Source organism: Pseudomonas sp. H2_A10 (assembly GCF_054680085.1).
Window position 1 is genome coordinate 2,981,130 of record NZ_CP162821.1, and the last position, 56,321, is coordinate 3,037,450.

The window sequence follows — 56,321 nt, forward strand, 5'->3', positions numbered from 1 at the left end:
CTGGGAAACCGACTACCGCACCTACGGCGGCCTGTCGTGGATCGATCACCCGGCGCGCCTGCTGTGGTACCCCAGCAACGACCTCAACACCCGCGACGGCGTGCTGGTGGCGGGCTATGTGACCGGCGAGGGCGCCGATGCGTTTGGCGCAACGCCTTTTGCCGAGCAATACGCCGCCTCCAAGGAGGCCGTGGAGCTGCTGCACCCCGGCAATTCAAAACACCTGCGCAACCCCTTGGCCGTGTCCTGGGAGCAGATCCCCTACAGCGAAGGCCCATGGCTGCAACGCGAACACTTTGCGGCCGATGCCAGCGCCTTGCTCGAAGCCGGCCACGGTCGCGTGTATTTCGCCGGTGACGGCCTGGTGCAAAGCGGCGTGGGCATCTGGCAGGAGTCGGCGGCCAACTCGGCGCGGCACGTGATTGCGCAACTGGCTGAACGGGTTACCCAACAACGACAGGTCGCGGCACTGGCCGCTTCTTAAGGAGACTCATCATGAGCGACAGCATCCAACGCACCAGCGTCGGTGATTTCCCGATCTCGCAGACCGTTACCGTACCGGCCTGCGCCAGCCTGGTTTTCGTCAGCGGCACCTTGCCCGACCTGGCCGACCCGAACGTGCCAGGGGTGTTTGGCGATACCGAGGTTCAGACGGTGTCGGTGTTCAACAAGCTGCGCCAGATCTTGCGCCAACAAGGCCTCGACCTGGGCGACATCGTGCAACTGCGGGTGTTTCTGGTGGGCGCCGAGCAGACCCAGGGCAAGCTCGACTTTGCCGGGTTGCAGCGCGGCTACACGCAATTTTTCGGCACGCCCGAACAGCCGAACAAACCGGCGCGCACGGCGCTGCAAGTGGTGGCTTTGCCGTTGCCGGGGGCGTTGGTGGAGGTTGAAGCGGTCGCTGCCAGGCCGGCCTGACAGCAACGGTGCAGGGCCTGCGCCGGGGCGCTGGTTATTGGGAGATTTCCTACACATAAGCAGGAAATCTCACCATTCTGATTAATGTTTTTCCTCCTAGCATGGCCCCCGCTTGAACTCAGGCGGGCCCTTAAGGGCCACTCGAACCCAATGCTTAGGAGCCGAACCGTGAAAATGACGAGTGTCAGTAACTACCTGCGCCGCTCGGCTTTCGCCGTCATCGTCGTGAGTGCATTGGCGGGCTGCGCCGCAACGCCTCTGCCCGCAGAAAAAATCTCCCTGGCCCGTGACTCGGTAGAGCGCGCGCTGTCGGCGCAAGCCACTCAATTCGCCCCGCTGGAACTGAGGACAGCCCAGGACAAATTGGCGCGCATGGAGCAAGCCATCGGGGAAAAGAACTCGGTCCAGGTCCACACGTTGGCCGAGCAGATCGAAGCCGACGCCAACCTGGCCGAAGTCAAGGCCAATGCCGCGCGTAAACAACAGGTCTTGAAGCAGGCGCGGGAGGGCATCCAGGTGCTCAAGCAAGAAATGCTCAACGCCCCCGCGACCACCCACTGAGGACTTTGCCATGCGTGCCATTTTTTTCATTCCTGCCCTGTCGGTCCTGAGCCTGGCGTTGGCCGGTTGTGCGACTGCGCCGGAAAACCCGCAATTGCTGCAAGCCCGCAGCCAGTTCTCCGACCTGCAACAAAAGCCCGAGTCCAATACCCTGGCGGCGGTTGAAACCCGTATTGCCGCCAACGCGCTGGACCGCGCCAATCAACTCTCCCTGCACAGTCGCACCGACCCGCAGGTCAACCAGTTGGCCTACCTCGCCACGCAGAAAATCGCCCTGGCGGAACAGACCATCATTGGTCGCACAACCGATGCCCAGCTCGACAACATCGCGGCCGACCGCACCCAGGTACAGCTTGATGTGCGCACCGCGCAGCTCAAGGCTTTACAGGCGATGAAGGCCAAGCCGTCCGAGCGTGGCCAGGTCATCACCTTTGGGGATGTGCTGTTCGATACCGCCAAGGCCGACCTCAAGCCCGCCAGCGCGCGTGATCTTCAGGGGCTGGCGGATTTCCTGTTACAGAACCCGGAGCGCCAGGTGCGCGTGGAAGGTTTCACCGACAGCACGGGGGCTGATGCTTTCAACCAGAGCTTGTCCGAGCGACGTGCCCAGGCGGTCGCCCGTGGCCTGCAACGGCTCGGCGTCGCGGCCGAGCGCGTGACGGTAACCGGTTACGGCAAGCAGTTCCCGGTCGCTGACAACCTGAGCGCACACTCGCGCCAGCTGAACCGCCGCGTGGAAGTGATCGTGTCCAACGGTGCCTCGGCGGTCAGTGCTCGCCGCTGAGTCTCGACGCTCATGGACGAGCCCTTTGCGTAGCCGCTGCGGGGTCTTGGCGCGGCTGCGTGTGCGGTGTGTCACCCACGCTGCAGACGCAGCCACGTCAGGGCGCGTTGCTAGCGCTCGCGCCACACCGGCTTGAGGTGGCGGTCCAACGCCCAATGCGCCTCACCCGGCCGCGTGCAAACACCGCCTACCCACCGCTCGGATTGGGTGTGGGCTATCCAGTTGGCGTTGCCACTCAATACCTCGCTTCCCAACGGCGTCAACGCCAGCCTGCGCTGAGGCCATGGCAGGTGGGCCTCGGTTTCGAGCAGTAACGGCTGTGCCCCATCGATCAACGGCCGCAGCAGCGCATGAAACATCATGTCCCCCAGGAACGGCAGCGGCTCGCGCTTGGCCATCAACTCGGCGAACACCCGGCCGAACGCTACCGGCCCGGCTTCGGCGATGTAAGTGAGGGCAAGACGTTCGGTCAGCGACAGGCCGTCCTCAAGCCCCGGCAATTCCTGCAACTGGCGCAACAGGGCGGGTGCCATAAGCGGCAGGGCGGTGTGCTCGGCATGGGCCAACTGCGCCAGTGCGATGGGTGAGCTGTCGCAGTACGCCGCCCAGGCCTGTTTGGCCAGGTGAACCGCGTCGTCATCGATCACGCGCCGTTGCGGCCATAACCAGGCCAATACATCCGGTGCCAGTTGGCCAATGCCGATAAAACGCTCGACGCCGGGAATGCGGTCCACCTCGATCAGTTCCAGCCTGGGCGGAGCCTGCTCGAGACCGGCCAGGGCGCGGATCAGGAACAGCTGGTCATAGGCATCCGCCTCGCACCACAGCACGCTGTGTTCGGCGCTGGCCAGGGTTTGCAGTTGGGTGTATTCGTCGACCACGCGGCGTGCGGTGTCTGTTTCGTCCATGGCGAAGGCCCGGCTGATGAACGCGCCGCGCATGTCGTGGAATGCCTGGCGGGGCAGGTCGCGCACCGGGCCCATGCACAGCGGGTCGGTCAGCATCCGGAAGCGGCCCTTGAAGCCTGCCACCTTCAGTGTGTGGGCAATGTCGCTGCCGCAACGCCAGTGGGTGGTGCGCGCTTCATCGCTGGCATCGAAGCCCGGGTGGCGAGCCGCGAAGTCGAGGGCGTCGACATGCGCCTTGAGCTTGGGCCAACTGCTGAAACCGAGCTGTCTGGCGACTTGCCATTGGGCCTGGGATAGCGTGGCTGCCGGGTCTTGGGTCTTGAGCTGGGATAACAGTTCCTTGGCGCGCTTGCGCTGCTGCTCAAGGTTCAGACGGCCATCGGTGTTGGAGGTGACGGGACGTTGCGACATACGAGCTCCTTGCACAAACCTTTTCCGCTTTAAGGTGTGGAGTCGTAGAAATAAGAGGGTGCTTCACTGTCTTGGGCGCAGCCCTTTCCGCGGAAGGTGGCGTAGAGAGCGCCAGGCGGCAAATATAGGCAGTGCGGTGCGCGATTGCAAATCAGGCGCGCGCATCGGGCTTGCGGTCGATCCAGTGCGTCTTGATGCCCTTGGCCCACGCCACCGTGTAGAAACAGCTGAGCAATACGATGCCCCATTGCTCGGCATTGATCGAAGACCAGAACCAGAACGGCTGGCCCGCCATGCCGAACAGGCAGGCGTAGCGGCGCACCTTCAGGCGTTTGCTCTGGCTGAACCAGATGGCGACGACGCCGAGGGCGGCGATCATGATTTGTGCGATCAAGGGGCGTGCTCCATGTTCTGAAGTTTCATAGGAGGCGCTGGCTCGCGTGTGGCAGCGCGGTGCCGGAACCTGAAGTTCTGAACCGCGCAGGTGGCGATAGTTTGATTTTTTCAGGCAAAAGTCGCACTGCCTGGCAACCACCGCGCCCACAGCAAAGTCACAAACGGGCGTTAATCCAGATCGCTCACGCCAAAATCCAACACCACCTTCATCGCCTGGGTCTTGTCCGCCGCCAGCTCAAATGCCCGCACCGCCTGTTCGAATGGCACGGTGTGCGAGATCACCGGCCGTACATCAATGATCTGGCGGTTGAGCAAATCCACTGCCTGGGCAAATTCCGGATGAAAGCGGAAGGTGCCGCGCAGGTCGATCTCGCGGCTGACCAGCAGGTTGAGCGGCAGCGTCACGTCACCGCCCAACCCGACCGTCACCAACACGCCGCGCGGGGCGATGCATTCCAGGCCGTTGCGCAGGGCCTGGGCGCTGCCGGACACTTCGAACATCACATCGAAGTAGCCTTTTTCGCTGGTGTAGCGCTTGAGTGCATCGTTGCCGTCGGCAAGGTTGTGGGTGCGGCTGGCGCCCATTTTTTCGGCGCAGGCGAGGGCGCTGGCCGACAAGTCCACGGCGACGATTTCAGCCGCGCCCGCTGCGCGCAAACCGCCGATCAGCAGGTTGCCGATGGGGCCGCAACCGGTCACCAGCACACGCTTGCCGAACACCGCGCCGGCGCGTTGGATGGCGTGCAAACCCACCGACAACGGCTCGGCCAGCGCACCTTCGGCGAGGGTCACGTGGTCGGCCAGGCGATGGGCCTGGTGCGTTTCGATCACCAGGCTTTGGCGAAACGCGCCTTGGACATGCGGGAAGGGCATGGCGCTGCCGTAGAAGCGCATATTCAGGCAATGATTGGGCAAGCCCTGCTGGCAATAACGGCAACCGCCGCAGGGGCGCGACGGCGAGACCGCGATGCGCTGGCCGACCTTGAACGGCCCGGCGTCCACGCCCACGGCATCGATCACCGCCGACACTTCATGGCCGAGCACCATCGGTTCACGCAGGCGCACAGTGCCGAAACCGCCGTGTTGGTAGTAATGCAAATCCGACCCGCAGATACCGCCGCGGGCGATGCGTACGCGCAGTTGGCCGGGGGCGAGGGTTTGCGGTTCATCCTGAGGGCTGACCCGCAGGTCTTTTGAGGCATGGCAGACGATAGCGTGCATGAGTTTCTCCGGGTTACAGCGATGCGGTGATGCCGCCGTCGACATACAGGATATGGCCGTTGACGAAACTGGCCGCGTCACTGGCCAGAAACACCGCCGCGCCGGCCAGTTCGGCCACGTCGCCCCAGCGTCGGCTCGGCGTGCGTTGCACCAGCCAGTCGCTGAATTCGGGGTTGGCCACCAGGTTGGCGTTCAGTTCGGTCTTGAAATAGCCGGGGCCGATGCCGTTGACCGTCAGCCCGTGCGGGCCCCAATCAATCGCCATGCCTTTGGTCAGCATCTTCAGCGCGCCCTTGCTTGCCGCATACGGCGCAATGCCTGGGCGGCCCAGCTCACTTTGCACCGAGCAGATGTTAATAATGCGCCCACGCTTGCGCGGGATCATCGCCCGCGCCACGGCCTGGCCCACCAGGAACGCACTGTCGAGGTTGGTGCTGATCAGCTCGCGCCAGTGGTGCTCGCTGTAGTCTTCCAGCGGCCCACGGCGTTGCATGCCGGCGTTGTTCACCAGAATCTCCAGCGGGCCGAGGCGCTCCTCGATGCTCGCAACGGCGGCCTGGATCGCCGCGCTGTCGGTCACATCGAACGGCTGGGTGTGCACCTCCAGGCCCTCCAAAGTGAGCAAGGCGGCCGCGTCACGCAAGGTGCTGCGGTTGCGCCCGTTGAGTACCACCCGCGCGCCGGCCTGGGCCAGACCGCGCGCGATGGCCAGGCCGATACCGGCACTGGAACCGGTGACCAGCGCGAGCCGGCCGTCGAGGCGGAAGTTATCTAAAACGCTGTGCATGGAGCCTGTCTCCTGACGTGCTTATTGTTATAAGCAAACCCATCTTCAATCATCGCGAGTGACCTTAGTTCACCCCAAGGCGCGGTGGGGGGCCAATATTCATTTATGATCGGCTGATCAATTTTTGTGATAACCGAGGAGGCGGGATGGAACTCAAGCACTTGCGGGCGTTTGTGGTGCTGGCCCAGGAGCTGCATTTCGGCCGGGCCGCCGCGCAATTGTCGATTGTGCAGCCGGCGCTGAGCATGCAGATCAAATTGCTCGAAAGTGGCTTGGGTGTGCGCCTGCTCGACCGCAATCGCCATTCGGTGACGCTGACCGAAGCCGGCCGTGTGTTCTTGCCCGAAGCCCAGGCCACCTTGCATCAGGCCGCACGGGCGGCCGATGCGGCGCGGGCGTCCAACCGTGGTGAAATCGGCCGTGTGCGCCTGGGTTTTGTCTCGTCGGTGTTGCCGCAATGGCTGCCCGAGTTGATCCGCGCGGTGCACCAGCGCTACCCGCGCATCGAGCTGGAACTCAAGGACATGCCCGGCCCCGATCAAGCCGCCGCGTTGAAAAACGGCCTGCTGGATTTCGGCCTGATGCGCCTGCCCGCCACACATCCCGGCGTGCAGACGCGCGCGGTGCTACAGGAAAGTTTTTGTGTGGCGTTGCCGGCGGACCATCCGCTGGCGGCGCAGCCCTGCGTGCTGCCCAGCGATTTGCTCGACCTGCCCGTGTATATCCTCGCGCGTCGCTATGCGCCGGGTTTTTACGATGAATTTATCCAGGCACTGGGCATGCCCTTGCAGATCGCTGCCGAACTGGGCGAGTTCACCACCATGCTTGCACTGGTCTCTGCCGGGTTGGGCATTGGCGTATTGCCAGAGCAGGCGGCGCGGGCGCTGCCGACCAACTGCGTGTCGCGGCCTCTGCAACTGGGCGCGTTCAAGGCCAGCACCGGGTTGGCCTGGACCGAACTGGACAGTGCGGTGAAGAGCACCGTGTTCAACCTGATTGGGGAGTTGTTTGGGGAGTGATTGTGAGTGGAGGGGCGGTAGGGGCAGTGAATGCATTTATAGCTGACCCACTGCCATCGGGAGCAAGCCCCCACATTTGGATCACGGGGCCTCAGTTAGAGAGTTGTTCGAACCGTCACACGTCGATGAGATCGTCACGCACTGCGATGATTTCTACATGCTCAGCCAGCGGCGCTTCAATCGTTTCAATGATGCGCAAGGCTTTATGAGTGCGTACAAGAGTCAAGAGCCTGGATGAGGCGTTTATTCATGCGGCGAGCCTGCGTTCGTGAGGGGGAGTTGTGGATACACGATCAATTCCAGTGCCCCTTTGTAATAGCGCTTGCCCCCCGGTGGCAGTTGCCCGGCCTCGCGCATTTCGCTGGTGCTGTCGACGCGTATCAGCACGCCACTTTCTAATCCTCAGTGAGGGCTCTGGCTCCCTTAACGGTCTGACAGCAAGCAGACATCTACCGCATGCCCTGCGGCCTAGATGTAGGCGGGACAAAGCCTAGCCAGTAACGTTTTTGAAACGCTTTACACGCATGGTTTTTTATACAGGTGAGGGTCAATACCGTTCGTAAAAGCGGAGTGGATTTTGCCATTTGTCGGATTGTCTGCTGCATTTTTGAAGAATGCCCAGTTTGCTAAAAGAAAATGCCTTCGAGAGCGGTCATTTCTTCTTTTAGTCTGATTACGTCTAACTTATTAATTTAATAAAGAAACAGATTTTTGATGTATGGCAAGAAGTTCTTTTTAGTGTTTTGCGCAACTATTCTTCGTCCGAAATTGTTGAGTGAAATTTCCTAATGCTTTGGGTTAAATTTCGTACGTGAGTTTTTTATTAATATTGCAGTTTTTTTTGAAGCGGCTAGATTTGGTTTTGTCGCTTGTTGATAAGCGATTGGAGGTCAGAGTTGTAAATAAAAAAGTGGAGAGTTGAAATGAACATTGAAGAGTTTGGAGAGTTTGTTTTTAGTTTCGAAAGTGAGTATGGGTTCAACCCTTATGTAGATAACGCCGGAGGGTCTGGGAGCCAAGGCGGGTGCGGGGGGAGCGGAGGATGTGGTGGTGGCGGAGGATGTAATGGAGGAAGTGGTGGCTGCCATAATTCGATAGCGGAGCATCCAGCTGCGGATGAATAGATTCAGTCTCCACTCACCTAATGAGGTTTTCTGGTTTGCCAGAAAACCTCTACAGGAGATCGTTCGATGAATATAATCATACCCAGCTATGAAATTTTAAACTTTGAAACGGAAAGTCTTGTAGTGTCTGATGTCGGGATTTCAAAAATCCATTCTCAGCCTCTGCTAAATGTGCTTCGAAAGTTAAAATTGTCGAACGTAATGACGAAAATTGAGTTAGATGAATTGCTCGCGGAAAATGGGTTGATTCAAAGTGATGCGTTTGATTTTTTAGAAAGAATTATTCCGTTCAAATGTATTGATGAGATATATTTTGAAAAGACGATAGTGGTTCATGAGTGGAAAGGCCAGGTTGATATTGAGGCCCTATTTGGTGAGGAGTTATCTGGTTGCTTGGAATTTAAGTCATTCTCAAGTGAACTGGTTGAAGCGGTACGGCCGTTCAAGTGCTTTATTGTCTTGTTGTGCCATTCATATAATTATGAAAGTATCCGAAGCTTATATTTTAAACTTGCGCATGCATCGCCAAAGAGCGCTATAAGCGTCTGTTGGCAGATGGGCAGTGTTTTTTGTATTGGTCAGCCTTACATTCAGGAAATAGGAAATCCTTGTCATTTCTGTGCTGTGGATAGATTAATTAATAATGAGTCGATAGCCCCGGCAAAGAACAGTTGGTCAAGTGCCCTAGCTTTTTGCAAAAGTCGACGTGTAGGGATTCCTGCTAAAGCGCTGAGTCTTTATCAGGAAATGATCGTTATCGGTGCAGTTATCAGAAAGATAAAATTCTTCACTGAGCATAACGACGGATGTAAGTATCAAGATGACGTTCTGTATAGCTCATATCTTCAATTGAAAGACGGTCAGCTTTTCGAAGAATCTAATTCTCACTGGTATATGTGTGATTGCTTGAGGGTGGAGGGATGAAAAATATTCCACATGATTACTATCTCAGATTTATAAATTCTTCAGTGTATGATGATGTGCTAGAGTTTCATTATAAAGGGAATTTTATTTTTCATAAGGCGTTCAAAGATCGTACCATTCTTCATCGTTTGGATGAAAAGCATTTGGCCCAATTGACTGGGAATGAGCTGGCTTTTTATCCGGATCTGGATTTAACAATAAAATTGCCCCAAGATAACAGAGAAGAATCGTTGTGTAGAAATGAGTCGTGTGAGCATTTTTTACCGTTGCCTTTAGAATTTTCTGACGTTGAAAAACTAATGTGTCCTTTACTTTCAAAGAGCCAGGACTCATACAAGCGAGGATATCCAAGCGCGGGAGCGCTTTACCCTGCGGAAATTTTCCTCTGTTCGCTTACTGAGGAAAACTCTAATTGGCCCAGTGCCGGAAAAATCCTTCACTTACTCCCCCGGTCACGTAAATTTGAAGTGATGCAAATTGAAACTGATATTGAAGAACTAAAAGCGGCGCTGTTGTCCTCGTTTAATAATATTGGAACGCCAAGCTTGGCGCTCATTTACGCAATCTATATGCCTAAAAATTTATTCAAGTATCGGTATCGCGGGTACCGGATGGCACTGATGGAGATTGGTTCAATTTACATGCTCGTCGAACTGCAAGCTAAATCTTTGGGGCTGGCGTGTAGACTATGGTCTGCATATACCGATACGATGCTTTGTAGGGCTCTAGGAATAAATCCAGCTTTGTTCTTCCCAGTATGCGTTCATTTTATAGGTAGGCAAAATGAAACTTATTAATCTAATGCATAAGCCTGATTTGCCCGGCACCCTCCTTTTTCAACCTGCATGTATTCTCACTTTACCTCACTCTGCCGAGGTTTCAGATTTCCTCTCGGTGAATGGGAACGGTGTTGGAGGAGGCTCAAATTCGGTTAAAACTGCTTTGGGAGAATATTTTGAGCGCCGTCATTTTTATAGAGAAGTTACTTCAAGAAGGAGTGGTCGTCTGAGTGAGTTTTTATCGGGGCGTGAGGTTCTTGGCTTTGCAAGAGCATTCGTTCAGACGGCATCTAAAAAAATGTCCATTTCTGATATTGAGAAGCATGAGTTCGCTTTAAGTGAAGTGATCAGGTCTTCAGACTTTTCCAAGTGTTTTATCCCTACTGCCTGTATTTCACTGTCATCGCATAGTCTAGGTGAGGATAGCTTGCTTTATCCTCTTCGGGATACATGTGGATGCAGCTTTCACTGGAATCCCAATATTGCCTTCTTAGGAGCAATAAAGGAATATCTGGAGCGTCAATTTCTTGTTAGGTTCTGGCTCACGAAGAAATGCTGCTCTCGAATCTCTACTGTTGAGACGGGCGAGTTATTGAAGGGGCAATCCGTTCGGCAACTCTATAAAGCTCTGGCGGCTTCAGGAGAAATTACATTTTTAGATATATCTGATACTAGATTTCCAGGGTTTTGCGTACTGGTTGTATATGGGCAAAAGAACATTAATCATTACGTAAAATATTGCGCAGGAATGGCTTATGCGTCGGAATTGGCGGTGGCTATGCAGAAGTCTTTGCTGGAGTTATGGCAGACTTTTCGTTTTATGAATTTATTCAAAGCAACTGATTCTGAAGAAAAAATGCTTGAAGATTCATATATACGTTACTTTCTAGGTTGCAATGTTTACGAGACCTACCAAGAGATTACCGATGTTGTAGAGTGCGGAGGTTGTAGGTCTTTGCAGGATTTCACCGTTTCTGAGTTCTTGTTTGTATTGAGGCGAATGGATGTTGCTGGATATTTTTATTCAAAAATTGGAGGGGTTGATGGAGGAGGAGGCGTTTTTGTTAAATTCATTTCTCCTGATTTATTTCTTCATATGAATAATTCAAGAAACTTTAATTCGATCAATAAGTACTCTAAAGGGTTTAAATCTTCAATACTCCAGTCTCGGTTAGAAAAAATGGTTCCGTTTCCATGAGGTGAATCATGACCCCGTACGCCCTGTCGAAGCCTGTTTTGTTAGCGCTGTTATTTATCAAAGAACAGTTAAAAGAACCTGTTGCATTGTTTTGGACAGTGATTTCTCCGGTCGTTACCTATTACCTGATTGCCTACACAAGGGCGCCAGTGATGGGGGGGCTGGCGATTATTTGTCGAACACTTCATGGTTCTACGCTTTTGTCGCATCAAGTGTTGCGTTGTTCGGGCTGGCGTTTTACATCGTGGGTCGCAGAGAGAGCGGTTTTCTGCGGTCTTTTGTCTATACAGGTCGCACGAAGGTTATTTTCCTTGCCGGGCAGTTTCTCGCGTATTCGATTGTTTCAATCCTGTATTGCTCTGTGTTCTACCTGCTGACACGTTATTCGTTTGGCGCGGTAGATATAGCCGAGTATCTCGTTGTCGTCGGGCGGTTTTATGTGTGTTTTCTGCTGTTTTCCATACCTTCGCTTTTGTTAACCCTGGTCCCAGTGGGCTTTCAGAATGCGAGTACGGTTTTCTCCATGTTGTCCCTTGGGATGTTGGCGCTTGGAATCGTAAGTATCGGCTCCTTAAACTCAACGCTTGCCTTGGTCCGGTTTTTTAATCCGATGTGGTGGGCAAATAGAGTTATGTTGGTTGGCGTGACGGAGTGCGGGTGGGTTGTTGTGGTGGTGGTGGTTTGTCTCGTACTTTCATGGGTGCTGATGTTTCGCTTTTTATTGATTAATCCCGTTTGGAGTCGTTACTAATGGCGCGGCTCATTGTGGACTCGCTTGATGTTCGATATGCATCGCATACCGTGCTTCATAACGCCTCGCTGGAGGTTGAGGCAGGTTCGATCTCTGGTCTGCTGGGTCCTAACGGTTCCGGTAAAACCACGTTTTTTGACGTGATGTGTGGCCTGAAAAAAAGGCATGGCGGCGAGATAAACAACTCTTTTTCGAAGCTGCTTTACCTCTCGCAAGTCATCAGCACGCCCGCTGTGTTGCGCATGTTCGACATTTTCAAGATGGTCATGCTTTTTTGCTCAGAAACGAAGGTCACGCAAGAGCACGCGCTCAATCAAATCGAAAAATGGAGCCCAGGCATTGCGCAGCGGTATTGCGAACTCTGGAACAAAAAGTCCTCCCTCTGCAGCTACGGAGAAAAGCGCTGGTTTTTCACCTTGTCGCTGCTCTGCGCCAATGCTGACATTGTGATACTGGATGAGCCCACCGCAGGTGTAGATCCCGAGTTTCGCTACCACATATGGCGATGCCTGGAGGGGGCGGCGGCAGACGGTGTCGCGGTGCTGGTTTCATCGCATAACGTCGATGAGATCGTCACGCACTGCGATGATTTCTACATGCTCAGCCAGCGGCGCTTCAATCGTTTCAATGATGCGCAAGGCTTTATGAGTGCGTATAAGGCCAAGAGCCTGGATGAGGCGTTTATTCATGCGGCGAGCCTGCGTTCGTGAGGGGGAGTTGTGGATACACGATCAATTCCAGTGCCCCTTTGTAATAGCGCTTGCCCCCCGGTGGCAGTTGCCCGACCTCGCGCATTTCGCTGGTGCTGCCGACGCGTATCAGCACGCCGACCGACCCCTGTTGGCGGGCGTCCTTGAGCCAGGCTTGCACCTGGTCCAGGTCGACCTTGCGGTGGACCGAATCGGCATATTGTAGGCCGTAGCGCAGCTCGCCTTCGGTGTCATACAACGCCACTTGCGGGCGTTGCAGGCGCCAGGCGAGGGCGGCGGCGAGGCTCAGGTCGTTGCTGAGCAGGGCGTGGGTCTGTTGCAGGACTTGCTGATGCTCCGAGACGAACGTGTCGGGCATTTCGTTATCGGCGATCACTTGCGGCATGCTCGCCGGCAACAGAATCACCAACAGGCCGATACCCAGCACCGGCATGGCCCACAGCGTCAACGGGCGAAAGGCTTGCAGCAGGTTGGTGAGTATCCACCCCAGCAACACGATAAACGCCAGGGACAGGCTGAACATCTCGGCGTGGCTGTTGCTGTACACGGGCCTGGCGATTTGCAGATAGATCAGGCCGACCATGGCCGCCATGCCGATCACGAAGTTGAGCAGGCCATTGAGGCAGATCGTGCGGGCCTGGCGTAGGCGCAGCAGGTCGCTCAAGGTATGCCCCATCAGCAACGCCAGCGGCAGCAGGCACGGCATGATGTAGGTTGGCAGCTTGCCGTTGCTCAGGCTGAAGAACACCAGCGGCAGCAACAGCCACAGCGCCAGGAAAGCGATGGCCGGCTGGCGTTTCTGCTGCCAGGTGGCGCGCAGGGTGCTGGGCAGCAACCCGGCCCACGGCAGGCAGGACACGGCGATGATCGGCAGGAAGAACCACCACGGTCGCACGTGTTGCGCGTTGTCGGCGCTGAAGCGGCGGATGTGTTCATTCCAGAAAAAGAAGCGCCAGAAGTCCGGCTCCTGGCTGTGAATCGCCAGCACCCACGGCAAGCACACCAGCACCGCGACACAGATCGCCAGCGGGCCATAGCGCAGCAACTCGCCCAGGCGCCGTTGCCAGAGCATGTACGGCAGCGCGATCAACACCGGCAGCGCCCAGGCCAGGAAGCCCTTGGTCATGAAACCCATCGCGCAGGCAAACCCCAACACGGCCCAAGCCCCCAGGCGGCTGCGTGGGGTGCTGCTGTCGAGGGCAAGCCACAATGCCACGAGGCTGAGGTTGACCCACAAGGTGAACTGCGGATCGAGGTTCGAATACCCGGCCTGCCCGGCGATCAGGCCAAAGCTCAGGTATAGCAGGGCACAGGCGAAGCTTTTGCGCGGGTCGTTCCACAGGCGGCGGGCGATGAGGTAGGCCAGCAGCACGCTCAAGCCACTGGTGAGCGCAGAGGCAATGCGCACGCCGAACAGGTTCTGGCCAAACACGGCCTGGCCCAGGGCGATCAGCCAATAGCCGCCGGCCGGTTTTTCGAAATAGCGGATGCCCATGAAGTGCGGCGCCACCCAGTTGCCACTCTGGAGCATCTCCTGGCTGATCTGGGCGTAGCGGGTTTCATCCGGGGTCCACAAACCGTGCAGGCCCAGGGGTAATAGATAAAACGCGGCGAGAGCCAAGAGCAGCACCGGCAGGGGGTTTAAACGGTTCACGAACACGTCGCTCCTTGACGTTCAAAGCTGAGGTTTTTAAGCGATGAAGTCATCACGCAAGTGTTCACAGCGTTTATTGAATAACGTGAATAAGTCATGAAGTTCTTAGTTAAAAGGCGCAATTAAACATGCCAGAACAGGCCTGTCTTTTTGCTGAACATGGGCGGTAATCGCGTTGGCGCGATGACTTAGAATTGTTTGAGGGCAGCGGGCCAGTCGGGGTTATTCATGATGCCCAGGGTCTTGAATTTGCCATTGGGCAAAACCTGTACGAACAGTGCGCTGCCGTACTCGGGGAACCTGGCGCGAGGGAAGCCCAGGCTGGTTTCGAAGTCGGCGATGCAGCCGCTGTGGGTGATGAATACGAGGTTGCGCCCAGGCTGTTTGTAGCGCAGCAATTCTTCGCCCATGGCTGCGCCGCAGACGGCTCTCTCGCCGGAGGTCAGCTCATGTTTGTCGAACATGAAGCGCAAAGTCTGGGCGGTGCGGATAGCGGGGCTGGCGAGCACGTCGCTCTGGGCCATGCCCAGCGATTTAAAGGCGTTGCCGAGTGTCTGCGCGTGTTGGCTGCCGTTGATCGTGAGGCCTTCGAGCGGGCCCAGGCACGGGTTGCTCGAACGGTCGCAGCGCTCTTCATGGCGCACCAGCACAATCACTTCGCCGTCGCGCCAAAGGGGGATCACTTGCGAGGTCAGGAGACGATCGCCCACCCCCAGGTTCCGTGGGGACGCCGGCCACAGCAGGCTGCACACGAGCAGCAAGGTGACCACGCTAATGCCTAGCCACAGCCGTTGCAGGCGCTTGGAAAAAGCCCGGCGCGAACGTGGTTTGGTCAGGGTAAGGTCAACCACTTCATTCACCATGGGCGCTGTTGGCAATGTTGTATTTGTTTGGCGCAACGTGTCGGCTATTCGCCGCAGTGAAACAGGAGGCTGTCATAGGGCTGCTGTCTTTTCGCTGAACACGTGGCGGTTAAAAAAGTTACCAGGCGTTGTAACTAACAAGTTGCCGACGCGTGGCGCTTGACCGGTAATTTAAAGCGGGGGGAGTGGGCAACCGGTGAAATCCATGTGAAAAATTTGCGTAGGATCAATACATAGCCGTTATCCTCGATTGCCCCCCATCAAACGAGTGTTGTCATGTTGCAGGTGCACGCTGTGTTTAAAAGCTATGCCACGCCCCAAGGCCCATTGGCGGTGCTGTCGGGGGTCGACCTGCACTTGGCCGAGCGCAGCAGCCTGGCGTTGATGGGCGAGTCGGGCAGCGGCAAGAGCACGTTGTTGCACCTGGTGGCGGGGCTCGACCGAGTGGACCGCGGCAGCATCCAGGTGGGTGAGCAGCGCCTCGACCAGATGAGCGAAGCGCAACTGGCCCAGTGGCGACGTACCGACATCGGCCTGGTGTTCCAGCAGTTCAACCTGATCGGCAGTTTGCGTGTCGACGACAACCTGGCGTTCCAGGCCCGGCTGGCGGGGCGTTTTGATCCGCACTGGCAGGCGCATCTGGTCGAGCGCCTGGGCTTGGGCGATTTGCTCAAGCGCTACCCGGAACAACTCTCGGGCGGCCAGCAACAGCGCGTCGCCGTAGGGCGCGCGCTGGCATCCAGGCCCGGCTTGTTGTTAGCGGATGAGCCCACCGGCAACCTGGATGAGGCTACCAGCGACGAGGTGCTGCAACTGCTGCTGGACCTGCTGCGGGACAGCGCCGCCAGCCTGTTGATGGTCACCCACAGCCCGCGCATCGCGGCGCGGCTGGACCGCCAGGTGGTGTTGCATCATGGCCATATCGTGCCTGCGGACGCGCGCTGAGATGGCGGTGTTTTATTGGACGCTACGCGCGTTGCTCAGCCATTGGCGACGCCATCCGGTGCAGTTTTTCAGCGTGCTCACCGGGCTGTGGCTGGCCACGGCGCTGTTGACCGGGGTGCAGGCCCTCAACAGCCAGGCTCGCGACAGCTACGCGCGCGCCAGCCAGTTGATCGGCGGCGAAGCCCAGGCCAGCCTCAGCGCTGCGGACTCGGCGAGTTTCCCCGAGGGGTTGTTTGCGCAACTGCGCCGCACCGGCTGGCCGGTGTCGCCGGTGGTGCAAGGGCGGGTGCAGTTGCAGGGCCATGAGGATGTGCGCCTGCAATTGATGGGCATCGAGCCGTTGTCGTTGCCCGGCAGCGCGACAGTGGCGGGGCAACGCTTGAGCCAGGCGCAACTGCTGGCCTTCTTTGACCCGCCGGGACGCACCTGGGTTGCCCCGCAGACCTTGCGGTCGCTGGGTTTGCAGGAAGGCATGCAACCACTGACGCTCAATGGCCAGCGCCTGCCGCCCCTGCAAGCCCAGGCGGACATGGCGCCCGGCCTGTTGTTGACCGATATCAGCTTCGCCCAACCGCTGCTCGACATGCCCGGGCGACTGTCGCGCCTGCTGGTAGACAAGGCGTTCGCCGCCGGCCAGCCCACGCCGCCCACCGACCTGCAACTGCGCCAGGCCGAGGACAATAACCTGGCGCGCCTCACCGAGAGCTTTCACCTGAACCTGGACGCCTTGGGTTTCCTCTCGTTTGTGGTGGGGCTGTTTATCGTGCACGCCGCCATCGGCCTGGCCCTGGAACAACGGCGCGGGCTGCTGCGTACCTTGCGTGCCTGTGGGGTCAGTGCGCGGCGTTTGATCTTCAGCCTGGGCGTGGAGTTGGCCGCGTTGGCGCTGCTAGGGGGCATCCTCGGCGTCGCCAGCGGCTACGGGCTGGCCAGCCTGTTGCTGCCGGATGTGGCCGCCAGCCTGCGCGGCTTGTATGGCGCCGAAGTGCCGGGGCAATTGAGCCTGAGCCCGGGGTGGTGGCTGGCGGGGTTGGGCCTGAGCCTGCTCGGCGCGTTGCTTGCCGGCGCAAGCAGCCTGTGGCGGGCCGCGCGCTTGCCATTGCTGGCGCTGGCCAACGACCAGGCGTGGCATGAGGCCCATGGCCGTTGGTTGCAACGCCAGGGTGGGGTGGCGGCGGCCGCGCTGCTGATCGCACTGTTGGCGCTGTGGCTGGGCGATAGCCTGGCGGCCGGCTTTGTGCTGATGGCGGCGTTGCTGCTTGGCGCGGCCCTCGGTTTGCCGGTGCTGCTCAATGGCGTGCTCAACGCCGTGCTCGGGCGCAGCCGCTCAGTGCTCGGCCAATGGTTTCTCGCCGACTGCCGCCAGCAGTTGCCGGCGCTGAGCCTGGCCTTGATGGCTCTGCTGCTGGCCCTGGCCGCGAATATCGGCGCGGGTTCGATGACATCGGGCTTTCGCCATACCTTCAACAACTGGCTGGAACAACGCCTCACCGCCGAGCTGTACCTCAACCCGCAAACCCCGGCCCAGGCCGAACAGCTCGGCGGCTGGCTGGCGCAACAGCCGTGGGTAAGGGCGGTGCTCCCCACCTGGCAAGTCGCCGTGCAAATACAGGGTTGGCCGGCGGACCTGTTCGGGGTGGTCGATGACCCTACTTATCGTCAGCATTGGCCGTTGTTGGAGGCTGTAGACCAGCCGTGGGACCAATTGCACACAAACGACACGCTGATGCTCAGCGAGCAGTTGGCGCGTCGCCTTTCAGTGACACTGGGGGATGTGCTCCCTATCCCAACAGCGCAAGGTGTATGGTCGCCCAGAGTCGTGGCGATCTACGCCGACTACGGCAACCCCAAGGGCCACATACTGGTCAATTCGCAGCACCTGCTGGCGCATTGGCCGACACTCTCGCCGGCACGCTTCAACCTGCGTGTCGCCGCGCCCGACGTGGCGCCGCTGGTGCGTGAAGTGCAGCGCGCATTTGCCCTGGAGGACAGCCGGATCATCGATCAGCAGCAACTCAAAGGCTGGTCGAGCCAAGTGTTCGAGCGCACCTTCGCCGCCACCGCGGCCCTCAATAGCCTGACGTTGGGCGTGGCCGGCGTAGCGCTGTTCATCAGCCTGTTGACCCAGAGCCAGAGCCGCCTGGGCCAACTCGCACCGCTGTGGGCGCTGGGCGTGACGCGCCGGCAATTGATGCTGCTGAACCTGGGGCAGACCTGGCTGCTGGCGGTGCTCACCCTGGTGCTGGCGGTGCCGCTGGGCCTGCTGCTGGCGTGGTGCCTGGATGCGGTGATCAACGTGCAAGCCTTTGGCTGGCGCCTGCCGTTGCAGGTGTTCCCGTGGCAGTTGGCGCAACTGCTCGGGCTGGCGTTACTGGCGACATTGCTGGCATCGGCGTGGCCACTGTGGCAGCTGTACCGCAGCCGTCCGGCAGACTTGTTGAGGACGTTTGCCCATGAAGGTTAAAGCGTTGTTGTGCGCCGCTTTGCTGCTGGCCGGTTGCGACAAAGCCCCCGCGCCGGCGCAGAGCTTCGCGGGCCTGGGCAATGATGCGGCGGACTTTGCCCAGGTGGTGCCGGGCAAGGTGTTCAGCTTTCCAGACGACCACGGCCCCCATGACGGTTTTCGGATCGAGTGGTGGTACGTCACCGCCAACCTCAAGGACGCACAGGGCAACGTATTCGGGGTGCAATGGACGCTGTTCCGCAATGCCCTCAAGCCCGGGCCGACGCAAGCGGGCTGGCATGACTCCACCGTGTGGCTCGGCCACGCCGCCGTCACCAGCGCCACTCGCCACTACGCCGCTGAACGTTTGGCCCGTGGCGGCGTCGGCCAGGCCGGTGCCCAGGCGGTGCCCTTCAACGCCTGGATCGACGATTGGAATTTTGCCAGCCGCCCCGGCGCCGCCAGTGCGTTGGCGGATATGCAACTCAAGGCCGGCGGTGCGCAATTCGCCTACGATCTGCACCTGACCTCCAGCCGCCCGCTGGTGCTGCAAGGCGCCAACGGCTACAGCCGAAAATCCGATCTGGGCCAGGCGTCGTACTACTACAGCCAGCCGTTTTTCAACGCCAGCGGCAGCCTGAGCATTGATGGCAAGGTGTACCAAGTCACGGGCCCTGCCTGGCTGGATCGCGAATGGAGCAGCCAACCCTTGAGCGCCAGCCAAACCGGTTGGGACTGGTTCTCCCTGCACCTGGACAGCGGGGCGCAACTGATGTTGTTCCGTGTGCGCCAGCAGGACGGCGCCGGTTACCTCACCGGCACCTGGATCGACCCGCAAGGCCACGCCGAGACGTTGCACAACGCCAATATTCAACTTGCGCCGCTGGCAACCACGGCCATCGAGGGGCGCAACATGCCCACGCGCTGGTCGCTTAAAATTCCGGGCAAACAGCTGGACATCAGCCCTGAGGCCGTCAACCCGAACGCCTGGATGAACCTGAGCATTCCCTATTGGGAAGGGCCGGTGCGGTTTGACGGCGGGGTGGGGTATCTGGAAATGACCGGGTATTGAATAGGTAAAATTTCCTACAAAAATACTGGACATGCATACAGTTGTTGGCTAGATTCCATCCCAGGTGACCGGATGTCACCTGACCTTCAGTTTTTAACTATGGATGGATAAAAAATGAAATCGAAAAAAGCCTTTATGTTGGGCGCGGCCATGGCGGCCTCCTGCTTCGTGTCGGCCTTTGCCCTGGCCGAGCAATACCCTCAGAAGCTCAGCGCCGAAGCGGTCAGGCTGGCCGTGGACAAAGCGCTAAAATCCGGCGGCAAGCTGGAAACAACCCAAGTTTCAACCGCGCTCAAGCAAAAGCTCAAGGCGGCGATGGCCGGCAATTCGAAGCCAGCGCAGAGCAAGGCCGCAGTCAGTGGCGCGCCGGTTGACGTGCAGGTCGATGCATTGAACACAGCTGACCCGGCGCAACTGAAAGGCTCGGCGATTGCTGCGTTCACGCCGCTGTTCCCGACCCTGGATATCAATACGCTGTACACCGTCAGCGGTGTGGAAACCGGTGCGCAAATCGCCTATCACTTCAACCTGCCGAAAAACGCGCGCATTCAGGTGCAACTGCTGAACCAGAGCGCCGGCACGGACATGTCGTTGACGCTGTTCCACGATGACGGCCAGGGTAATTTGACGCCCCTGGGCACTTCCGACGCCGCCGGCAATGCCGATGAGTACCTCAACGGTGTGATGCCGGTCGGTGACTACTACTGGTACATGGTGGCGAACACCGCGAGCAACGCACAGTTCAGCTTTGGTGTGGCGGTGGACAGCAACATCGATGCCTTCGAGCCCAACGACACCGCACAAACCGCGTTTGCCTTGCCGGATGCGCTGAACCAGGTGACGGGCAACATCGACTCCGTCAACGATGTCGATTACTTCGACTTCACTTCGCTGCGCGGTCAAGGCGTGGCCGTGTACCTGGATGAAGAAAGCACAGGCGCGCGCAACCAGTGGGTGTTCGAACGGTTTGATGGGAATAACTGGATAGTGGTCCAGCCGGAAAATACCTCGACCTACCCGAGCGTGCCCGTGGGCTATACCGTGAAGGTTCGCGTGCGCGCCAACCCAGCGGTGGCATTGAACCCCCAGGCGCACTACAAGTTGACGCTGGGTTCGGCACCCCGCCTGAACCAGTACGACGTGATTGGCGACAATGTGGTGCGCATCCCCAGTTCGATTTTCCAACTGGCCACCCAGGCGGCCCGCAACCTGAGCTGGAGCACGCAATGGTCTGACAGTACCGGCGAACCCCTGCGCGGCGTCACCCCGGTATTGCGGGTCGATAAGCAGTTCAGCGGCGCCTATAACTTTGTCAATTACGAGGCCACCACCGGCATCACTGGGGCAGCTTCGGGCAATGTCGCGCTGGGTACCTGCTCGGGTGACCACAACGCGATCTACCCGGACAGTTCGTCCGGCCAGACCTACAACTGGAGAACCTGGTTCAACGACGGCGGCTGGCGGATTGAACTCAAGGAATTCCCAGGCGTGGGTGTCGGGGTAGGTGGCAATATCGTGCAATACGTTAGCCTGGGTCATATTTGCAGCCAGACCATCGTGCGCTAACTGATTCATGCAAGTGAGGCGGGGGGCAGTCCATAGGGCTGCCCCCCTTTTTTTGCGCCTGTTATGCGCACCTCTCCAAGAGGCTGTTTGCAGGCGGTACGACCAACGGGGGCTTGCACGCCCGGGATTTCCTTGCTAGCTTCTCGCAAAATGTTAACGATAACATTTGCTCTAAAAATAAAAACAAAACAGAGACCCACGCCATGAAAATGCTCCCGAAAACCCTGTGTTTATTGGCTGTAAGCATCACCCTCGGCACCGTTGCACCGGCATTTGCCGACGCCGCCAAGCCGATCCGCATCGGCGCGTCATTCCAGGAAATCAACAACCCCTATTTCGTCACCATGAAAAACGCCCTGGAAGAAGCCGGCGCGAGCATCGGTGCGAAACTCATCATCACCGACGCCCGCCACGACGTGTCCAAGCAGGTCAGCGACGTGGAAGACATGCTGCAAAAAGGCATCGATATCCTGCTGATCAACCCCACCGATTCGGTCGGCGTGCAATCGGCCGTCAAATCCGCTCACGCCGCCGGTGTCGTGGTGGTGGCGGTGGACGCCCAGGCCGAAGGCCCTCTGGATTCATTCGTCGGTTCGAAGAACTTCGATGCCGGTTTCCAGGCCTGTGAATACCTGGCTAAAAACATTGGCGACAAAGGCAACATCGCGATCCTCGACGGCATTGCCGTGGTGCCGATCCTGGAGCGTGTGCGCGGTTGCAAAGAGGCCGTGGCCAAGCACCCTGGCATCAAGGTCGTGAGCATCCAGAACGGCAAGCAGGAGCGTGACCAGGCGCTGACCGTCACCGAAAACATGTTGCAGGCCCAACCCGGCCTCAAGGGCATTTTCAGCGTCAACGACAACGGCTCCCTCGGTGCCCTGTCGGCCATCGAAGCCAGTGGCCTGGACGTGAAACTGGTCAGTGTCGATGGCGCGCCGGAAGCGATCAAGGCGATCCAGAAACCCGGCAGCAAATTCATCGCCACCTCGGCCCAGTACCCCCGCGACCAGATCCGCCTGGCCCTGGGCGTTGCCCTGGCCAAGAAGTGGGGCGCGCAAGTGCCCGCCACTATTCCGGTGGACATCACTCTGATCGACCAGGCCAAGGCCAAGGACTTCAGCTGGTAAACCGCCCATGGCCCCACGGAAGGCGTGGGGCCTGGGGCTCCTTCTGAGCGAGAGGTCGGCGGCATGAGCAGTCTTCTGAAGCTGGAAAATATCTGTAAGCGTTACCCAGGGGTGCAGGCCCTCAAGTCCATCAACCTGCAAGTCGAGCGCGGCGAGATCCATGCCTTGCTCGGCGAAAATGGCGCGGGCAAATCGACCCTGATGAAGATCCTCGGCGGCGTCGAGCACCAGGACGAAGGGCGGATCCTCATCGATGGCCAGGCACAGCGTTTCGCCACTTACCGCGACGCCATTGCCGCCGGAATCGGCATCGTGTTCCAGGAATTCAGCCTGATTCCCTATCTCACGGCAGTGGAAAATATCTTCCTCGGCCACGAGCTGAGCAACCGCTTCGGCCTGTTGCGCAAGCGTGAGATGGTCGCGGCCGCCGAGGCATTGTTCCAGCGCCTGGGCGTGAGCATCGACCTGCATTGCGCGGTCGAGCATTTGAGCGTGGCCGAGCAGCAGTTCGTCGAAATCGCCAAGGCCCTGGCGCTGGATGCGCGTTTGCTGGTGCTCGATGAACCCACCGCGACCCTGACGCCCAGCGAGGCCGAGCTGCTGTTCGAGATCATGCGTGAGCTCAAGCGCCAGGGCGTGGCGGTGATTTTTATCTCCCATCATTTGGAAGAGATTTTCCAGGTCTGCGACCGCATCAGCGTGCTGCGCGACGGCGCTAACGTGGGCGTCACCGATGTGGCCGACAGCGATATCGACCGCCTGGTGGAAATGATGGTGGGCCGCCGCCTGGAATGCAGTTTCCCGCCCAAGCCCGGCACCGGGCGCGGTCCGTTATTGCTGGAGGTCAAGGACATCCAGTTGGTGCGCAACGGCCCGCATAACAGCTTCCAACTGCACCAGGGCGAGATCCTCGGGTTTGCCGGCCTGGTCGGCTCCGGCCGCACTGAGCTGGCCTTGGGCATGCTCGGCGCGCTGCCGTCGGTGAGCAAGGAGGTGTGGCTGCGCGGTGAAAAAATCCGCCTCGACGACCCGGCCCAGGCACTGGCCCATGGCATCGGCCTGCTGCCGGAAAGCCGCAAGAGCGAAGGGCTGATCACCGATTTCAGCATTCGCGAAAACATCTCCCTGAACAACCTGCCCAAGTACCAGAACGCCGGTGGCCTGATCGACAAGGCCAAGGAATGCGCCAGCGTCGAGGCATTGATGAAGCAGCTGTCGATCAAGGCCCCGAGCGGCGAAAGCCGGGTGTTCAACCTCAGTGGCGGCAACCAGCAAAAGGTGGTGATCGCGCGTTGGGTCAACCACCACTGCGACGTGCTGGTGTTCGACGAACCCACGCGCGGCATCGACGTGGGCGCCAAGGCACAGATCTACGCGCTGATGCGCAGCCTCACCGAACAGGGCTACGCGATCATCATGATTTCCTCCGAACTGCCCGAAGTCATCGGCATGTGCGACCGCGTCGCCGTGTTCCACAAAGGCGCGATCGTCAAGGTCCTGGAAGCGTCCGCCGTCAATCCTCAAGAGGTCATGCGCCATGCAACAGGGGGCTCAAGTGAATACGTCCATTAACCGCGCCGACACCGCTCGGCTGCGCCTGAACCTGGCGCGGCTGGTGCGTTCGCCGGCGTTCTATCCGTTCGTGGGGCTGGTGGTGGTGACCCTGGTGATGATCCTCGCCAGCGACACGTTCCTGACCGCCAGCAACCTGTCGAACATCGCCCGGCAGGTGTCGATCAACGCGATTATTGCGGTGGGCATGACCTGCGTGATTCTCACCGGTGGCATCGATTTATCGGTAGGGCCGGTGATGGCGTTGTCCGGCACGCTGACGGCCGGGCTGATGGTCGCGGGGCTGCCACCGGGGCTGGCGATTGGAGCCGGCATGCTGATCGGCGTGGCCTTCGGCATCGGCAACGGTTTATTCGTGGCCTACCTGCACATGCCGCCGATCATCGTCACCCTGGCGACCATGGGCATCGCCCGGGGCCTGGGCCTGATGTACACCGACGGCTACCCGATTTCCGGCCTGCCGGACTGGTTTGCCTTCTTCGGTCGCGAAAGCGTGTTCGGCATCCAGGTGCCGATCCTGATCATGCTGATCACTTACCTGGCCGCCTACGTGCTGCTGCAACACACCCGCGTCGGCCGCTACATCTACGCCATCGGCGGCAATGAGGAAGCCGTGCGTTTGTCCGGCGTGCGCGCGGCGCGCTTCAAGTTGCTGGTGTACGGCATCAGCGGCCTGACCGCCGCGATTGCCGGGCTGGTGCTCACCTCGCGCTTGATGAGTGGCCAGCCCAATGCCGGTGTGTCGTTCGAGCTGGATGCGATTGCCGCCGTGGTACTCGGCGGTGCGTCGATTGCCGGGGGCCGCGGGGTGATCGTCGGCACCTTGCTCGGCGCCATGCTGCTCGGCGTCTTGAACAACGGATTGAACATGCTCGGCGTGTCGCCCTACGTCCAGAGCGTGATCAAGGGCGGGATCATTTTGCTGGCGATTTTTATCAGCCGTCAGCGCCATAAATAAACTCCTCTCATATAGGTCAACCATCATGGACAAGCACACCCAAATGCAAGCCGTCGTCTGCCACGGCCCTAAAGACTACCGCCTGGAACGCATCGGCAAACCGCAGGCGCGCCCCAATGAACTGGTGATCCGCATCGCCGCGTGCGGCATCTGCGCCAGTGACTGCAAGTGCCACTCGGGCGCGGCGATGTTCTGGGGCGGCGACAACCCATGGGTCAAGGCGCCGGTGGTACCGGGCCATGAGTTTTTCGGCTATGTGGAGCAAGTGGGCGAGGGCGCCGAGGAACACTTCGAGGTGCAGGTGGGCGACAAGGTCATCGCCGAGCAGATCGTGCCGTGCGCCAAGTGTCGTTTCTGCAAATCGGGTCAGTATTGGATGTGTGAAGTGCACAACATCTTCGGCTTCCAGCGTGAAGTGGCCGAAGGCGGCATGGCGCAGTACATGCGCATTCCCAAGACCGCCATCGTGCACAAGATTCCGGCGGCGGTGTCGCTGGAAGACTCGGCGCTGGTGGAGCCGATGGCCTGCTCGATCCACACCGTCAACCGTGGTGATATCCAGCTTGACGATGTGGTGGTGATCGCCGGTGCGGGCACCCTCGGGCTGTGCATGGTGCAGGTCGCGGCGCTGAAAACCCCGAAGAAACTGGTGGTGATCGACATGGTCGACGAGCGCCTGGAACTGGCGAAAAAATTCGGCGCCGACGTGGTGATCAACCCGGCCCGCGAGAATGCCCGCGAGATCATCAATGGCCTGACCGACAACTATGGCTGCGACGTTTACATCGAGACCACCGGCGTGCCGGCCGGCGTTACCCAGGGTCTGGAGCTGATCCGCAAGCTTGGGCGTTTTGTCGAGTTCAGTGTGTTTGGCGCCGAGACCAGCGTGGACTGGTCGATCATCGGCGACCGCAAGGAACTGGACGTACGCGGCGCTCACCTCGGGCCGTATTGCTACCCGATCGCCATCGACCTGTTCGAACGCGGGCTGGTGACGTCCAAGGGCATTGTCACCCATGATTTCCCGTTGGATGACTTTGCCGAGGCTTTCGAACTGGCCAATTCGACCAAGTCGATCAAGGTGCTGCTCAAGCCGGTGCGCTGATCATGCATTACGTGATGGGTGTGGACATAGGAACCCAAAGTACCAAGGCGCTGCTGGTGGATGCTCAAGGCACGATCATCGCCCAGCATAGCCAGGGGTATCGCGTGGATACCCCCAAGGTGCGCTGGTCGAGCAATGGCCGCAGGTCTGGCTGGATGCCGTCGAGGCCTGCGTGGCGCAGTGCATGGCCAAGGCCGAGGTGGCGGCGGGGCAGGTCAAGGCGCTGTGCATCAGCAGCCTGTATGGCGGCTCGGGCATCCCGGTGGATGCGCAGATGACGCCGCTGCACCCGTGCCTGATCTGGATGGACCGGCGTGCCGGCGAGCAGGTGGCGTGGGTACGCGAGCATGTGGACCTGGAGCGCTTGTTCAGGATCACCGGCAACTCGGTGGACAGTTATTACGGCTTCACCAAGATGCTCTGGCTCAAGCAGCACCAGCCCGAGGTCTGGGCGAACACCCGCTACTTGCTGCCGCCCAACAGTTACATCAACTGGTGCCTCACGGGTGAGCTGGCGGTGGACCATAGCAGTGCCGGCAATATCGGCGGGGTCTACGATGTGGCGGCGCGGGGTTGGTCCGAAGCACTGCTGGCCGAGCTGGGCATACCGTTGGCGATGATGCCGCAGCGCCTGCTGTATGGCGCCGACGTCGTCGGTGGTTTGCTTGACGGCTGGGCCACCCGCCTGGGCTTGCAGGCGGGCACCCCGGTGCTTGCCGGGGGCGTGGATGCAGCCATGGCAACGCTGGCCGCCGGCGTCACGCAGCCGGGCAACCACGTGGCGATGATCGGCACCAGTATGTGCTGGGGCTACCTGAACCAGCAGGTGGATGCGCGTCACGGCTTGGTCAGCATGCCCCACGTCTACAACGGTCATCGGGACCTGTACATCTTCGGCGGCGCGATTACCGCAGGGGCGTCGGTGAGCTGGTTTCGCGAACAGTTCTGCCAGGCCGAGGAACAACAGGCCAAGGCCCGCGGCCTGGACAGCCTGGTACTGCTGGAACAGAGCGCGATGAATATTCCGGCGGGCAGCGAAGGTGTGGTGTTCCTGCCCTACCTGATGGGCGAGCGCAGCCCGGTGTGGGACGACCGCGCCAGTGGCAGTTTTGTTGGCCTGAACCTGTATCACAGCCGTATCCACCTGTACCGCGCGGTATTGGAGGGGGTGAGTTTTGCCCTGCGCCATAACATCGAGGCGGGTACTCGCGGCGCGCACTCACTGGACCCACGCTTGATCGTGGTGGGGGGCGCGAGCCGCTCGGATTTGTGGATGCAGATCATCGCGGATGTCACGCGGTTACCGGTGTACACCATTGTTCAGGAAGTCGAGGCGGCCTTGGGCGCGGCGCTGCTGGCGGCGCACGCGGTGGGGTTGGTGAGTGATGAGGCGATGGACAAAGGCTGGGTGCACCTGGCGTTGCGCGCCGAACCCAAGGCGCAGAACGCCGAGGTGTATGACCGGGTCTTCGCCGAGTATGTGAAGTTGTATCCAGCCCTGAGGCCGATCATGCACAACCTGCAAACTACCTGAATCAACACGGTCCAAAAATGTGGGTAACTTTATCGCCTATGGAAAAGTGATCATGAACGCAACCTTCGACTTCACCCACCAGCGCATTCTCGTCACCGGCGCCAGCAGTGGCATCGGCCGCGAAATTGCCCGGCAACTGATCGCCAGCGGCGCCGAAGTCTTTGCGCTTGGCCGCGACGCCGAGGCCCTGTCGCAACTGGGCTGTCACACCCTGTGCCTGGACATCGCCGACAGCACCGCCCTCGACAAGGCCCTGCAAGGCTTGCCGCCCTTGCACGGCCTGGTCAACTGCGCTGGTATCTCGCGCCTGGAGCCTGCCGCCGCCATCAGTGCCGAGGCCTTTGACCAGGTTATGCAGGTCAACGCCCGCGCCGCCGCGCAGGTGGCCAGCCGTGTGGCGGCCAACATGATCCAGGCGCATATCGCCGGCAGCATCGTCAACGTCTCCAGCCAGGCGTCATTGGTGGCGCTGGACGAGCACCTCGGCTACTGCGCCTCCAAGGCCGCGCTGGATGCGATCACCCGTGTGCAGTGCGCCGAATGGGGCCGCTTTGGCATCCGCGTGAACAGCGTCAACCCCACCGTCACCCTCACGCCCATGGCCACCATGGCCTGGTCCGACCCGGCCAAGCGCGATCCGGCGCTGGCGGCGATCCCACTGGGGCGCTTTGCCGAGACCGTGGAAGTGGCGCTGCCGGTGTTGTTTCTGCTCAGCGATGCCGCCAGCATGATCAGCGGCGTGAGCCTGCCGATCGACGGTGGTTACACCAGCCGCTAGCCGTTCTCCAGCTTGCCGGCGATCACCACTTTGTCCCGTGGTTTGTACGGGTCTTGCAGGCGATCGAGCAGCAGGCGTACCGCGCTGCTGCCCGCCAGGGACGCATCGTGGGCCACGTAGGCGATCGGCACGCCGAAGATATCGGCGAACGGCAGGCGGTCGATGCCGCAGATGGTCAGGCTGTCATGGGGAATGTTGTGCATGCGCAGGGCTCGCAGGGCGCCCAGGGTGATCAACTGGTTGAAGCCCATGATCGCGTCCGGCGCCGGATGTTCGGCCAGGTAGTCGAGGGTGTGCAGGTAGGAGGGCATCAGCGTGTAGTCGCCGGCTTGCACGTGCACCTGTACCTGTGGATGTTCGGCCAGCACTTCGCGCAGGCCTTTGAGGCGTTCGACGGTGATGCGCGAATGCGCGGGGCCGGTGAGCACCAGCAGGTGCTTGAGGGCGGGGGTTTGGCGCAACAGGTACTGCGCAGCCTGGATGCCGCTGTGGTAGTTGTCGAGCACCACGCGACTGAACGGGCTGTCATGGAGGGTGCGATCGAGCAGCACCACCGGGGTCTTGCCGTTGCGCAGGCGGTCCAGGTAGTCGGGTTGGTAGCTCGGCTCGTCGGAGACCGGTGACAGGATGATCCCCGCCACGCGGTAGCCCAATAACGTATCGACCGCTTTGCTTTCCAGTTCCTCCAACTCATCGGTGTCCACCAGCATGATGGTGTAGCCGTGTTGTTTGGCCTCGCGGGAAATCGCCTTGATCATCTCGCTGTAGAACGGGTTGTCGACTGACGCGGTAATCACGCCGATGATCAGGCTTTCACTGCGTTTGAGCCCGCGTGCAAAGGCGTTCGGCACGTAGTCGAGTTCGCGCGCCACTTCCAGGATGCGTGCCAGGGTGGCGGGTTTGACCAGGTCAGGTTTGCTCAACGCCCGGGACACGGTGATGGTGGTCATGCCGACGCGTTTGGCGATGTCGCTGATGGTGACGGACTTTTTCTTGTTCATCGGTAAGGCTGCCAGAGGACACCCACGCAGGCTAGCATGGGCGGCGACTGACAGTGATTCAAATCAGTGGGTCCCAGCGCTGTGACCAGTCACTTTCGGCCTTGACCACCCCGCGCAGCAATTCCAGCGCCTGCTGCAATACCGCCGAATCCCGTGCCCGCGAGTACACCAGGTACGTCGGGAAACTGAACTCCGGCGCCTTGGGCACGCGCCGCATCACGCCGCTGTCCAGGTAGCTTTGCACCACGCGTGTGCGGAAATAGCCCGCGCCGCCATGTTCGAGGATGTACTGCAACGCCAGTGGCCCCAGGTTGAAACTCACGGCGGCGCGGGCCTTGTCGGGCAGGGCGGCGTCATGCTGCTGGCGAAAGCCCTGGCCCCAATCGATGTACACGTAGGGCTCAGGCTTGCTCACCAACTGCACCAGGATCAGTTTTTCTTCCAGCACTTGCTCCACCTGCAACCCCGGCCAGTATTGCGGCTGGAACACCAGTGCGGCATCGAGCACACCCAGTTCCAGTTGGCGCAGCAGGTATTCGCCTTCGCGGATTTCCGTGCGCAGGGCGTGCCCGGGGATGTGTTCGCGCAGGGCCTGGGCCCAGCCGAGCATCAACGGGTTGCACAGGCTCACCTCGCCGCCGATATGCAGCACATTGCGATAGCCATCGGGCAACGGCAGGTCGCGGCGCGCGGCTTCCCAGGTTTGCAGCAATTGGTTGGCGTATACCACAAACGCCTCGCCGTCGGCCGTCAGCCGGGCGCCGGCGCGGTTGCGCACGAACAGCGTACAGCCCAATTGGTTTTCCAGGTTTTTGACGCGTGCGGTAATGGCGGTCTGGGTGACGTGCAGTTTCTCGGCCGCCGCGGCCAGGCTGCCGCAACGGCTGATTTCAAGGAAAGTGCGTGCCAGTTCGATGTCCATGAAGCCCCCTGGGAAGAATGGGCGACAGTGTAAAGGCTAGGAACTGGAATGCAGTCAAAAATGTGGGAGGGGCGGTTATCGGGCTAACAGGGACGGTTCTATTCAGACTTGGCCAGCCGGTACTTGGGCATGAATGTCTGCGCAGTATCGGTAGGCAGCAGCGCCCAGCGAAAATAGTGCATGGCGCCTCGATAGCGATTGTTGTTCATCTCCCCCAGGGTGAAACCGTCCTTGGGTTCTGCCCACAAATCCTGGTCCACCACGAAGTAGCTCTGGCCGGCCTTGACGGGCAAGTCAAACTGACGCGTGGCTTCGTCGGTGAGGATTGAGGTTTTGTTGGAGCTGATGCGGTGCACGCCGGCGGGCAAGTCAACCTTGAAGTAGCCTCCGGTAGGCAGTTCCCCAAGGCTCTTGCCGTCCACATGGACTTCGGTGGTGAACTGCGGGCTCATGAGGCGATACTCGCGCACGAAGTAAACGGTTGCCTTGTCGTTGGCGGTTTGGGCCGGCGCGGTGAAGTAGGGCTGCCCCAGCAGTGGGTCGGTATGCGCGCAGCCTTGCAAGCAGGCCAGCGCCAAGAAAAGACCTATCCGTGTGAGTGTTCTTGGCATTGCATAAAACTCCTGAAAACGTTGGGGGCGCGAGAATAGCACTGAGCCAGGCGTCAGCGCATGCCGAAGGCACGGCGGTTATCCGTCAGACCGGTGCCTGCAAATGTCGGGTTGGAAAAGCGCGCGCATACACCTGGCACACCCTCAACACCTGCTCATCGGCAAACCGCGCCGCCACCACATGCAGCCCCACCGGCAAGCCATTCGCCGCCAAGCCGCACGGCACCGACGCCGCCGGTTGCTGGGTGAGGTTGAAGGGGTAGGTGAACCGCGTCCACTCGGTCCATTCCTGCAGGCCCGAGCCGGGCGGTACGTTATGCCCGGCCTCGAACGCGGTGATCGGCATCATCGGCGACACCAGCACATCGTAGTGCTGGTGGAACGCCGCCATCTTTGCCACCAACGCGGCGCGAGCTTCGAGGGCCGTGTTGAAATCATCCAGGCTCAACCGCTCGCCACGCTCCGCAATGCGCCGCAGGCCGGGGTCCAACAGCTGTTTTTGGGCGTCGCTCATCGTGCGGGTCAGGCGTGCGGCGCCGGCGGCCCAGAGGGTGCTGAATACCTGCTGTGGGTCGCTGAAACCGGGGTCGATCTGCTCGACATGAGCGCCCAGCTGCGCCAGGCCCTCCACCGCCCGGGCGACGACTTCGGCCACCTGCGGGTCAACGTCGATGTAACCGAAGTTGGGGCTGTAGGCGATACGCACACCCTTCAAGTCCGTCGCGTGCGATAACCACGGCGTGCTGCGTGGCGCTCCGATCAAACCATCCCGCGCATCCGGCCGCGCCACGGTTTGCAGCATCAACACACTGTCTTCTACCGTGCGCGTCATCGGGCCCAAGTGCGACAGGATCGTCATGGAGCTGGCCGGCCATTGCGGCACATAGCCGAAGCTCGGCTTGATGCCGAACGTGCCGGTAAACGCGCACGGGATCCGGATCGAGCCGCCGGCATCGCTGCCCTGGTGCAGCACGCCCAGGTTCAGCGCCGCCGCCGCGCCGGCACCGCCGGATGATCCGCCGGCGGTGGTACGCGTGTTCCACGGGTTGCGGGTGATGCCGTACAAGGGGTTGTCGGTAACGCCTTTCCAGCCGAATTCCGGGGTGGTGGTTTTGCCCAGCAGCACCGCGCCGGCCTTGCGCATAAAGGCTGTGAAGGGTGCATCGATGTCCCACGGGCCTGCAGCGCAGGTGGTGCGCGAGCCCTTGCGGGTGGGCATGCCGACAGTCAGCGTCAGGTCTTTGATCGAAGCCGGCACACCGTCCAGCGCACCGCACGGCTCGCCCTTGAACCAGCGCTGCTCCGAGGCGCGTGCGGCGTTCAGCGCGCCTTGCGGGTCCACGTGGCAATAAGCGTTGACCACCGGGTTGTAGCGCTTGATACGCAGCAACGCATCTTCGGTGACCTCCACCGGCGATAAGGTCTTGTTGCGAAAATGCTCCAGCAGTTGCACCGCTGTCAGTTGGCCTATCTCGCTCATGCCAGGTCCCCCTGCGCCGCATTGACCATGGCGCGCAGCAGCACCGCGCAACCGGTCGCCAGGTCATCCGGCGCGGCATTCTCGATTTCGTTATGGCTGATGCCGCCTTCGCAGGGCACAAAGATCATCCCGGCCGGCCCCAACTCAGCGACGAAAATCGCGTCATGCCCGGCGCCGCTGACGATATCCATATGGCTCAAGCCCAACGCCTGGGCGCCGTCACGCACGGCTTTCACGCAAGCCGGGTTGAAATCCAGCGGTGGGAAGTCGGCGGTAGGGGTCAGCTCAACGCTCAGGCCGTGACGCTGGGCGGTGGCGTCGATCACGCCGCGCACTTCATCGACCATCGCTTGCAGTTTGTCGGCGTGCAGGTGGCGCAAGTCGAGGGTCATGTGCACCTGGCCGGGAATCACATTGCGCGAGCCGGGGTGCAGGGCCAGGCAACCAACCGTGCCGCAGGCGTGAGGTTGTTGTTGATGGGCGATGCGGTTGACCGCGCTGACCACCTCGGCGGCGCCGACCAGGGCGTCCTTGCGCAGGTGCATCGGTGTTGGGCCGGCGTGGGCTTCGACACCGGTGAGGGTCAGGTCGAACCACTTCTGGCCCAGGCACCCCATGACCACGCCGATGGTGGTGGCCTGGTCTTCCAGCACCGGGCCCTGCTCGATGTGTGCCTCGAAGTACGCACCGACCGGGTGGCCCAGCACCGCACGTGAACCGGCATAACCGATGCGCTGTAATTCGGCGCCCACCGACAGGCCTTGTTCATCCCGCTTGTCGAGGGTGTCCTGCAAGTCGAACTTCCCGGCAAACACCCCGGAGCCCATCATGCACGGCGGGAAGCGCGAGCCTTCTTCGTTGGTCCACACCACCACTTCAATCGGCGCATCGGTTTCGATCTTCAAATCATTCAGGGTGCGGATCACCTCCAGCCCGGCCATCACGCCGTAGCAACCATCGAACTTGCCGCCGGTGGGTTGGGTGTCGATATGGCTGCCGGTCATCACCGGCGGCAGGGCCGGGTTACGTCCCGCGCGGCGGGCGAAGATATTGCCGATGGCATCGACCGTGACGCTGCACCCGGCGGCCTCGCACCACTGCACAAACAGGTCACGGGCCTGGCGGTCCAGGTCGGTGAGGGCCAGGCGACACACGCCGCCTTTGACCGTGGCGCCCAGTTGCGCCAGGTCCATCAGCGATTGCCACAGGCGGTCGCGGTTGATCAGCGGGGCATTGCTCTTGAGCGGTTGCGCAAAACTATTCATCTGCAATCTCCGATCAGGCACTCAGGGCCAGGTAGCGGTTCTTGATGGTCGGGTCGGCGCGGAAGGCTTCGGCGCTGCCTTCGTACACCACGCGGCCCTGTTCGAGTACGTAATGGCGGTCGGCGAGTTTGTCGCAGACCATCAGGTTCTGTTCCACCAGCAGCACCGGCAGGCCGTCGTCCTTGACCTTGCGCAGGATCTTCACCAGTTCGTCGACGATCACCGGGGCCAGGCCTTCGGTGGGTTCATCGAGGATCAGCAGCTTGGGATCGTTGAGCAGGGCGCGGGCGATGGCGAGCATCTGCTGCTCGCCGCCGGAGAGGGCGTGGCCGGCGTTTTTGCGGCGCTCCTTGAGGCGCGGGAACATGGCGTACACGTCCTCCAACTGCCAGCGGCTGGTTTTGCGTGCGGCGATGCGCAGGTTTTCCTCTACCGTGAGCAGGCGGAAAATCCCACGGTTCTCCGGCACCAGTGCCAACCCTTGGCGGGCGATTTCAAAGATCTTCCGCCCGACCAGCGCCTGGCCGTTGAAGTGAATCTGGCCCTGGCGCGGGCAAATGATGCCGAGGATGCTGCGCAGGGTGGTGGTCTTGCCGGCACCGTTGCGCCCCAGCAGGGTCACCAGTTCGCCGGGGTTGACCGTCAGCGACACGCCTTCGAGCACATGGCTCTTGTCGTAGTAGGAATGGATATTCTCGACGATCAGCATCAGGCAGCCTCCCCCAGATACGCCGTGCGTACGCGCTCATCGGCGCGCACGAATTGCGGGGTGCCTTCGACCAGGATCTGGCCGTGGCTCATCACGGTGATGCGTTGGCTGATGGACATGACGATGCTCATGTTGTGTTCGATCAACAGCACCGTGTGGTCGCGGCCGAGGTCGCTGATCAACTGGGTCATGATGGGGATGTCATCGATGCCCATGCCCGAGGTGGGCTCGTCGAGCATCAGCAGTTTGGGCTTGGAGCAGATCGACATGCCCACCTCCAGCACCCGTTGCTGGCCGTGGGACAACTCGCCGGCCAGGGTGTCGGCGCGGGCGCTGAGTTGCAGGCGTTCGAGTACCTGGTCGGCCATCTCCAGGTGTTCGCGTTTGCTATCGACCCGGCGCCAGAAGTTCAGGGCGCGGGCGCCGTCGCGGCCCTGGGCGGCCAGGCGCAGGTTTTCGCGCACGCTGAGGTTCTGGAACAGGCTGGTGAGCTGGAACGAACGCGCCATGCCCAGGCCGACACGGGCGTGGGCCGGCTTGCGCATCAGGTTGTTGCCGTCGAAATGAATCGCCCCGGCGGTGGCCTGGCGTTCGCCGGTCAGGCAATGGAACAGGCTGGTCTTGCCGGCGCCGTTAGGGCCGATGATGGTGTGGATGGTGCCGGCCTCGACCTTGAGGTTGACGCCGTTCACCGCATGGAACGCGCCGTAGGCCAGTTCCAGGTTTCTGGTTTCCAAAAGGATGCTCATAGCACGTGCTCCTTGTTCACCACACTAGCCTTGCGGCTGCGGCGCACCTTGTCGAACAGTGAGGCCAGGCCGCCCCACAAACCGCCGCGCATGAAGATCACCACCAGGATCAAAATCACCCCCAGCAGCATCAGCCAGCGCGGCCACAGGTCGGAGAGGAAATCCCCCAGCAATACGATGGAGCCGGCGCCCAGCAACGAGCCGAACAACGAACCGGTGCCGCCGACGATGGTCATGATCAAAATGTTCTCGGACATCGCCAGGTCGATGTTCGACAACGGCACGAAGTGCAGCAGCATGGCGTATAACGCACCGGCGATACCGGTGACGGCGCCCGACAACACAAACACCAGGATCTTGAAGTGGCGCGTGTCGTAGCCGATGGCCGAGGCGCGGGTTTCGTTTTCGCGGATTGCCATCAGCGTGCTGCCGAACGGCGAGGCGATGACGCGGCGCGCGCCGATGAAGATCAGCAGGAACAGCACCGCGACAAAACCATAGAAGGCACGGGCGTCGGCCAGCGACAGCAGCACGGTGTCACCGATGCGGACCTGCGGGCGCGGCACGCTGAGCAGACCGTTGTCGCCGCCGGTCCAGTCGCTCAAGGTGTAGGCGACGAAGTAAGCCATCTGGCTGAACGCCAAGGTGAGCATCACAAAGTAAATGCCGGTACGTCGGATCGCCAACGCACCCACCAGCAACGCCAGGAAACCACCGGCGACAGCGGCACCGAGCAACGCGGTGAACAGGCCCCATTGCAGGTGGATCATCAGCAGCGCCGCGCAATACGCACCGGCGCCAAAGAAAATGCCTTGGCCGAACGACAACAGCCCGGTGTAGCCCAGCAGCAGGTTGCAGGCCAGGGCCGCCATGGCGAAGATCAGGATCTCGCTGGCCAGGGTTGCCGAAGGCAGGATCAACGGCAGGCCGATCAGCACCGCCAGTACCCACAGCAACATGGCTTTGGACTGGGTCTTGGCAAACGGCAGGGGGTTTTTCTCGCTCATGTCAGGCTCTCCCGAACAGGCCATAAGGGCGTACCAGAATCACCACGGCCATCGCGCCGTAGATCATCAGGCTCGCGCCCTGGGGCCAGAGTGTGGTCATCAGGCTCTGCACCACGCCGACCAGCAAACCGCCGACCAGCGCACCGCTGAACGAGCCCATGCCGCCGATCACCACCACCACGAAGGCGATGCCGAGAATTTCCGGGCCCACGAATGGCTGCGCGCCGCGCAAGGGCGCGAACAGCACCCCGGCTACCCCGGCCAGGGCCACGCCGAGGGCGAAGGTCATGGAGAACAGACGCAAGATATTGGTGCCCAGCAGCGACACGGTTTCGGTGCTCTCACTGCCGGCACGCACCAGGGCGCCGAAGCGCGTGCGTTCCAGCAACAGCCACAGGCCCAGGCCCACCAGCCCGGAAAACACAATGAGGAACAGGCGGTAGTAGGGGTAGACGAAATCGCCCACCACCAGTACGCCGCGCAACAGTTCCGGCACCGCCACGCTTTTGCCCACCGGGCCCCAGATCATCACGCTGGCTTCCTGGATGATCAGCGCAATGCCCAAGGTCACCAGGATCTGGAACATGTGCGGCAAGTGGTAAATGCGCTGGATCAGCAAGCGTTCAATCACCCAGGCCAGGGCGGCCACCACCAGCGGCGCGATCAGCAGCGCCAGCCAAAAGTTGCCGGTGAGGCTCACGGCGGTGTAGCAGATGTAGGCGCCCAACAGAAAGAACGCGCCGTGGGCGAAGTTGACGAAGTTGAGCAGGCCGAAAATGATCGTCAGCCCGACTGCGATCAGGAAGTAGATCATCCCCAACCCCAGGCCGTTGAGTATCTGGAACAGGTAAAGATTAAGCATGCAGAAACCCTCGAACAGGCGGCTTGGGGCCGCCTTGTCGTGTTTAACCGTTCAGGATCAGGCGAGCGTGCAGCCCGTGGCGTCTACCGGTGGGAACGATTGGCCGGCGCTGAGCACCTTGGCCAGGTCGTCCTTGTCGGCCATATCAGCCGTGGCTTTGCCGATCAGCAGGTAGTAGTCCTTGATCACCTGGTGGTCGCCTGCGCGGATCGACTCCTTGCCGGTCGGGCCCTCGAAGCTCAGGCCCTGCATGGCCTTGGCCACGGTCGGCCCGTCGAAGCTGCCGGTGGCGATGATGCTGTCCAGCATGACCTTGGTGCTGATGTAGTCGGCGGCCAGCGGGTAGGTGGGGTTGATGCCGTATTTGGCTTTCGTCAGCTTGACCAGCTCGCGGTTGAGCGGGGTGTCGACCTGGTGCCAGTACTGCGCGCCGAGGTACACGCCTTCGAGCACATCGCTGCCCAGTTCCTGGAATTGGTCAAGCCCGGCGGACCACACCAGCAGCACTTTCATGCGCTCCTTGATGCCGAAATTCACCGCCTGGCGCAGGGTGTTGGACGACTGGCTGCCAAAGTTGAGCAGCACCAGCACGTCGGGCCTGGTTGAGATGGCGTTGGTCAGGTAGCCGGAAAATTCCTGTTCCTGCAATGAGTGGTAGCTGTTGCCGACGTGCTCCAGGCCGTGCTCTTTGAGCACCGTCTTTGCGCCTTCGAGCAGCGCTTCGCCGAACACATATTGCGGGGTGATGGTGTACCAGCGCTTGGCGTCGGGCAGCAGTTTGATCAGCGGCACCATGGTTTGGCGGATCGCGCCGTAGGTGGGCACCGACCAGCGGAACGTCGCCTTGTTGCAGTCCTTGCCGGTGACTTCATCGGCGCCCACCGGGGTCATGAACACGCCACCCACCTTGTCGACTTCCTTGGCCACCGCAAGGGCTGATGACGACAGGGTGCAGCCCTGGAAGAATCGCGCGCCATCCTGCTGGATGGCCTCTTGCACCTTACGCACGGCCTTGCCGGCATTGCCTTCGGTGTCGATGACTTTGTAGTTGAGCGGGCGCCCGAGAATCTCGGGATGCTGTTCCACCGCCAGGCGCGACCCCATGTCGGCAAACTTGCCATAGCTGGCAAAAGCGCCGGACATGGACTTGAGGCCGTAAAAGGTAAAGGGCTCGGCGGCGAATGCCGAACGCACGCTCAGCGGGAGGCTGAGGGCGGCTGCGGCGGTAAGACTGGCTTTCAATAACGTACGACGCTGCATGGGGTGACTCCCTGGTTTAGTTATTGGCAGGAGCGGCAAGGGCGATACGGTGAAGCTGGGGCCTGTGGGCAGGCGTTTTTTATTGGGGTAACGCGGTGTATTCAGTGGTTGTGATCGAACTCCAGCAGAAAGTGCGGGCTGACCTGGCCTTCCAGCGCGGTCATATGGTGTTCGGCATCGCACATGTGGTCATGCATCAGGCTGCGCACCGCGCTTTCATCCCCGGCGCGAAAGGCGATCAGCAGCTGTTTGTGATAGTCCAGGTTGGCCGCGTCGAACTGTTTGCGCTTGGGTTTGTAGGCTTTTTTCAGCACCACGAGGTCGCGCAACAGGTCATTGAGAAACTGCGCCATAAAGCTCAGCAACGGGTTGGGGCAGGCCTTGGCCAGCAGGTTGTGAAACTCCAGTTCCGCCAGGCGCTGTTCGCGCTGGCCGGCCTCGCTGTCTTCCGGGTCGCTGCAAAAATCCACGTTGTCCTGCAAGGCCTGAAAGTCGTTTTCACTCAAACGCCCGAGCACGGAGACCGCCAGTTCCACCTCGATCACCTTGCGCAGTTGGTACACCTGCTCGCCGTCCAGATGCTGGAAGTGCAGGTAGTTGCGCAAGGCGCGGCTGGCGGGTTCGGTGCCGGCCTGGTTCAGGTACGCGCCGCCGCTGGGGCCAGTGCGTGTACTCACCAAACCTTCCACTTCCAGGGCCTTGAGCGCCTCGCGGGCCGAGCCTTTGGAGCACTGGAAACTTTCCATCAGCTCGCGCTCGGTGGGCAGGCGGTCGCCGGGTTTCAAGGCATCGGTGACGATGGAGCGCTTGACCGACTCGACAATCACATCGGAGAGCTTCTGGCGTTTGCGTCGCAGCGGTCGGCTTAGCATGGGTTCGATTTATCGTATTAATGCGGATAAATAGCACTTAATAACGATTGGCACGGAGCGTCAACGCAGCGCGTCGTTTTCGGGGCAAGGAGGTCGTAAACGGCGTGCTGTCCCCCGTCATCTGAACCCACACAGCGGGTCGACGGTGGCGGCTGTTTGCCATACGCCAGAAAGGCCCCGACCCATTGGGTCACGCAACGGTTGGCGCCGGGTTTGGCGGGTTCCTTGAGGTGCAGTTGTTGCACTTGAGGCGCGTCCGTCATGCCGCGTTCGCCGTTGACCAGCACCATGCGCGCGACGCGTTCGGGAAACAGCGCCGCGTAGCGGTTGCCCAGGCGCGTGGCGGCGGCGTTACCCAGGTAGTGCAGTTGTGCGTCGCCCAGTTGGGTGCGTACGAATTCCAAGTCGCGTGCGGCTTGTTCGACATCCTCATCGCGGCCCAGGTCGCGCGTGCCCAGCTCAATCACGTCGTAGCGGTTGAGCAATGTGCGATAGGCGCTGGCCGCGGAAGCCCCCCACTGGCTGGCCAGTTGAATGGCGAAGGTGCCGCCGCTGTTGGGGTGTGGCGGGTCGCCGGACTGGGCGAATACCACACCCTCGCGGTTCAACGGCTCGCGGGCACCGACCCGGGTCAGGTAGAGGTTCAGGTGGCCTTGCCTGGGAGCGGCATGGTTACGCGGTACGCTCACGATGCCGCACTGGGTGCGCGCCAGTACCTCGGGGTCCAGACGCTGCGCGGTGGGGAGGGGGCAGTCCAGCAGCCAGTCGATCGCGGTGGGCCTGATCAGCGGCTCGGCATGGCCAAGGCCTGCGGCCAGCCAGAGACAGCCCCAGGCGAGGTGCTTTGCGACAGTCATCGGGAGGTCCTGGGCAGCCGTGTTAGGGCGGCTTTTTTACCAAGGACCCCGGTCTAAAGAATGTAGGGTGAGAAGACAGCTTGTGTAGGATTTTGGATTTTTTATCAGTGTTCGCTTTGCCAGCCACCCCCCAATGCCTTGTACAACCCGATGCTGGCTTGCAGGCGCGACAGACGCAATTGCACATGGGCGTCCTGGGCGGCGTACAGGGTGCGTTGGGTTTCCAGTACCGTCAGCAGGTCTTCGGCACCCGCCTGGTAGCGGCTTTCGGCGATCTGGAAGGCGGTCTGCGCCTGTTGCAGTTCTTCTGCCTGCCATTCGCGCTGCTGGTTCAGGCGCGTGATGCTGCTGAGGGATTTTTCCACATCGGCAAACCCATTGATGATTGCGCCGCGATAGGTTTGCAACAGTTCATCCTGGCGCGCACGGGCCTTGTCGCGCTCGGCGCTTAAACGACCGTTGTTGAAGATCGGCCCCACCAGGTCGGCGGTCAGGGTGTAGTAAGGGCTGCGCAGGATGTCCAGGGCTTTGTAGGCGTCGGAGCCAAAGGTCGCGCCGAGGGTCACGGCCGGCAGCATGGCGGCGCGGGCCACTGTGACGTTGGCTTGCGCCGCCGAGAGTTCCGCTTCGGCCTTGGCGATATCCGGTCGGCGGCTGAGCAGTTGGCTGGGCAGGCCGGCGCCGATGGTCGGCCAGGTCAGGGCCTGGAAAGGTTCGGTGCCCAGGTCCAGGGCTTGCACCGGTTGGCCGAGGAGGGCGGCGAGGGTGATCCGGGATTCTTCGGCCAGTTGGGCAAGCAATGGCAACTGGCGCTGTTGGCTGGCCACCAGGCTTTTCTGCTGGGCCAATTCCAGGGCGGTGGCGGAACCTGCGTCATAGCGGGTTTGCACCAGCTTGAGCACATTGCGCGCATTGGCCAGGTTCAACTCGGCGATCTGCTGGCGCTGGCGGGTGGCCAGGGTTTGTGCGTAGCGGTCGGCCACGTTGCTGACCAGGGTCAGCTCCACGGTGGCGCGGTCGAATTCGCTGGCGCGCAGGCTGTGCAGGGCGCTGTCGCGGGCGGCGGCGCGGCCGCCCCAGAAGTCCACTTCGTAACTGGCGGCAAGGTTGACGCCGAAGCCGTCGACCGTGCGTTCGCTGGGCGAGGCATCCAGGTTCGGGCCGCCGGGCCCGCGCATCAGTTTCTGGTGGCTGGTGCTCAGGTCGAACTTCACCTCGGGCAACAGCGGCGCCCCGGCGATCACCGCCGTGGCCTGGGCCTGGCGCACGCGAGCCATGGCCGCGGCCACGTCAACGCTGTCATGCCGGGCCTGAACGACCAGGCGGTTGAGTTGCGGGCTGCCGAACTGCGCCCACCATTGTGGGTGGGCGGTCTGGGCGGCTTCGCCCCCGACGTATTGCCAGGCCGCCGGCGGCGTGATTTCGCTGTCGACGGCCGCAGGGTTGCCGGCGCAGGCGCCGAGCAACAGGCACAGGCTGAGCACGCACGGGTGAGCGGGGATGGGTCGTTTATTCACTGGTCAACGCCTTAACCGGATCGAGCCGGGCAGCTTTACGGGCCGGCATAAAGCCGAATACGACGCCGGTGACCAGCGCACAACCAAATGCGCCGAGTACCGCCACCAAGGAAAACTGCACCGCCACCTTGGCCAGCACCAACACGCCACCCACCAGCAGCGCCAGGGCGATACCGCACAGGCCGCCGACCACCGAGAGCATCACCGCTTCGGTGAGGAACTGGCGCAGGATGTCGCGCTGGCGGGCGCCGGTGGCCATGCGGATGCCGATCTCACGGGTGCGCTCGCGCACGGTCATCAGCATGATGTTCATGACACCGATCCCTCCCACCAGCAGCGAAATCGCGGCAATCGAACCGAGCATCAGCGACAGGGTGTTCTGGGTACGCGCTTCGGCCTGGATCATCGCGGCGTTGTTGGTCAACTCGTAGTCGCGTTTACCGTTGTGCAGCTTTTGCATCAACTGGTCGATCGCCACTTCGGTTTCGTGAACCCGACGCGCATCAGCGGCGGCAATCACCACGTATTCGGGGTTGTAGCTGCCGAACAGGCGCACGCTGGCGGCGGTGTAGGGGATGGCGATGCGGTCGTCGCTGTCCTTGTCGCCGGAGGCGGCGCCTTTTTCCGCGAGCACGCCGATCACTTGGAAGGGCACGTTTTCAATCAGGATGTACTGGCCGATCGGGTTGACCGGGGCCTTGAACAGCCGCTGGCGGATACGATGGCCGATCACGGCGACCGTGGCGCCGGTGCGTTCGTCGGCGGCGGTGAAATAGCTGCCCTCGACCACTGGCCAGTTGAAGATGTCCGGGAAGTTGGTGTCGTTGCCGCCCACATAGGCCATGTAGTCGAGGTTGCCATAGCGCACGCCGGCTGCGCTGCCGTTGACCGGCATGATGCGCTTGACCTGAGGCAACGCCGCCAGCGCCGCGACGTCACTGAGCGTAATCACCCCCGGCGGCGTGCGCGGGTTGGGCGATGCGCCGCTCAGGTAGAGGATGTTGGAGCCGAACGCGCCCATTTGCGCCATGACCTGGCGTTTGCTGCCTTCGCCGACCGCCAGCATTACCACCACCGAGGCCACGCCGATGATGATCCCCAGCAGGGTCAGCGCCGTGCGAAAACGGTTGATCCACATGACGCGCCAGGCCGCTTGCACGGCATCCACCACTTCGGCCTTCCAGGCGCCATTGTGTTCGACGCCGTCGCTCAGCCGCCGGCGCAGGTCCACGGCTTGCAGGGCGCCGCTGTGGGCGATAGGGGCGAGCGGGCGGTGCTCGGCCGAATCGCTGATGATCAGGCCGTCACGAATCTCGATGATGCGGTTGGCTCGCGCCGCCACCTCGCGGTCGTGGGTAATCAGGATGACCACATGGCCCTGGCCGGCCAGTTCGTCCAGCAGGGTCATCACCTCGGCGCCGCTGTGGCTGTCGAGGGCGCCGGTGGGTTCATCGGCGAGGATGATATGGCCGCCGTTCATCAGGGCGCGGGCAATCGAGACCCGTTGCTGCTGCCCGCCGGACAGTTGATGAGGACGGTTGCCGGTGCGCTCCGCCAGGCCCAGGCGGGTGAGCAGGGCGGTGGCCCGGGCCTGGCGCTCGGCGGTACTGGTACCGGCATAGATCGCCGGCATTTCGACGTTTTCCTGGGCCGAGCCCGAGGGGATCAGGTGGTAGCCCTGGAAGACGAAGCCAAACGCCTCGCGACGCAGCCAGGCCAGCTCGTCGCTGTCCAGATGGGCGACGTTTTCCCCGGCGAACAGGTAGTCGCCCGCACTCGGGCGGTCGAGGCAACCGAGGATGTTCATCAAGGTGGACTTGCCGGAACCGGAAGCGCCGACGATGGCGACAAACTCGCCGGCGTGGATCGACAGGTCGATGCCACGCAAGACGTCGACCTGCGGGCTGTCGCCGCCGCCGTAGGATTTGCGGATGTGCTTGAGTTCAATCAGCGGTGTGGTCAATTCAACCCCGGTGCCGTCGGCTGGGCCGATCACCAGGTGATCGCCTTCGCTCAGGCCGCCGAGTACCTGCACCCGCAGGCGGTCGCTGAGGCCCAGTTGCACTTCGCGCTCTTCGATGCGCCCGTTCGGCAGGACCACCCGGGCGATCTGCTTGTCGGTGCTGCCGTTGCCGAGCAGCGCGGCAACCGGCGCGGTGAGTGTGTCCTTGGCTTGGCCGGCGACAAAAAACACCTGGGTGGTCATTTCCGCCATCAAGGCATTGTCGCTGTTGTCCACATCCAGCAGCACGGTGTACAGCACCACGCGGCCGGTGCCGCTTTTGCCGAAACCGTTGGGGCTGCCGCTGCCCTGGGTCTCGCTCAAGGGCTTGGGCGGGATCGGCAGGATCTGCCGCACAGTGCTGGCCCAACGCCGGTTGCCGCCGCTCAGCGTGGTGAAATACGCGGTCATGCCGGGTTTGACGTGGCCGATATCGGCCTCCGACACTTCAGCCCACACGGTCATCGGCGACAACTTGGCGATACGCAGGATCAGCGGCGTTTGCTGCTGGGCGTTGAGGGTCTGGCCGACCCGCGCGTCCACCGCAACCACTGTGCCGCTCATCGGCGCATAGATGCGTGTATAGCCCAGCTCGGCCTCATCGCTGCGCAGGCTGGCCTGGGCCTGGAGAATCTGCGCCTGGAACATGTCGACCCGGGCCTGGGTGGCGTTCAATTGCGCCTTGGCGGTTTGCACATCCTCTTCGCGGGTGGCGTTGCCGGCCACCAGGCGCTGCTGGCGTTGGTACTTCTGGCGGGCCAGTGCGTGCTGGGCCTGTTGCTCCCGAAACTGGGCCTTGAGGTTTTCGATGGCATAGCGGCTGGCGTCGAGCTTGGCTTTTTGCGTGGACGGGTCGATCTCCACCAGCAATTGGCCTTCCTGGACCTGATCGCCGGCCTCGACGTGGATCTTGCGAATCTGCCCGGAGGCCTGGGCGCCGACATCCACGTAACGCCGTGGTTGCAGAGTGCCCAGGGCGGTCACGCTGTTTTCGATAGTGCCGCGCGTGACGGCGACGGTGGTCAGCGTATCGCGACCCGGCGGCAGTACCTGCCAGGCGGCGACGGCAAGCACGGGGATCAGGCACGCTACAACAAGCAGGGCGCGTCGGGCAGGTCGAGGGCGTTTCATGCTTAGGTTCCAGCCGGGAAAGTTCGGAGCGCGGTTGCGCGGAGCTGACAGTTAAACGAGAAAAATGCCCGAGGATTTAGGCCGTTACACACCGTGTAACAGGTGGAATACGCAAAAAAATCGACCGCTGGCGTAAGACTTCTTTAAAAGTAGATGAGAATTACTATAAATTGCACTTGGTCAAACTGCCATTACCCAATCGGCTGTCATTTTCAGGTGCTCAAGGAACGGATACCGCCCCTTTCGGCGGACGGGAGTCATGTTGGAAAACTACTATCGCGAGCTGGTGTGTTTCCTCAACGCCAAGCTGGGCAACCGTCAGGTGGCCGAAGATGTGGTGCATGACGCTTATGTGCGGGTACTCGAGCGTTCCAGCGACACCCCCATCGATCAGCCGCGCGCGTTTCTATACCGCACCGCGCTCAACCTGGTGATCGATGGCCATCGGCGCAATGCCCTGCGTCAGCACGAACCGCTGGAAACCCTCGACAGCGAAGAGCGCTTTTCTGCCACTTCCCCCCATGCCAGTCACGACCAGAGCCAGCGCCTGGAGCTGCTTGAGCGCGCCCTGGCCGAGTTGCCGGCGGCCTGTCGCAACAGCTTCCTGCTGCGCAAGCTCGATGGTTTGACTCATCTGCAAATCGCCGAGCGCCTGAATATTTCCCGCGCACTGGTGGAAAAACACATCGTCAATGCCATGAAACATTGCCGCGTGCGGATGCGCGAGTGGGACGCGCACTGATCGCCGATCAGTTAAATTTTATTTCACTGTCCTCGTTTCCTATCAACACACGACCTGTTGTGCAGGTCTTGAAGGTATTCCCCGCCCCATCGCCAGGGGCTTATCCAGAGGACACTGGAATGACACAGGCAATTGCTTCGCCCGCGGTTCACGACCTTATCGGTATCGGTTTCGGCCCATCGAACCTGGCGCTGGCCATCGCCCTGCAGGAACGCGAGAAAACCCAGGGCAAACTGGATGCGTTGTTTCTCGACAAGCAGGCCGACTACCGCTGGCACGGCAATACCCTGGTGACCCAGAGCGAACTGCAGATTTCGTTCCTCAAGGACCTGGTGACCCTGCGCAACCCCACCAGCCCGTACTCCTTTGTCAATTATCTGAAAGCCCACGATCGCCTGGTCGACTTCATTAACCTGGGCACCTTTTATCCGTGCCGCATGGAATACAACGACTACCTGCGCTGGGTCGCGGCGCAATTCCAGGGCCAGGGCCGATATGGCGAAGAAGTGCTGGCGATCGAACCGATCCTGCATCAGCAGCAGGTCGAGGCGCTGCGTGTGATTTCCCGCGATGCCCTGGGCGAGCAGCATGTGCGCACCACCCGTTCGGTGGTGGTCAGCGCCGGCGGCACCCCTCGGGTACCCGAGGCATTCAAGGCGCTCAGGGACGACGGCCGCGTGTTCCACCACTCGCAATACCTGGCGCGCATGGCGCAGCAGCCGTGTGTCGAGGGCAAGGCGATGCGTATCGCGATCATCGGCGGTGGCCAGAGCGCTGCCGAGGCCTTTATCGACCTCAATGACAGCTACCCGTCGGTGCAGGTCGACATGATCCTGCGCGGCTCGGCGCTCAAGCCGGCCGATGATAGCCCGTTCGTCAATGAGGTGTTCTCGCCGGCCTTTACCGACCTGGTGTTCCAGCAGGTCGGCGCCGAGCGTGAGCGGCTGGTCGCCGAGTACCAGAACACCAACTATTCGGTGGTGGACCTGGACCTGATCGAACGTATCTACGGGATTTTCTACCGCCAGAAAGTCTCCGGTATTGCCCGCCATGCGTTCCGCACCATGACCGTGGTCGAAAAGGCTGTGGCGGGCCCGCTGGGTGTGGAGTTGACCCTGCGCAACAATGCCACCGGCGAGGTCACCGTCAATCACTACGATGCCGTGGTGTTGGCCACCGGTTACGAGCGCCAGATGCACCGCGAACTGCTGGCGCCGCTGGAAGCCTACATGGGTGACTTCGAAGTGGCCCGTGACTACCGCATCGTGACCGATGAGCGCTGCAAGGCCGGCATCTACATCCAGGGGTTCAGCCAGGCCAGCCACGGGTTGAGCGACACGCTGTTGTCGATCCTGCCGATTCGCGCCGATGAAATTGCTGCGTCGTTGTACGAAAACGACCGTAACCGCGGCAAGGGCCGCTCGGTGCAGGACCTGTTGCTGGCCTCCGCCAGCTGACGGGCTGCGCTTGTGAGCCGAAGGGTTGGCTGATACTGTACAAAAAACCAGTATCAGGCAGCCCTCCATGCAGTTGATCGAAAAACTCAGCATTCTCGCCGACGCCGCCAAGTACGACGCTTCGTGCGCCAGCAGCGGCGCGCCCAAGCGCAGCTCCGAGGGCAAGGCGGGGCTGGGTTCCACCGATGGCATGGGCATCTGCCATAGCTACACACCCGATGGGCGCTGCGTATCGCTGCTCAAGGTGTTGCTCACCAACTTCTGTCTCTACGACTGCCAATACTGCGTCAACCGCCGCTCCAGCGATGTGCCCCGTGCACGTTTCAGCCCGGAGGAGGTGGTGTCCCTGACCCTGGATTTCTACCGGCGCAATTGCGTCAGCGGGTTGTTTCTCAGCTCCGGCATCATCCGTTCGGCCGACTACACCATGGAGCAGTTGGTGCGCGTGGCCAAGCTGTTGCGCCAAGAGCATGACTTTCGCGGTTATATCCACCTCAAGACCATCCCTGAAGCCGACCCGGCGCTGATTGCCGAGGCCGGGCGCTATGCCGATCGCCTCAGTGTGAACATCGAGCTGCCCACTGACGCCAGCCTGCGGACGTTGGCGCCGGAGAAGCAGATCGGCTCGATCAAGCAGGCCATGCAGACCATCTATACCGGCGAGCAGACCGTCTTCAACGAACCCCGCGCGCCACGGTTTGCACCGGCTGGGCAGAGCACGCAGATGATCGTCGGCGCCGACGACACCGACGACAGCACCATCCTCCACGGTGCCGAGGCGTTGTACGGCAACTTCAAGTTGCGCCGCGTGTATTACTCGGCGTTCAGCCCCATTCCCAACAGCCCCAAGAGCGTGCCCCTGGCGGCGCCGCCGCTGATGCGCGAGCACCGTTTGTATCAGGCGGATTTTCTGCTGCGCAGCTATGGCTTCAACGCGGGCGAACTGTTCCAGGGCCCTGGCCATTTGGCGTTGGACATCGATCCCAAGCTGGCCTGGGCCCTGGAGCATCGCGAGGTGTTCCCGCTGGACCTGAACCGCGCCGAACCCACCCTGATCGCGCGTATCCCAGGCATTGGCCTGCGCACCACCCAGCGGCTGGTGGACCTGCGCCGCGAGCGCAAGATCCGCTTCGAAGACCTGACCCGCATGCGTTGCGTGCTGGCCAAGGCCAAGCCGTTTTTCATCACCAGCGACTACCACCCGCAACAGGCTGAAAGCACCAGCGTGCTGCTGCGCGAACAACTGCGTGACCGCCCGCAGCCGCAGCAGATGGGGTTGTGGGGATGATCAGCCTGGAATGCGACAACCTGTTCAGCACCTGGCGCGAACAGGCGCGCTGGTTGCTCAGCCATCAGGTCGACCCCAGCCAGGTCTGTTGGGGCGAGGCCGAGGTGGCGGACCTGTTTGCCACCGATGAGCCGATACCCACCGGGCTTGGGCCGTTTCAGGCGCGGATCCCCAAAGCGTTGATCGAGCTGCTTGAATCAGCCGCCTGCTACCACGGCGATCAACGCTGGAGCCTGTTGTACGAAGTGCTATGGCGGGTCAGCCATGGGGATCGCACGGCGATGCTGGCAGGTGACAAATTGGGCAGCGAGTTGCAGCGGCGCATCAAGCAGGTCAGCCGTGAAGCCCATCACCTGCACGCGTTTGTGCGGTTCATTGCGCTGCCAGCCGAGGCGGGGCCGCAGTTGCCGGAGTACGTAGCCTGGCACGAACCGGCTCATGACATCCTTAAACCCGCCAGCCAGCATTTTGTCGGGCGCATGGGGCGTCATCGCTGGATGATCGCCACGCCATTGGACGCGGTGTATTACGACGGCGAGCAATTGATTCACGAGCGCCAATGTCCCGAAGCCTGGCGCCAGCTGGCGCAAACTGTTGAAGACCCGCACAGCGCCATGTGGTTGACGTACTACAGCCATATTTTCAATCCGGCGCGGCTGAACCCCAAGGTGATGGAGGGGCACCTGCCAAGTCGGTTCTGGAAGAACCTGCCGGAGGGCAAGCTGATACCGGGGTTGATCAGCGAGGCGCGTACCGGCAAGCAAAAGGATGGGCAGGCGAAGCTGGTTGGCGCTAGACCCGGCAAACGTATTTCAAGCGGGCAGGGTTAAAAATCTGGGAGGCTTGACCCGATGCCAGTCAGTTAAGGGTGGGCAAAAAGTAACCTGTGGCGAGCGGGCGGGTGACTATCTAACTGATGCCCCCCGCCCACATTAAATCTCCAGTGTTGTGGGGCGGACGATCAGGTCAGTTCAGTGGCGGTGTTCTTGACGACCGCGAGTTCGGGATGCGCCACGAGCTTGTCGATATGCAGCTCATCATTGTTCAACCAGGTCTCCGTCAGCACCCGGTAATGCTCCATGTCCCGGCAGCGCATCCTCAGGCTGTAGTCAAACGGCCCGCTGATCAACTGGCATTCGAACACCTGGGGGCACGCTTTCACGCAGGCCTCGAACGCCCTTTGTGCCGAGCGCCCGCTTTGGTTGGACAAGGCCACCAGCACCAGCAGCGACAGCCCCGGTGAGACCATCTGCACATCGATGATCGCCCCGTACCCACGGATCACCCCGCGTCGCTCCAGCTTGCGCACCCGTTCCAGGCAGGGCCTGGGGGTGAGATGCACCAGCGACGAGAGCTTTTCGTAGGTGATACGCCCCTGATGGCGCAGTACTTCGATGATTGCCTCATCGATGCGGTCCAGCGCGGGGGAGGTATGGGGTCCGTTGGCCTTGGTATCCATGGGTTTCACTTCAAACGGTTGGAAAGAAATTGCTGCAAGCGTTCGCTGTTGGGGTGGTCGAGGATCTCGGCACCGCCTTGTTCCTCGACCCTACCCTGATGCAGGAACAGCACTTGGCTGGACACCTGGCGGGCAAAGCCCATCTCGTGGGTGACCATCAGCATGGTACGGCCTTCCTCGGCCAACGTCTGTATGACTTTGAGGACTTCTCCTACAAGTTCTGGGTCCAGTGCGGAGGTGGGTTCGTCGAACAGGATAATTTCCGGTTCCATCGCCAGGGCGCGTGCGATGGCCACGCGCTGTTGCTGGCCGCCGGACAGAAATGCCGGGTATTGATCCGCCACGCGGCCGGGCAGAGCCGACTTTGTCCAGGTACAGGCGCGCACGTTGTTCCGCCTCGGCCGCGCTCACCCCCAGCACTCGGCGCGGGGCCATGGTGATGTTCTCCAGCACGGTCATGTGGCTCCACAGGTTGAAGTGCTGGAACACCATGGCCAGGCGCGTGCGCAGGTTCTGCAATTGCGCCTGATGCGGTGCGCGGGTACCTGCGCGGCCTTGTTGCATTTGAATGCTGATGCCGTCCAGGGTGATGACCCCGGCGTCCGGCTGTTCCAGAAAGTTGATGCAGCGCAGCAGGGTGCTTTTGCCCGAGCCGCTGGCGCCGATCAGGCTGATCACATCGCCGTGGCGGGCGTTGAGGGACACGCCCTTGAGCACCTCGTGTTCGCCGTAGCGTTTATGGATGCCTTCGACCTGGAGCTTGACGGCAGCGGTTGCGGTTTTGGCCGCGGGAATATCGACAGGATAGGTGGCCAGGGCCTGCGCGGACTGATTCATGGGTTAGCCTCGGGTAGGAACAAGAAAACGCATCCAGCGACGTTCGGCCAGTCGAAACAGGCCCACCAGTGCAAAGGACAGCAGCATGTACAGCAGGGCCGCGATACCGAAGGCCTGGAAGGTCAGGAAGGTTTCGGCATTGGCGTCGCGGGCCACTTTGAGAATGTCGGCGACCGTGGCGGTGAACGCCAGCGACGTGGCGTGCAGCATCAGGATCATTTCGTTGCTGTAGGCCGGCAACGCACGGCGCAAGGCCGCCGGAACCACCACAAACAGATTCAGCCGCCAGCCGTGCAGGCCATAGGCGCGCGCGGCTTCGATCTCGCCGTGGGGAATATTGCGGATAGCGCCGGCGAAGATTTCCACGGTGTAGGCGCAGGTGTTGAGCACAAAGGCCAGCAGGGTGCAGTTCAATGCATTGCGGAAAAATTGATTGAGCAGGGCGTTGTCCTGCACCACCTCCAGGCTGTACAGCCCGGTGTAGCAAATCAGCAGTTGGATATACAACGGCGTGCCACGGAACAGGTAGGTGTACATCTCGACCGGCCAGCGCAGCCAGAAATGCGCCGAGACCCGGGCCAGTGCCAACGGGATCGACAGAAAAAAGCCGAGTACCACCGAGACAATGAACAGCCATAGCGTCATGGCCACGCCGGATAACCCCGCGCCATCGCTGAACACGTAGTCCAGGCCGTATTGCTGGAACAGTTCGATCATCGCGCCATCCCCTTGATGCCGAGGTTGTAGCGCCGTTCGAGGCGCTTGAAGATGCGGTTGGAGAGGGTGGTGATCACCAGGTACACCAGGCCTGCGAGGATCAGGAAGTACAGCGGCTCGCTGGTGGTCTTGCCGGCGTTTTGCGCGGCCTTTACCAGGTCCGACAGGCCGATGATCGAAACCAGCGCCGTGGACTTGAGCAGCACCAGCCAGTTATTGCCCAGACCCGGCAGCGCAAAGCGCATCAATTGCGGGAATAGCACCAGATGGAAACGCTGCCAGCGGCTCAGGCCGTAGGCGGTGGCGGCTTCCAGTTGGCCGGCCGGCACGCTGAGGATCGCGCCACGGAAGTTCTCGGTGAAATATGCCCCGTAGATAAAGCCCAGGGTGATCACCCCAGCGGTGAAGGGGTCGATTTCGAAGTAGTCCCAGCCGAAGGTTTCGGTCAGGTCGTTCAGCCACAGTTGCAGGCTGTAGAAAATCAGCAGGATCAGCACCAGGTCCGGCACGCTGCGGATCAGCGTGGTGTACAGCGTGGCCGGTATGCGCAGCCATTTGGCGCTGGACAGCTTCGCGCCGGCGGCAATCAGGCCCAGGGCGAGGCTCAGGGCCAGTGCGAGGAACGCCAGCTTGAGCGTCATCCAGGCACCCTGGGCCAGCATCGGGCCGTAGCCGTGCAGGTTGAGAAAGTCGTTCATCGGAAGAATCTCTGAAGGGCGCAGACATACCCTTGTGGGAGAGGCTTTTGGGGGAGGGGGCTTGCTCCCGATAGCGGTGGGTCAGTCAATACATGTGCCGACTGGCGCGCCCTCATCGGGAGCAAGCCCCCTCCCACATAAGCCATCTCACACAGGGGATTGTGATGGCTTACTCGTGGTAGATGTCTTGGTCGCCGAAGTACTTTTGCTGGATCTGCGCATAAGTGCCATCGGCCTGCACGGCAGCGATGCCCTTGTTGATCAGCGCACGCAGTTCCTGATCGTTCTTGCGCAGGCCCATGGCGATGTCCAGGGGCAGGGTCGGGTCCTTGAAGGCCGGGCCGGTCTTGAAGTCGGCGCCTTCAGGCTTGGACAGGAAGTTGAGCTGCGCTTCGAGCTTGTCGGTCAGGGTGGCGTCGAGGCGCCCGTTCTGCAGGTCGGCGTAGTTCTGGTCCTGGGACTGGTACGCCTTGACCTGGGCACCGAGCCTGGTCAACTGCGCGCGGGCATAGGCTTCCTGCAGCGAGCCTTGCAGCACGCCGACCTGCTTGCCCTTGAGCGATTGCGGGGTGTCGCCGAAGTCGGCATTTTTGCGGGTGATCACCGAAGTCGGGCTGAGGAACAGGCGGTCGGTGAAGTCGATCTGTTTTTCGCGGGCCGGGGTCACGGCCATCGACGACATGATGGCGTCGAACTTACGCGCGCGCAGTGCCGGGATCATGCCGTCGAATTCGTTGTGCACCCAGGTGCATTTCACTTCGAGCTTGGCGCAGATCGCATTGCCTAATTCGATATCGAAGCCTTGCAGGCTGCCGTCGGCGGCGACGGATTCGAAGGGAGGGTATTCGGGGAACACGCCGAAGCGGATTTCTTTCCATTCCTGGGCGTGGGCGGCGGTGGCGCACAGTGGCAACAGCAACGCAGCGATGAGTGATCGCAATGGGGTCATGGTGTAGTCCCTATATTTTGTAATTGATGTCAGGGCAGTAGAAAAAGGTGCGGCTTGCATGCATTGGGTGACGCTTTGGTCGGGCTCAGAATGCTTCATGATGGTGCGTTTTTTGTGTCGTTTACCCCGTGCGCAAAGGGCAAATTGCGCTGTTAAAAAGCGCAATGCAGCGGAATCGGCTGCCGCACGCGCTAAATCGGCTTTTTACTCGTCGAAATCTGACCTGGCCTGGGCGCAAAGCGGCAGGCCAGAGCGGTCTCAGGCGCGCTTTTTGTGCTGTACGCCGGGCTGTTGGGCCAGGCGTGCGAACAGGTCCTTGGGGTCGGCGAGGTCAGGCACCAGCTCCAGCTCGCGGCCTACATCCAGGGCCTGGGCCACGTCCAACACGTAACGCAGGGCCGAGTAGTCTTCGATGGCAAAGCCCACCGAGTCGAACAGCGTGACCTGGCGTGCGTTTTCGCGGCCGGGTTGCTGGCCGTTGATCACTTGCCACAGTTCGGTCACCGGTGAGTCTGGCGGCATGTGTTGGATCTCACCTTCGATGCGGCTTTGCGGTTCGTACTCGACGATCACCCGGGCGCGCTCGACGATGCGGCGGTCCAGCTCGGTCTTGCCCGGGCAGTCGCCGCCCACGGCGTTGAGGTGCATGCCCGGCTCGATCATCTCGTTGGTGAGGATGGTGGCGTAGGCCTTGTCGGCGGTCACGGTGGTGACGATGTCCGCGCCTTTGACCGCTTCGGCCACGCTGGCGGCCAGGATCACCTTGATCGCCGGGAACGCCTTGAGGTTGGCCGCCAGCTTGGCGGTGGCCTTGGCGTCGATATCGAACAGGCGAATTTCATTGATGCCGAGCATGGCGTGGAAGGCCAGGGCCTGGAATTCGCTTTGGGAGCCGTTGCCGATCAACGCCATGCTGCGGCTGTTGTCGCGGGCCAGGTAGCGCGCCACCAGCGCCGAGGTGGCGGCGGTGCGGATGGCGGTGGTCAGGGTCATTTCCGCCAGCAGTACGGGTTTACCGGTGTCGACATCGCCCAGGGCGCCAAAGGCCATGACGGTGAGCATGCCGGCCAGGGTGTTTTTCGGGTGACCGTTAACGTATTTGAACGCGTACAGCGACGCGTCGGACACCGGCATCAGCTCGATCACGCCCTCCGGCGAGTGGTTGGCCAGACGTGCGCATTTTTCGAAATCCTGCCAGCGCAGGTAGTCGGCGTGGATGTATTCGGCCATCTCGCTGATGCAGGTTTGCAAGCCTTTTTGCGAGACCAGGTAGCTGAGGTCGTTTACGTCGATATAGCGGGTCATGGCAAGACTCCTTATTGAAATGAGGCGCGGGCGGGCAGATGGACTTCCGCCAGCATGCAGCGGGCACTGCCGCCGCCGATGCGTTCGATGTTGTCGATGTTCACCACCACCGGTCGCGTATGGCGTTCCACGTGTTGACGCTGGGCCGGTTGCAACGCGCCCCAGGCACTCGCGGACATCACCAGCAGCGGCTGGCCGTCGCGGTCATGCACTTCGAGCATGTTGCCGGCGAAGGCTTCCAACTGGTCGAAGTCCAGCGCGACGATGTCCTTGCCGGTGTCGCGCAGGGAGCGTTCCAGGGCCTGGCGTTCACCTTCCTCGGGCAGGGCTTGCAGGCACACCACCGAGAGGTCGCGGCCCACGCTCATCATCACGTTGCTGTGGTAGATCGGCGTGCGGTGACGGTCGACCGCGTGGAATACACACAGTTGGTAGTCGAGGCGTTCGGCGAATTGGCGCAGGGCGTCCTGATGAGTGCGCCCGGAGTGGCAGGCGTAGCTGATGCGGTGCTGGCGGTCGAGCACCATGCTGCCGGTGCCCTCGAGGAAGATGTTCTGCTGTTCCAGATGGCTGAGGTCAATGGTGTGCTTGACCGTAAAACGTTGCTCCAACACTTGCAGCACACCTTTGTTGCGCTCCAATCGTCGGTTCTGGCCTTCCATCGGGTACAGCACCAGGCTGCCGTCGGCGTGGCTGCTCCACCAGTTGTTGGGGAAGATCGAGTCGGGCGTGTGGGGCGCCGGGGTGTCTTGCACCACCAGCACTTCCACGCCGTGCCGGCGCAGGGTCGCGACATACCCGTCGAACTCTTCCAGCGCTTTGTGCTGTGCGTTGAGCGGGTCCAGGGGCTGGCGCTGGAAACGGTTGTTGATCGCGGTGTCCGGGTTGAAGGCAAAGCGCGCCGGGCGAATCATCAGGACGGTGTTGGTGGTTTGCATGGGGGCACGGGTCCATGGGGGATCTTGTGCCGCTATTTTGGGCGCTGTACGGGGTGAATCCCGGCTGAAACAACGCAGCGGTTCAGCCGGGAAAGCTGAAAAGGTGGGTGCGGCAGCCGAATCGGCTGCAGGATTGAAATAGGGTCACACTGTGGGAGGGGGCTTGCTCCCTCCCACATTGGTATTGTGGTGTTTGTCATAGTCGTGTCAGGCAGGAGGAATCATGTCTACCGCCGTTCGTCTCGCTCAGCCCACCGATGCCGAAGGCATCAGCCAGGTCATATTAGCGGCCCTGCACAGCAGCAATGCGCGGGATTACCCGGCGGATGTGATCGCTCGAGTGGCGAGCAACTTCACCGCCGACGCTGTGCTGGAACTACTCAAGCGCCGCGTCGTGCTGGTGGCGGTCCAGGCTCAATTGATTGTCGCCACGGCGGCCCTTGAGGCGAACGTGGTGCGCTCGGTGTTCGTCAACCCGGCGCTGCAAGGGCAGGGCATTGGTCGCCTGCTGATGCTCGAGATTGAGGTGCGCGCCCGTGAAGCCGGGGTAACGGTGCTGAGCGTGCCGGCCTCGCTGACCGCCGAGCCGTTCTATACCAAGCTGGGGTTTCACACCGTGCGCGACGTCTACCACGGCAACGAGCGCACGCTGGTGATGGAAAAGACGCTGCTGTCGCGCCACCCCATCGGGCCGTATCGCGACCGTCAACACCGCACACAGGTGGTCGCGCTATGGCAGCAAGCATTTGGCTATGACACCGCGCACAACCTGCCGAGCCTGGCGATCGATAAGAAGCTGGCGGTCAATGATGGGTTGTTCTTCGTCGCGACGGATAAAAAAACGGTGATCGGCACAATTCTCGCCGGCTATGACGGCCATCGAGGCTGGCTGTATTCGGTGGCGGTGCACGCTGACTATCAGCGCCATGGCCTGGGTTCGTCGTTGGTGCGGCATGCGGAACAGGCGTTGGCGGCACTGGGCTGCATGAAGATCAACCTGCAGATCACCGGCGGCAATGACGCAGTGGCAGGGTTCTATGAGGCGCTGGGGTATGCGGTGGAGCCGAGGATCAGTATGGGCAAGAAGATTGCGGCGAATATTCCCTGAACCCAAGGCGGGCCCCATGTGGGAGGGGTGTAGCCCCCTCCCACAGGGTATTGCAGGGTGGCTGGATTAGACTTTTACGATCCAACCCGCTGGCGCTTCAACATCGCCGGTCTGCACGCCGGTCAGCTCTTTGTAGAGCTTCTGGGTGAGCGGGCCCACTTCGGTTTCGCTGTGGAACACGTGCAGCTGGCCGTTGTACTGGATGCCGCCGATCGGCGAGATCACCGCAGCGGTGCCGCAGGCGCCCGCTTCTTTGAAGTCGGACAGCTTGTCAATGAACACTTCGCCCTCGACCACTTCCAGGCCCAGGCGGGTCTGGGCCAGTTCGATCAGCGACAGGCGGGTGATGCCTGGCAGCACCGAAGGCGACTTCGGCGTGATGAACTTATTGTCGTGGGTGATCCCGAAGAAGTTGGCCGAGCCGACTTCTTCGATCTTCGAGTGGGTCATCGGGTCCAGGTAGATCGCGT

The 56,321-nt window shown here is 61.2% G+C and carries 52 protein-coding genes and 5 pseudogenes (2 of these 57 cut by a window edge); 27 read left to right on the top strand and 30 right to left on the bottom strand.

What is annotated here, in order from left to right:
- The 4 genes from AB4O23_RS13895 to AB4O23_RS13910 form a co-directional block, all read left to right on the top strand.
- Window positions 1-484 carry the final stretch of a flavin monoamine oxidase family protein gene (locus AB4O23_RS13895; RefSeq protein ID WP_017528243.1) on the top strand. It extends 1,100 nt beyond the left edge of the window, so only the last 484 of its 1,584 coding nucleotides appear in the window; its start codon lies beyond the left edge, outside the window; the stop codon is at window positions 482-484.
- 11 nt (window positions 485-495) lie between these two features.
- Window positions 496-918, top strand: a complete 423-nt coding sequence (locus tag AB4O23_RS13900) for a RidA family protein (protein ID WP_017528244.1) — start codon at window positions 496-498, stop codon at window positions 916-918.
- A 174-nt stretch (window positions 919-1,092) separates the two neighbouring features.
- Window positions 1,093-1,479, top strand: coding sequence for a DUF4398 domain-containing protein (locus AB4O23_RS13905; protein ID WP_223271400.1), 387 nt, complete (start codon window positions 1,093-1,095; stop codon window positions 1,477-1,479).
- Window positions 1,480-1,489: 10 nt separating this feature from the next.
- A complete protein-coding gene (locus AB4O23_RS13910) occupies window positions 1,490-2,263 on the top strand; it encodes an OmpA family protein (RefSeq protein WP_065877601.1) in 774 nt (257 codons plus the stop codon).
- A 110-nt stretch (window positions 2,264-2,373) separates the two neighbouring features.
- On the opposite strand, the gene AB4O23_RS13915 is transcribed toward AB4O23_RS13910, so the two are convergent.
- The 4 genes from AB4O23_RS13915 to AB4O23_RS13930 all read right to left on the bottom strand — a co-directional run bounded on the left by AB4O23_RS13915 (window position 2,374) and on the right by AB4O23_RS13930 (window position 5,986).
- On the bottom strand, window positions 2,374-3,582 hold the full coding sequence (locus tag AB4O23_RS13915; RefSeq protein WP_017528247.1) for a DUF1835 domain-containing protein: 1,209 nt from the start codon (window positions 3,580-3,582) through the stop codon (window positions 2,374-2,376).
- Between the two features lie 151 nt (window positions 3,583-3,733).
- Complete coding sequence (locus AB4O23_RS13920; RefSeq protein ID WP_017528248.1) at window positions 3,734-3,976, bottom strand: hypothetical protein; 243 nt, start codon at window positions 3,974-3,976, stop codon at window positions 3,734-3,736.
- Between the two features lie 170 nt (window positions 3,977-4,146).
- Window positions 4,147-5,199, bottom strand: coding sequence for an L-idonate 5-dehydrogenase (locus AB4O23_RS13925; protein WP_116077757.1), 1,053 nt, complete (start codon window positions 5,197-5,199; stop codon window positions 4,147-4,149).
- 13 nt (window positions 5,200-5,212) lie between these two features.
- Window positions 5,213-5,986, bottom strand: a complete 774-nt coding sequence (locus AB4O23_RS13930) for a glucose 1-dehydrogenase (RefSeq protein WP_017528250.1) — start codon at window positions 5,984-5,986, stop codon at window positions 5,213-5,215.
- Between the two features lie 146 nt (window positions 5,987-6,132).
- Here AB4O23_RS13930 and AB4O23_RS13935 point away from each other — a divergent pair, with 146 nt between their 5' ends.
- A complete protein-coding gene (locus tag AB4O23_RS13935) occupies window positions 6,133-7,005 on the top strand; it encodes a LysR family transcriptional regulator (RefSeq protein WP_017528251.1) in 873 nt (290 codons plus the stop codon).
- A gap of 118 nt (window positions 7,006-7,123) precedes the next feature.
- Window positions 7,124-7,277 (top strand): annotated as a pseudogene (locus tag AB4O23_RS13940) (ABC transporter ATP-binding protein); the annotation flags it as partial.
- Here the strand turns inward: AB4O23_RS13940 and AB4O23_RS13945 are convergent.
- Window positions 7,249-7,392, bottom strand: a complete 144-nt coding sequence (locus AB4O23_RS13945; RefSeq protein WP_460070377.1) for a hypothetical protein — start codon at window positions 7,390-7,392, stop codon at window positions 7,249-7,251. The pseudogene AB4O23_RS13940 and the gene AB4O23_RS13945 overlap by 29 nt on opposite strands.
- 803 nt (window positions 7,393-8,195) lie before the next feature.
- Here AB4O23_RS13945 and AB4O23_RS13950 point away from each other — a divergent pair.
- From AB4O23_RS13950 to AB4O23_RS13970, 5 genes and pseudogenes are all read left to right on the top strand, one after another.
- Window positions 8,196-9,053: an McbB family protein gene (locus AB4O23_RS13950; protein WP_460063616.1), complete on the top strand. Its 858-nt coding sequence runs from the start codon at window positions 8,196-8,198 to the stop codon at window positions 9,051-9,053.
- Window positions 9,050-9,850 (top strand): SagB/ThcOx family dehydrogenase, encoded by an 801-nt coding sequence (locus AB4O23_RS13955; protein WP_068937406.1) that lies wholly within the window; start codon window positions 9,050-9,052, stop codon window positions 9,848-9,850. The genes AB4O23_RS13950 and AB4O23_RS13955 overlap by 4 nt, the downstream gene beginning before the upstream one ends.
- Window positions 9,837-11,030 carry a YcaO-like family protein gene (locus AB4O23_RS13960; protein WP_460063621.1) on the top strand — a complete coding sequence of 398 codons (1,194 nt, stop codon included), beginning with the start codon at window positions 9,837-9,839 and terminating at the stop codon, window positions 11,028-11,030. Before AB4O23_RS13955 ends, AB4O23_RS13960 begins: the two co-directional genes overlap by 14 nt.
- 8 nt (window positions 11,031-11,038) lie before the next feature.
- A pseudogene (locus AB4O23_RS13965) lies at window positions 11,039-11,781 on the top strand (ABC transporter permease).
- Window positions 11,781-12,491: an ATP-binding cassette domain-containing protein gene (locus AB4O23_RS13970; RefSeq protein ID WP_135196111.1), complete on the top strand. Its 711-nt coding sequence runs from the start codon at window positions 11,781-11,783 to the stop codon at window positions 12,489-12,491. Before AB4O23_RS13965 ends, AB4O23_RS13970 begins: the two are co-directional and overlap by 1 nt.
- Here AB4O23_RS13970 and arnT read toward each other — a convergent pair.
- Both arnT and pmrG read right to left on the bottom strand, forming a co-directional pair.
- Window positions 12,463-14,145 carry a lipid IV(A) 4-amino-4-deoxy-L-arabinosyltransferase gene (gene arnT / locus AB4O23_RS13975; protein ID WP_460150525.1) on the bottom strand — a complete coding sequence of 561 codons (1,683 nt, stop codon included), beginning with the start codon at window positions 14,143-14,145 and terminating at the stop codon, window positions 12,463-12,465. The genes AB4O23_RS13970 and arnT overlap by 29 nt on opposite strands.
- 188 nt (window positions 14,146-14,333) lie before the next feature.
- The gene (pmrG, locus tag AB4O23_RS13980) at window positions 14,334-15,008 is read right to left on the bottom strand and encodes a lipopolysaccharide core heptose(II)-phosphate phosphatase PmrG (protein ID WP_026067206.1); all 675 of its coding nucleotides are present in this window, start codon (window positions 15,006-15,008) and stop codon (window positions 14,334-14,336) included.
- Window positions 15,009-15,284: 276 nt separating this feature from the next.
- On the opposite strand from pmrG, the gene AB4O23_RS13985 reads away from it, so the two are divergent.
- From AB4O23_RS13985 to AB4O23_RS14035, 11 genes and pseudogenes are all read left to right on the top strand, one after another.
- Window positions 15,285-15,953, top strand: coding sequence for an ABC transporter ATP-binding protein (locus AB4O23_RS13985; RefSeq protein WP_017526998.1), 669 nt, complete (start codon window positions 15,285-15,287; stop codon window positions 15,951-15,953).
- 1 nt (window position 15,954) lies between these two features.
- A complete protein-coding gene (locus tag AB4O23_RS13990; RefSeq protein ID WP_460085470.1) occupies window positions 15,955-18,417 on the top strand; it encodes an ABC transporter permease in 2,463 nt (820 codons plus the stop codon).
- Window positions 18,407-19,468 carry a lipocalin-like domain-containing protein gene (locus AB4O23_RS13995; protein WP_065877597.1) on the top strand — a complete coding sequence of 354 codons (1,062 nt, stop codon included), beginning with the start codon at window positions 18,407-18,409 and terminating at the stop codon, window positions 19,466-19,468. Before AB4O23_RS13990 ends, AB4O23_RS13995 begins: the two co-directional genes overlap by 11 nt.
- Before the next feature lie 114 nt (window positions 19,469-19,582).
- Window positions 19,583-21,034, top strand: a complete 1,452-nt coding sequence (locus tag AB4O23_RS14000) for a hypothetical protein (protein ID WP_460063631.1) — start codon at window positions 19,583-19,585, stop codon at window positions 21,032-21,034.
- Between the two features lie 203 nt (window positions 21,035-21,237).
- Window positions 21,238-22,161, top strand: coding sequence for a substrate-binding domain-containing protein (locus AB4O23_RS14005; protein ID WP_065877592.1), 924 nt, complete (start codon window positions 21,238-21,240; stop codon window positions 22,159-22,161).
- A gap of 63 nt (window positions 22,162-22,224) precedes the next feature.
- The gene (locus AB4O23_RS14010) at window positions 22,225-23,733 is read left to right on the top strand and encodes a sugar ABC transporter ATP-binding protein (protein WP_460063635.1); all 1,509 of its coding nucleotides are present in this window, start codon (window positions 22,225-22,227) and stop codon (window positions 23,731-23,733) included.
- The gene (locus AB4O23_RS14015; RefSeq protein WP_017527391.1) at window positions 23,699-24,691 is read left to right on the top strand and encodes an ABC transporter permease; all 993 of its coding nucleotides are present in this window, start codon (window positions 23,699-23,701) and stop codon (window positions 24,689-24,691) included. Before AB4O23_RS14010 ends, AB4O23_RS14015 begins: the two co-directional genes overlap by 35 nt.
- Before the next feature lie 25 nt (window positions 24,692-24,716).
- Window positions 24,717-25,796, top strand: coding sequence for an alcohol dehydrogenase catalytic domain-containing protein (locus tag AB4O23_RS14020; RefSeq protein ID WP_065877588.1), 1,080 nt, complete (start codon window positions 24,717-24,719; stop codon window positions 25,794-25,796).
- A 14-nt stretch (window positions 25,797-25,810) separates the two neighbouring features.
- Window positions 25,811-26,484, top strand: a pseudogene (locus AB4O23_RS14025) (FGGY family carbohydrate kinase); the annotation flags it as partial.
- A 111-nt stretch (window positions 26,485-26,595) separates the two neighbouring features.
- A complete protein-coding gene (locus AB4O23_RS14030) occupies window positions 26,596-27,330 on the top strand; it encodes an FGGY-family carbohydrate kinase (RefSeq protein WP_460106371.1) in 735 nt (244 codons plus the stop codon).
- Between the two features lie 52 nt (window positions 27,331-27,382).
- Window positions 27,383-28,108, top strand: coding sequence for an SDR family oxidoreductase (locus tag AB4O23_RS14035; RefSeq protein WP_065877585.1), 726 nt, complete (start codon window positions 27,383-27,385; stop codon window positions 28,106-28,108).
- Here the strand turns inward: AB4O23_RS14035 and AB4O23_RS14040 are convergent.
- The 15 genes and pseudogenes from AB4O23_RS14040 to AB4O23_RS14110 form a co-directional block, all read right to left on the bottom strand.
- Entirely contained in the window at window positions 28,105-29,109 is a 1,005-nt protein-coding gene (locus AB4O23_RS14040) for a LacI family DNA-binding transcriptional regulator (protein ID WP_460063643.1), read from the bottom strand. The two genes, AB4O23_RS14035 and AB4O23_RS14040, sit on opposite strands and share 4 nt — an antisense overlap.
- Before the next feature lie 58 nt (window positions 29,110-29,167).
- Entirely contained in the window at window positions 29,168-30,031 is an 864-nt protein-coding gene (locus tag AB4O23_RS14045; protein WP_017527008.1) for a LysR family transcriptional regulator, read from the bottom strand.
- A 98-nt stretch (window positions 30,032-30,129) separates the two neighbouring features.
- Window positions 30,130-30,609 (bottom strand): DUF2846 domain-containing protein, encoded by a 480-nt coding sequence (locus tag AB4O23_RS14050; protein ID WP_161979885.1) that lies wholly within the window; start codon window positions 30,607-30,609, stop codon window positions 30,130-30,132.
- A gap of 118 nt (window positions 30,610-30,727) precedes the next feature.
- Complete coding sequence (locus tag AB4O23_RS14055; protein WP_068937412.1) at window positions 30,728-32,122, bottom strand: amidase; 1,395 nt, start codon at window positions 32,120-32,122, stop codon at window positions 30,728-30,730.
- Window positions 32,119-33,387, bottom strand: coding sequence for a Zn-dependent hydrolase (locus AB4O23_RS14060; protein ID WP_460089225.1), 1,269 nt, complete (start codon window positions 33,385-33,387; stop codon window positions 32,119-32,121). The genes AB4O23_RS14055 and AB4O23_RS14060 overlap by 4 nt, the downstream gene beginning before the upstream one ends.
- Window positions 33,388-33,400: 13 nt before the next feature.
- Window positions 33,401-34,096, bottom strand: a complete 696-nt coding sequence (locus tag AB4O23_RS14065; RefSeq protein WP_017527012.1) for an ABC transporter ATP-binding protein — start codon at window positions 34,094-34,096, stop codon at window positions 33,401-33,403.
- Window positions 34,096-34,845, bottom strand: coding sequence for an ABC transporter ATP-binding protein (locus tag AB4O23_RS14070; protein ID WP_017527013.1), 750 nt, complete (start codon window positions 34,843-34,845; stop codon window positions 34,096-34,098). Before AB4O23_RS14070 ends, AB4O23_RS14065 begins: the two co-directional genes overlap by 1 nt.
- Complete coding sequence (locus AB4O23_RS14075; RefSeq protein WP_017527014.1) at window positions 34,842-35,852, bottom strand: branched-chain amino acid ABC transporter permease; 1,011 nt, start codon at window positions 35,850-35,852, stop codon at window positions 34,842-34,844. The genes AB4O23_RS14070 and AB4O23_RS14075 overlap by 4 nt, the downstream gene beginning before the upstream one ends.
- 1 nt (window position 35,853) lies before the next feature.
- Complete coding sequence (locus AB4O23_RS14080; RefSeq protein WP_017527015.1) at window positions 35,854-36,714, bottom strand: branched-chain amino acid ABC transporter permease; 861 nt, start codon at window positions 36,712-36,714, stop codon at window positions 35,854-35,856.
- A 57-nt stretch (window positions 36,715-36,771) separates the two neighbouring features.
- Window positions 36,772-37,974, bottom strand: a complete 1,203-nt coding sequence (locus AB4O23_RS14085) for an ABC transporter substrate-binding protein (RefSeq protein ID WP_017527016.1) — start codon at window positions 37,972-37,974, stop codon at window positions 36,772-36,774.
- A 101-nt stretch (window positions 37,975-38,075) separates the two neighbouring features.
- Complete coding sequence (locus AB4O23_RS14090; RefSeq protein WP_017527017.1) at window positions 38,076-38,846, bottom strand: FadR/GntR family transcriptional regulator; 771 nt, start codon at window positions 38,844-38,846, stop codon at window positions 38,076-38,078.
- Window positions 38,847-38,863: 17 nt separating this feature from the next.
- Window positions 38,864-39,703, bottom strand: a complete 840-nt coding sequence (locus tag AB4O23_RS14095; protein ID WP_267864508.1) for an alpha/beta fold hydrolase — start codon at window positions 39,701-39,703, stop codon at window positions 38,864-38,866.
- A gap of 104 nt (window positions 39,704-39,807) precedes the next feature.
- On the bottom strand, window positions 39,808-41,220 hold the full coding sequence (locus AB4O23_RS14100; protein WP_460089222.1) for an efflux transporter outer membrane subunit: 1,413 nt from the start codon (window positions 41,218-41,220) through the stop codon (window positions 39,808-39,810).
- Complete coding sequence (locus AB4O23_RS14105; protein ID WP_017527020.1) at window positions 41,213-43,183, bottom strand: MacB family efflux pump subunit; 1,971 nt, start codon at window positions 43,181-43,183, stop codon at window positions 41,213-41,215. Before AB4O23_RS14105 ends, AB4O23_RS14100 begins: the two co-directional genes overlap by 8 nt.
- A gap of 84 nt (window positions 43,184-43,267) precedes the next feature.
- Window positions 43,268-44,353: pseudogene (locus AB4O23_RS14110) on the bottom strand (efflux RND transporter periplasmic adaptor subunit); the annotation flags it as partial.
- A gap of 259 nt (window positions 44,354-44,612) precedes the next feature.
- On the opposite strand from AB4O23_RS14110, the gene AB4O23_RS14115 reads away from it, so the two are divergent.
- The 4 genes from AB4O23_RS14115 to AB4O23_RS14130 all read left to right on the top strand — a co-directional run bounded on the left by AB4O23_RS14115 (window position 44,613) and on the right by AB4O23_RS14130 (window position 48,670).
- Window positions 44,613-45,095 carry a sigma-70 family RNA polymerase sigma factor gene (locus AB4O23_RS14115; protein WP_017527022.1) on the top strand — a complete coding sequence of 161 codons (483 nt, stop codon included), beginning with the start codon at window positions 44,613-44,615 and terminating at the stop codon, window positions 45,093-45,095.
- Window positions 45,096-45,214: 119 nt separating this feature from the next.
- The gene (locus AB4O23_RS14120; protein ID WP_017527023.1) at window positions 45,215-46,552 is read left to right on the top strand and encodes a lysine N(6)-hydroxylase/L-ornithine N(5)-oxygenase family protein; all 1,338 of its coding nucleotides are present in this window, start codon (window positions 45,215-45,217) and stop codon (window positions 46,550-46,552) included.
- 67 nt (window positions 46,553-46,619) lie between these two features.
- The gene (locus tag AB4O23_RS14125; protein ID WP_065877569.1) at window positions 46,620-47,840 is read left to right on the top strand and encodes a putative DNA modification/repair radical SAM protein; all 1,221 of its coding nucleotides are present in this window, start codon (window positions 46,620-46,622) and stop codon (window positions 47,838-47,840) included.
- Window positions 47,837-48,670, top strand: coding sequence for a TIGR03915 family putative DNA repair protein (locus tag AB4O23_RS14130; RefSeq protein WP_017527025.1), 834 nt, complete (start codon window positions 47,837-47,839; stop codon window positions 48,668-48,670). The genes AB4O23_RS14125 and AB4O23_RS14130 overlap by 4 nt, the downstream gene beginning before the upstream one ends.
- A 131-nt stretch (window positions 48,671-48,801) precedes the next feature.
- Here the strand turns inward: AB4O23_RS14130 and AB4O23_RS14135 are convergent, their stop codons facing one another.
- The 7 genes and pseudogenes from AB4O23_RS14135 to ctlX form a co-directional block, all read right to left on the bottom strand.
- Complete coding sequence (locus tag AB4O23_RS14135; protein WP_017527026.1) at window positions 48,802-49,299, bottom strand: Lrp/AsnC family transcriptional regulator; 498 nt, start codon at window positions 49,297-49,299, stop codon at window positions 48,802-48,804.
- A gap of 5 nt (window positions 49,300-49,304) precedes the next feature.
- A pseudogene (locus AB4O23_RS14140) lies at window positions 49,305-50,136 on the bottom strand (ABC transporter ATP-binding protein).
- Window positions 50,137-50,139: 3 nt separating this feature from the next.
- Window positions 50,140-50,853, bottom strand: a complete 714-nt coding sequence (locus AB4O23_RS14145; protein WP_460063659.1) for an ABC transporter permease — start codon at window positions 50,851-50,853, stop codon at window positions 50,140-50,142.
- A complete protein-coding gene (locus AB4O23_RS14150) occupies window positions 50,850-51,551 on the bottom strand; it encodes an ABC transporter permease (RefSeq protein WP_017527029.1) in 702 nt (233 codons plus the stop codon). The genes AB4O23_RS14145 and AB4O23_RS14150 overlap by 4 nt, the downstream gene beginning before the upstream one ends.
- 169 nt (window positions 51,552-51,720) lie before the next feature.
- On the bottom strand, window positions 51,721-52,500 hold the full coding sequence (locus tag AB4O23_RS14155; protein WP_017527030.1) for an ABC transporter substrate-binding protein: 780 nt from the start codon (window positions 52,498-52,500) through the stop codon (window positions 51,721-51,723).
- 258 nt (window positions 52,501-52,758) lie between these two features.
- Complete coding sequence (locus AB4O23_RS14160; protein WP_065877564.1) at window positions 52,759-53,805, bottom strand: ornithine cyclodeaminase; 1,047 nt, start codon at window positions 53,803-53,805, stop codon at window positions 52,759-52,761.
- Window positions 53,806-53,816: 11 nt separating this feature from the next.
- Window positions 53,817-54,743, bottom strand: a complete 927-nt coding sequence (gene ctlX / locus AB4O23_RS14165) for a citrulline utilization hydrolase CtlX (RefSeq protein ID WP_223496584.1) — start codon at window positions 54,741-54,743, stop codon at window positions 53,817-53,819.
- A 223-nt stretch (window positions 54,744-54,966) separates the two neighbouring features.
- Between ctlX and AB4O23_RS14170 the strand changes: the two genes are divergently transcribed.
- Window positions 54,967-55,851: a GNAT family acetyltransferase gene (locus AB4O23_RS14170; protein ID WP_083221593.1), complete on the top strand. Its 885-nt coding sequence runs from the start codon at window positions 54,967-54,969 to the stop codon at window positions 55,849-55,851.
- 66 nt (window positions 55,852-55,917) lie between these two features.
- On the opposite strand, the gene AB4O23_RS14175 is transcribed toward AB4O23_RS14170, so the two are convergent.
- Window positions 55,918-56,321, bottom strand: partial view of a branched-chain amino acid aminotransferase gene (locus tag AB4O23_RS14175; RefSeq protein WP_017527033.1) — the end only. The gene runs 616 nt beyond the window's last position; the window shows 404 of its 1,020 coding nt (coding positions 617-1,020); the start codon falls outside the window, past its right edge — the gene reads right to left on this strand; it ends in the stop codon at window positions 55,918-55,920.

What these genes read in the sequence shown, in the direction of transcription:
- AB4O23_RS14055 (WP_068937412.1), bottom strand. Translation starts at nt 32,122, where the DNA reads ATGAGCGAGATAGGCCAACTGACAGCGGTGCAACTGCTGGAGCATTTT.
- AB4O23_RS13910 (WP_065877601.1), top strand. Translation starts at nt 1,490, where the DNA reads ATGCGTGCCATTTTTTTCATTCCTGCCCTGTCGGTCCTGAGCCTGGCG.
- AB4O23_RS14000 (WP_460063631.1), top strand. Translation starts at nt 19,583, where the DNA reads ATGAAATCGAAAAAAGCCTTTATGTTGGGCGCGGCCATGGCGGCCTCC.
- AB4O23_RS13990 (WP_460085470.1), top strand. Translation starts at nt 15,955, where the DNA reads ATGGCGGTGTTTTATTGGACGCTACGCGCGTTGCTCAGCCATTGGCGA.
- AB4O23_RS14135 (WP_017527026.1), bottom strand. Translation starts at nt 49,299, where the DNA reads ATGGATACCAAGGCCAACGGACCCCATACCTCCCCCGCGCTGGACCGC.
- AB4O23_RS14170 (WP_083221593.1), top strand. Translation starts at nt 54,967, where the DNA reads ATGTCTACCGCCGTTCGTCTCGCTCAGCCCACCGATGCCGAAGGCATC.
- AB4O23_RS14125 (WP_065877569.1), top strand. Translation starts at nt 46,620, where the DNA reads ATGCAGTTGATCGAAAAACTCAGCATTCTCGCCGACGCCGCCAAGTAC.
- AB4O23_RS14090 (WP_017527017.1), bottom strand. Translation starts at nt 38,846, where the DNA reads ATGCTAAGCCGACCGCTGCGACGCAAACGCCAGAAGCTCTCCGATGTG.
- AB4O23_RS14155 (WP_017527030.1), bottom strand. Translation starts at nt 52,500, where the DNA reads ATGACCCCATTGCGATCACTCATCGCTGCGTTGCTGTTGCCACTGTGC.
- AB4O23_RS14005 (WP_065877592.1), top strand. Translation starts at nt 21,238, where the DNA reads ATGAAAATGCTCCCGAAAACCCTGTGTTTATTGGCTGTAAGCATCACC.
- AB4O23_RS13950 (WP_460063616.1), top strand. Translation starts at nt 8,196, where the DNA reads ATGAATATAATCATACCCAGCTATGAAATTTTAAACTTTGAAACGGAA.
- AB4O23_RS14095 (WP_267864508.1), bottom strand. Translation starts at nt 39,703, where the DNA reads ATGACTGTCGCAAAGCACCTCGCCTGGGGCTGTCTCTGGCTGGCCGCA.
- AB4O23_RS14150 (WP_017527029.1), bottom strand. Translation starts at nt 51,551, where the DNA reads ATGAACGACTTTCTCAACCTGCACGGCTACGGCCCGATGCTGGCCCAG.
- AB4O23_RS13930 (WP_017528250.1), bottom strand. Translation starts at nt 5,986, where the DNA reads ATGCACAGCGTTTTAGATAACTTCCGCCTCGACGGCCGGCTCGCGCTG.
- AB4O23_RS14075 (WP_017527014.1), bottom strand. Translation starts at nt 35,852, where the DNA reads ATGAGCGAGAAAAACCCCCTGCCGTTTGCCAAGACCCAGTCCAAAGCC.
- ctlX (WP_223496584.1), bottom strand. Translation starts at nt 54,743, where the DNA reads ATGCAAACCACCAACACCGTCCTGATGATTCGCCCGGCGCGCTTTGCC.
- AB4O23_RS13935 (WP_017528251.1), top strand. Translation starts at nt 6,133, where the DNA reads ATGGAACTCAAGCACTTGCGGGCGTTTGTGGTGCTGGCCCAGGAGCTG.
- AB4O23_RS14130 (WP_017527025.1), top strand. Translation starts at nt 47,837, where the DNA reads ATGATCAGCCTGGAATGCGACAACCTGTTCAGCACCTGGCGCGAACAG.
- AB4O23_RS14040 (WP_460063643.1), bottom strand. Translation starts at nt 29,109, where the DNA reads ATGAACAAGAAAAAGTCCGTCACCATCAGCGACATCGCCAAACGCGTC.
- AB4O23_RS13905 (WP_223271400.1), top strand. Translation starts at nt 1,093, where the DNA reads ATGACGAGTGTCAGTAACTACCTGCGCCGCTCGGCTTTCGCCGTCATC.
- AB4O23_RS13900 (WP_017528244.1), top strand. Translation starts at nt 496, where the DNA reads ATGAGCGACAGCATCCAACGCACCAGCGTCGGTGATTTCCCGATCTCG.
- AB4O23_RS14045 (WP_017527008.1), bottom strand. Translation starts at nt 30,031, where the DNA reads ATGGACATCGAACTGGCACGCACTTTCCTTGAAATCAGCCGTTGCGGC.
- AB4O23_RS13960 (WP_460063621.1), top strand. Translation starts at nt 9,837, where the DNA reads ATGAAACTTATTAATCTAATGCATAAGCCTGATTTGCCCGGCACCCTC.
- AB4O23_RS14010 (WP_460063635.1), top strand. Translation starts at nt 22,225, where the DNA reads ATGAGCAGTCTTCTGAAGCTGGAAAATATCTGTAAGCGTTACCCAGGG.
- AB4O23_RS14085 (WP_017527016.1), bottom strand. Translation starts at nt 37,974, where the DNA reads ATGCAGCGTCGTACGTTATTGAAAGCCAGTCTTACCGCCGCAGCCGCC.
- AB4O23_RS14145 (WP_460063659.1), bottom strand. Translation starts at nt 50,853, where the DNA reads ATGATCGAACTGTTCCAGCAATACGGCCTGGACTACGTGTTCAGCGAT.
- AB4O23_RS14120 (WP_017527023.1), top strand. Translation starts at nt 45,215, where the DNA reads ATGACACAGGCAATTGCTTCGCCCGCGGTTCACGACCTTATCGGTATC.
- AB4O23_RS14035 (WP_065877585.1), top strand. Translation starts at nt 27,383, where the DNA reads ATGAACGCAACCTTCGACTTCACCCACCAGCGCATTCTCGTCACCGGC.
- AB4O23_RS14015 (WP_017527391.1), top strand. Translation starts at nt 23,699, where the DNA reads ATGCAACAGGGGGCTCAAGTGAATACGTCCATTAACCGCGCCGACACC.
- AB4O23_RS13955 (WP_068937406.1), top strand. Translation starts at nt 9,050, where the DNA reads ATGAAAAATATTCCACATGATTACTATCTCAGATTTATAAATTCTTCA.
- AB4O23_RS14060 (WP_460089225.1), bottom strand. Translation starts at nt 33,387, where the DNA reads ATGAATAGTTTTGCGCAACCGCTCAAGAGCAATGCCCCGCTGATCAAC.
- AB4O23_RS14070 (WP_017527013.1), bottom strand. Translation starts at nt 34,845, where the DNA reads ATGAGCATCCTTTTGGAAACCAGAAACCTGGAACTGGCCTACGGCGCG.
- AB4O23_RS14020 (WP_065877588.1), top strand. Translation starts at nt 24,717, where the DNA reads ATGGACAAGCACACCCAAATGCAAGCCGTCGTCTGCCACGGCCCTAAA.
- AB4O23_RS14080 (WP_017527015.1), bottom strand. Translation starts at nt 36,714, where the DNA reads ATGCTTAATCTTTACCTGTTCCAGATACTCAACGGCCTGGGGTTGGGG.
- AB4O23_RS14030 (WP_460106371.1), top strand. Translation starts at nt 26,596, where the DNA reads ATGTGCTGGGGCTACCTGAACCAGCAGGTGGATGCGCGTCACGGCTTG.
- AB4O23_RS13985 (WP_017526998.1), top strand. Translation starts at nt 15,285, where the DNA reads ATGTTGCAGGTGCACGCTGTGTTTAAAAGCTATGCCACGCCCCAAGGC.
- AB4O23_RS13970 (WP_135196111.1), top strand. Translation starts at nt 11,781, where the DNA reads ATGGCGCGGCTCATTGTGGACTCGCTTGATGTTCGATATGCATCGCAT.
- AB4O23_RS13995 (WP_065877597.1), top strand. Translation starts at nt 18,407, where the DNA reads ATGAAGGTTAAAGCGTTGTTGTGCGCCGCTTTGCTGCTGGCCGGTTGC.
- AB4O23_RS14115 (WP_017527022.1), top strand. Translation starts at nt 44,613, where the DNA reads ATGTTGGAAAACTACTATCGCGAGCTGGTGTGTTTCCTCAACGCCAAG.
- AB4O23_RS13915 (WP_017528247.1), bottom strand. Translation starts at nt 3,582, where the DNA reads ATGTCGCAACGTCCCGTCACCTCCAACACCGATGGCCGTCTGAACCTT.
- AB4O23_RS14160 (WP_065877564.1), bottom strand. Translation starts at nt 53,805, where the DNA reads ATGACCCGCTATATCGACGTAAACGACCTCAGCTACCTGGTCTCGCAA.
- AB4O23_RS13925 (WP_116077757.1), bottom strand. Translation starts at nt 5,199, where the DNA reads ATGCACGCTATCGTCTGCCATGCCTCAAAAGACCTGCGGGTCAGCCCT.
- pmrG (WP_026067206.1), bottom strand. Translation starts at nt 15,008, where the DNA reads ATGGTGAATGAAGTGGTTGACCTTACCCTGACCAAACCACGTTCGCGC.
- AB4O23_RS14065 (WP_017527012.1), bottom strand. Translation starts at nt 34,096, where the DNA reads ATGCTGATCGTCGAGAATATCCATTCCTACTACGACAAGAGCCATGTG.